The organism is Micromonospora orduensis (genome assembly GCF_006228125.1).
Classification (GTDB): domain Bacteria; phylum Actinomycetota; class Actinomycetes; order Mycobacteriales; family Micromonosporaceae; genus Micromonospora; species Micromonospora orduensis.
Genome location: NZ_VDFY01000168.1, coordinates 1 through 50,085 on the forward strand (window position 1 = coordinate 1; position 50,085 = coordinate 50,085).

The following is a 50,085-nucleotide window of genomic DNA, read 5'->3' on the forward strand; positions in this document are numbered from 1 at the left end:
GGGCGGGGGGATGTCCTCCTGGGGTTTGCGGAGTTCATGCGGGAGCAGCTCACGGAGCTGTTCCGGCAGGAACGGCAGGTCCAGCAGGCCCATCTTCAGCTGGTTGCGTTCCTGGTAGCGCAGCGGGTCGAAGCGGACCACCAGGCCGGCGTTGCGGCGGTAACCGATGTCCACCGCTCCCTCGGTCGCCGCGTCGCGCAGCACCAGCCCGTCCACCTCCACCACGACCGACGACGAGTGGGCCTCCAGCTCCAGGCGGATCTTCTCGTCCGGGGAGAGCACCACCGACCGGGAGATGCCGGCCATCGGCGCCGACGGGGTGACCACCACCGCGTCCGCCGCCGGGGAGATCAGCGGCCCGCCGGCGGCATAGCTGTACGCGGTGGAGCCGATCGGCGTGCTCACCACCACGGCGTCGGCGCGGTAGTAGCCGTACTGCTGGCCGTCCACCGCGAGGGTGGCGGAGACGAAGCCGGAGCCGGGCTTGCGGACCAGGGCGATGTCGTTGAACGCCACGACGTCGTCGCCGCACACGTCGCAGGCCAGGCAGGCGTGCGACTCGACGGTGAAGTCCTTGGACAGCAAACGGCTCAGCGCGTCGGGCAGCTCCGGCGGTTCGACCTCCACGAGGAAACCGAGCCGACCCAGGTGTACGCCGAGCACCGGCTTCGGGTCGTGGATCGCGGAGCGCAGCGCGCCCAGCATGGTGCCGTCACCACCGATGCTGATCAGCGCGTCGGCGCGGGCGGCCACCTCGCCCTCGGGGACGGGCTCGACGCTGGCCGGTACCCGATGCTTGTCCTCGGCGCGGACCATCAGCGTCTTGCGGTGGCGCGTCGCCCACCGTTCGATGATCCCGACCACCTCGGTGACATCCCGGGTGGGGTGCAGCACAAGTCCCAGCCCCGACACCCGTACAGCTCACCACATCGGTGTCGGAGACGTCCGGCGTACGTCGAAGGTGCGCCGGGTCGGCTAGCCGAGCACCCTGGAGATGATCTCCGCGATGCGTTTGCCGGCCGCGCCGTCCCACATCGGCGGTGTGGGACGCAGGGTCTGTCGTCCCGCCGTCAGGGTGTTCGCCACGGCGTCGGCGAGCGTCGAGCGGGTGACGAGCCGGTTGGTGCCGTGCGTGATGGTGATAGGGCGCTCGGTGTTGGGTCGCAGGGTCAGACACGGCACGCCGAGCATCGTCGTCTCCTCCTGCACGCCGCCAGAGTCGGTGACGACGACCGCGCCGCGTACCAGGCTCACGAACTCGAGGTAGCCCAGCGGTTCGACCACGCGCAGCGCGCGGTGCGAGAGCAGGCCGGCGTTCTCGAGCTGCTGCCGCCCGCGCGGGTGCAGCGGCAGGATGACGGGCAGTTGGTCGGCCAACCGGACGACCCGCGGTTCGAACCCGGCACGGGCGAGGTGCGCGGTGATCGGGTCGACGTCCATCGTGCACAGGCCGTGCCGGGTGCGGGCCGTGGAGTAGAACGCCCCCCCGGTAGTCGGTCAGGATCAGGATTCTGCTCATGTCGATCTTCCTGTCGGCAGATGTTCCGCTGGGGCCGAGGGACCTGGTTTTTACCAATTATCGAAATATATGGCATAAGTCCGAATTAAACTGCGGTCCGCGCGAACATCCCAACCACATCGAGAACGGAGACCTCGTGCTGAGCATCGTGCGCGGCGTGGCGACCACCCTGCGGGACCGGCGAGCCGCCGCTCGGGACCCGGAGGGTTTCGCAAAGTCTCTCGGCGTCGACCTGCGAGGCCGGGTCCGGTTCTACGGCATCGACCGAGCGATGTTCGGCTCCGAGCCGTGGCTGGTCTCCCTCGGCGACAACGTCTACGTCACCGCCGGAGTCCAGTTCATCACCCACGACGGCGGCACGCTGATCCTCCGCCGGGAGGTGCCCGATCTGGAGTGGACGGCCCCGATCACCGTCGGGAACGACGTCTACCTCGGCGTACGGACGACCATCCTGCCTGGGGTGACCATCGGCGACCGGTGCATCATCGGCGCCGGCTCGGTGGTGACCCGCGACATCCCGGACAACAGCGTCGCGGCCGGTGTCCCGGCGCGGGTGATCCGCACCGTCGACGACTACCTCGACCGGATGCGTGCCCGGTCGTTGCGGTGCGGTCACCTCCCGGCCGCCGAGAAGGCCGCCGTCATCCGCCAGATCTACGGGGTGCCCGAACAGGTCGGCGCCGGCCGGGCGGGATTCTGATGCGGCTGGCGGCCGGTCGACCCGGCACCGTCGTCGGCCCGGTGATCCGGGCGGCGCAGCGTCTCGTGGACACCGGTGTCCGGGTACGCCGGGCCATCCGGGGCCTCGCCCTCGCCGGCCGGTTCGCCGCGCGCGGCGACAACTTCACCTTCGACCCCGACGGCGTCTACACCTGCGAGACGATCGAGGTCGGCCATAACGTGGACCTCGGGTACCGACCGATCCTCATGGCCGCCCGGGCACGCATCCGGATCGGCGACAACGTCATGTTCGGCCCCGAGGTGACCATCCGAGGCGGCAACCACCGCATCGACCAGGTCGGCGTACCGATGATCGCGGTCGGAAAGGAACCCGGCGACGAGAGCCACGACCGGGGCGTGACCATCGGCGACGACGTCTGGGTCGGCACCCGGGCGGTGATCCTGCACGGCGTCACCATCGGCCGGGGCGCGGTGATCGGCGCCGGCGCGGTCGTCACCCGTTCGGTGCCGCCGTACGCCGTGGCGGCCGGCAATCCGGCCCGGGTGATCCGACTGCGCTGGCCGCTGGAGACCATCCGGGACCATGAGCGGCAGCTCTATCCGCCCCAGCGACGGCTGACCTCCGCCGAACTGGCCGGTCTGGCCGAACTGCCGTCACCCGGGGCGCGCACGGCGCCCGTGACGAAGTCGCTGACCGCCGCCGTCCAGGCGCGGTAGTCGAAGCAGTGCGCCCGCTCGCGGGCCGCCCGGCTCATCGACCTCCATTCCGGATCGTCGAGCAGCAGCGCCCGTTCGAGCCCGCGCCGGATGTCGTCCGGGCCGGCACCGTCGAGCACGATGCCCTCCCGCCCATCCACGATGTACCGGCGCAGATCACTCGTGTGGTTGAGCAGCACGGGACAGCCGGCGGCCAGACTCTCCGGCACCTTGGACGGGAAACCCGCCTGCGCGTACCCGACCGGCGGGCGGACCAGCACCGAGAAGTGCGCCCGGCCCAGCTCGGCGAGCACCCGGTCGCGGGGCACTCGACCGAGGAAGATCACCTGGTCGTAGAGGTCCTCGGGGCTCGTCGCGTCCAGGTCGGAGAGGGTGTCGGCGTGCTCCCGGCTGATCCCGGCGATCACCAGGCGGACCCGGGATCGATCCTCGGGCGCGAGGCGGCGGATGCCGTCGAGCACCACCGCCAGTTGGTCCTTGGCGCCGGCCGAGCCCGCGTAGAGCAGCCGGAGCCCGTCAGTGAGCGACGGCGGCGCCGGGTCGGCGTAGTCGGCGCAGTCCACCTGGGGCGGAACCACGAGCGTGGGTCGTCCCCGGCCGACGAAGTACCGCTCCAGCGTCTCGGAGATGGCGACGACCCGGTCGGCGAGCCGGCCGGCCAGGAAGAACGCCCACCGGTGCCGGACGAAGTACGGAGTGAGCCAACCCCGGGGGAACTGCGCGCGGTCGTGCCGTTCGAGCACGTCCACGGTCACCGGGCAGCGTACCGCCGTGCGCAGCACCGCCCAGGTGGTGAAGTTCCACAGGCTCAGTGGTAGGTGCACACCGGCCAGCGCCCCCGGGCGCACGCCCGCGCGGCGCAGGGCGGCCAGCACCCGCAGCGGGCGGGTGTACCTGTGCAGCCAGCGGCCCGCGATCCCGCCGCTGACGCGTTGCGGGGGCAGCGTGATCAGTCGTACGCCAGGGGGCAGCTCCGGGTTGTCGGGCGGGCGCGACCCGTCCTGCGGCCAGTCGTTGACCACCAGAGCCGTGCCTCCCGGCGGAGTGGCCGAGCGGGCCAGTTGCAGCAGCCGGTTGGACATGGCGTCCCCGTGGGGGAACCGGTAGGCGGCCATCGCCAGTACCTGGGGCGTCGCGGTGGACCGCAGGGCCGGAATCAGGTCTGTCGTCGTGGTGGGCTCGCCCACGGTCTGCCCCCTTGGTGGGTCGGTATTTTGCCGTTATGGCCGTTTAGTCTAGATGGCTCGGGGCGCCGAGGGCCGGCTCGCGGTGCCGTGTCGGGGGGAAAAGCGCCGACGCTGTGCGTGGTTATTCAACTACACACAGCAACTATCACTGTCGGTCCTCGTTGTACGTGGTGACCTGTGGACGGGCGTGAAGGCGGCACGGCATGCGACGACCGATCACCGCGGAGGCGCCCAGCGGCGAGCGGCCCGGTCTGGTCGTGACCGACCGGCCGGCACCCGGGAACCCCGGCGCGGGCCGATCCCGCAGTCGTGTGCTCGCGGGCGGCATCCTGTCCTCACTGGCCGGCAAGATGGTCGGTCTCGCCGCGCCACTGCTCATCACCCCGCTGGCCTTTCGCAGCCTCGGCGCGGAGCGGTACGGGCTCTGGATGGCTGTCACCTCGCTCACCGGCATGGCGCTCTTCGCCGACTTCGGGCTCGGCAACGGGCTGCTGACCCGGCTGGCCAGACTGCGTGGCACCGGCGAGCGGCAGGCCGCCGCCCGGGAGGTGTCCAGCGCGTACGCGCTGCTCGGCGCCCTGTCCGTACTGCTGATGGTGGCGCTCGTCGCGACCCTGTGGTGGGTGCCCTGGCCGGCGCTGCTGGGTGCCACGGACCCGGCGGTGGCCGGCGACGCCCGGGCGGTGGTGCTGGTCTGCTTCAGTGCCTTTCTGGCCAACATCCCCCTGGCCCTCATCCAGCGGGTCCAGTACGCCCACCAGCAGGTGGCCCAGAGCAACCTCTGGCAGGCCGGCGGCAGCCTCGTCTCGGTCGTGCTCGTCTACGCGGCGGTCACCGGCGGCGCCGGGCACGTGCTGGTCATCGCCGCCGCCGTGCTCGCGGTGCCGCTGGTCAACCTGGCCAACGGTGTCTGCTACTTCGCCTGGCAGGACCGGGATCTGCGGCCCCGGGCGCGGCACGTACGTGCCGAGGTGGCTCGCGGACTGCTCCGGCTGGGCGTCCGGTTCTTCCTGCTCTCCGTGCTCGCCTCGGTGGTGCTCAACCTCGACGGCTTCCTGATCGGCCGGGTGCTCGGGCTGCCCGCCGCGGCGACCTACGCGGTGGTGCTGCGGATGTTCGCCCTGCTGACCCTCTTCATCACGCTTGTGAACCTGCCGCTCTGGCCGGCCAACGGTGAGGCGCTGGCCCGTGGGGACCTCGCCTGGGTGCGGCGCGTGACGCTCCGGATGGTCTGCCTGTCCGCCGGTGTCGTGGCCCTGCCCGGGCTCGCGCTCGTGCTGATCGGCAACGACCTGCTGCGACTCTGGGTACGCGCCGCCGATCTCCCGCCGGTGTCGCCGACCCTCTTCGCCGGGCTCGCCGTGTGGTCGGTGCTGCTGGCCGTCGCGGCGCCCCTGTTCATGGTGCAGAACAGCGTCGGCCTGCTGCGGCCCCAGTTCGTCGGTTGGGCGGCCTGCCTGCTGCTGGCCGTACCGCTGAAGATCGTCCTGGCCGACCGGGTGGGCCTGCCCGGTGTGGCGCTGGCGTCGGCCGTGACCTACGCACTCACGGTGCTGCCGGCCGCAGTGGTCGGCTACCGCCGGGTGGTCGCCAACCGGTCGGCGCGGCCGGAACCGGCCGGCACGGCCGCGACGGCGGTGGGGCCGTGACGGATCGGGCGCGTCCCGACGGCGTCACCTCGCCGCGACCGCCGCAGTTACCATCGGGGGTGCGACGAGCGCACCCGGGTCGGCTCGTCGTCGAGCCTCGTGGGGAACGAGGGGTCATGCTCCGTCACACCGTGCGCGACGCCCACCACTCGACACCTGTCGGAGGCGCCAGGTGACCCGGCCGGTGGTGGTGCAGCACTCGGCCGGCACCCCGGGGGCCAACGGGCCGCTGACCGCCGTGCGGCGCGTGCTCGACTCGCCGCTGGCCCACAGGTACGAGTTCGTCCGGATGCACCAGGACGCGGGCAACGGCAGCCTGAACGTGCCCCTGCTGCGCGAGTGGGTACGCCTGCTGCGACGCGTCCGCCCCGACCTCGTGCACGTCCGGGGCCTGCAGAACGAGGGTTTGCACGGGGTGCTCGCCGCCCGTCTCGCCGGCTGCCGCCGGATCCTGGTCACCGTGCACGGCACCGTCCGTGACCTGCGCCAGCCCGGCCGGCCGTGGCGTCGCCGGCTGCTCGTGCACGGGGCCGAGCCCGCCACCCTGCGGATGGCCAGCCACGTCGGCACCGTCTGTGAGTACGCGGCCCGACGGGACTTCCTGCGTCACCTGGGTGCGAGGTTCGTCGGGGTGATCCCCAACGGGGTGCCGCTGCCGGCGCACCCCCGCGCGTCCCGGGAACGGGTCCGCGCCGAGGTGGGCCTGCGACCCGACGACGTGGCGATGATCGCGGTGTCCCGGCTGACCTGGGAGAAGGGCTACGGCGTCCTGGCCGACGCGCTGCGCCGGTTGCCCCCGTCCACGGTCCGTCGCCCGTACCGGTCGGCCGCCCGCCGGGTGCTGCTTGTCGCCGGCGACGGCCCGGACCGGGAGGGGATCGCGGCGGCCCTGGCCGACACCGCGGGCGTCGAGGTGCGCCTGCTCGGCAACCGACTCGACGTGCCGGACCTGCTCGGCGCGGCCGACCTGTTCGTCTTCCCGACCCTGCACGAGAACCTGTCCAACGCGCTGCTGGAGGCCATGGCGCACGGGCTGCCGGTCGTCGCCTCGGCGGTCGGCGGCAATGTGGAGGTGCTCCGGTCCGGCGGGGGACGGCTGGTGCCGGCCGGCGATCCCGACGCCCTGGCCGGGGCGCTGTCGCCGCTGCTGGACGACGCCGCCGAGCGGCTGCACGTGGGGGAGTTGGGCCGCAAGGTGGTGGCCGAGGGCTACAGCCTCGACGTCATGCTCGGCTCACTCGACCGGGTCTACCAGCGCATCATCGGGGAGCGGGCATGACGGACCGTCGCAGCCCGAGGGTCACGCTGCTGGGCTTCACCGTTCCGGACGACGTGCTCGCCGAGATCATCGCCCGGGACACCATCATGCCGACCCAGACGCACACGTTCGCCTGGGCGTTGGTGCGTGCCCTGCGCGCCGCCGGCTGCCCCGTGCACCTGTTGTCGGCCGCGCCGGTCTCCACCTGGCCGGACAACCGTCAGGTCCGCTTCCGCCCGGGGGCGTTCCGGCAGGACGACGTGGACGGCCACCTGTTGGCGTTCGTCAACCTGCTCGGCCTCAAGCACCTCACCCGGTTCGTCGCGGCGTGGCGCACCGGAAGCCGGGAGCTGCGGGAGCAGGCGACCGACGTGCTGCTCGTGCACGGGGTGCACTCGCCGTTCCTGTGGTTCGGCGTGCTGCGGGCCCGGCGGCGCGGCGTACGGGTGGTGCCGGTGCTCACCGACCCGCCAGGCGTCGCGTTGCCCACCGACGGGCGGTTGGTCCGGCTGCTGCGCGGGCTCGACGTGACGCTGGTCCGGGCCGCGCTGGCCCGCTGCTCCGGCGTGATCGCGCTGACGCCCGCGCTCGCCGACGATTTCGCCCCCGGCCGGCCCCGACTGGTGATGGAGGGCATCTGCGCCGCCGAACCGGCCAGCGTCGACGAGGCGCCGCCGACGGCGACCCGGGACATCGTCTACGCCGGAGGCCTGAGCCGCGCCTACGGCGTCGACCGGCTCGTCGAGGCGTTCCGCGGGCTGCCCGGGGACGACCTGCGGTTGTGTGTGTACGGGCGGGGTGAGCTGGAGGGCTGGCTGCGCGACCAGGCGGCCGTGGACCGGCGGATCGCGCCCCCGGAGCTGCTGCCCCGGGCCGAGTTGCTGCCTCGGCTGTCCCGGGCGAGCGTGCTCGTGAACCCCCGCCCGGTGGATCAGGACTTCGTCCGCTGGTCTTTCCCATCGAAGATCATCGAATACCTGGCCACCGGCGTGCCGGTGGTGAGCACCCGCCTGCCGGGCATCCCGGCGGGCTACGACCCCTGGCTGTCCTTCGCCGAGCCGGACACCGTCGAAGGGCTCCGGACGGCTCTCGGTCAGGTGTTGAGCCTGCCGCCCGAGGTGGCCCGTGCACGCGGCGTCGGTGCCGCCCGGTTCGTATCCGAGACCCGGGGTCCGGCGGCCCAGGGTCGCCGGATGCACGACTTCCTCGCCCACCTCTGCGGGCTGGGCGTCGGGGCGGACGAGCGGGCGTTCGCCCCGGACCGGGTCGGCTGACCCGCTGACGGGTGCCGCTCAGCGCACCAGACCCACGAGGGGCCGCCCCGCCGCGCGGTCCGGCGCGGCCGGTGGCTCCTCGACGGGCGGCTCGGCCAGCGCCACTGGCAGTCGGGACCACAGGGCCAGCGTCAGCCACGCCACCGGGGAGATCTCCCAGTGCCCGCTGACCCAGATCGGCGTCCAGCCGACGATCAGCGCCCCCACCAGTATCCCGTGTTGCCGGCTCAGCCACGGCGCCGCGTCCCGGATGAGAAAGCCGATCAGCGCCGCGAACATCACCATCCCGATCACCCCCAGGTCGTTGCCGAGGGTGAGCACGAGGGAGTGGGCGCCCACCCCGTAGTACGGGTTGGTGCTCGGGAACGCGCCCGCGCCGATGCCCACCAGCGGCGAGTCCCAGAACGACGCCTCGGCGACCGGCCAGACGGCCAGCCGCCCGGAGAGGTCGTCCAGGGGGCGGTCGAAGACGTTCGCCAGCCACTGTGGCTGGTAGCGGGCCAGGTGCCCGAACGGCACGAGGACCAGCAGGGCGGCCGAGACGCCGATGGCGAAGGCCCAGGTGCGGCCGGCCAGCCGGTCCACGACCAGGTACGCCGCGACGGCGACGAGCGCGATCTGGCTGGCGCGCGTACCGGTGAGCATCGTGCCGTACCCGAACAGCGGCAGCAGCAGCCAGAGCGCGGCACGGACCGGGCGGACGCCGACCCGTGCCACCAGCAGCAGGACGGTGACCAGGGCGGCGGTGACCAGGCAGTACGCGGTGTAGTTGACGCCCACGCCCTCCAGCGAGACGCGCAGCGCGGTCTCGTCGAGTCGGCTGGCCCGGATCAGCTCGACCGCGGTCCATCCCGCACCGGCGAGATAGGAGCCGGCGACGAGCAGCAGGCGACGCCGGCTGGACAGCACGTGCCGCGCGGCGATCAGCAGCAGTGCGACGGTCCACCAGGCCCGTACCGCGATCTGGCTGCTCTCGATGTCCCGACTCCACATCAGCGTCGCGCTGGCCCAGCAGCAGATCAGGATCGCGAGGTAGTCCGCCGGGCCGATGCGGGGGATTCGACCGCTGGCCAGCAGCGCGGCGGCGGCGAGCCAGAGCCCGCCCTGGTAGACCAGGTTCGGGTTGACCGCGCCCAGGACGGCGGCGAGGCAGATCGGCAGCACGCTGAACCCGGCGAGGTTCCACCGCGTGCCGGGGGGCGTCGCGGCGGCGGGGCCGCCTGGCCGGGGGTGGCCGATCGGCGACGTGGTCGGTGCGGCGCCGCCCGCGCGTCGGGGCAGTTGCTCCATGATGGACCGCGTTGCGCCGTACCCCTTCGCCACGGGCTCTCCTCCTGCCGAGCGGTGTTCCCGGTCGGCGGATGCCGGACCGTGCCGCAGACGAGCCTAGGGGGAGATCGAGGGAGGTGCCTGTGCTTTAACGAATAAATCGGGCAAATCGCGTGGCCGTCAGCCACGCCCGCGTGCCGCCGCCTTGTTCAGCAGATCCTCGATCTGGTCGACACCGACACGCATCGACATCCGGTCCTGGTAGAGCTGCCGACCCCGGCGGCCCATGGCGAGCCGCTGCTCGACGGGCATCCGGGCCGCGGCGACGAACTGGTCGGCCAGCGTCCGCCAGTCGTCCGGCGGGCAGACCAGCCCGGCCCCACCGGCCTCGACGAGCCGGGCGGCGTCGCCGTCGGCCGACATCAACACCGGCACTCCACACGCGAGCGCGGCCTGCAACTTCGACGGCACGGTCCCGCGCAGCCACGGCAGGTCCCGCAACATGACCAACTGGTACTCGGCGGCGGCGTACAGCTCGGCCATCTCCGCCGCCGGGCGCCGGCCCAGGAAACGGACGTTCGTCGCGCCCAGGTCGTCGGCCAGTTTGCGGGCCTGCTCGGCGCCCAGCCCGGTGCCCACGAAGACCAGGTCCACCGCGTCCGGCGTGGCCGCCGCCGCCCGGATCGCCACGTCGACACCCTGCAACAACCCCAGATTGCCGGCGAACATCACCGTCGTGCGCCCCCGGTGGCCGATCGCCGCACGGGCCGCGTCGGTGCACGGCACCGGCCGGAACAGCGCCTCGTCGGTCCAGTTGAACACGGTGCGCACCGACCCCGGGTCGACGCCGCGCTCGACCACCTGCTCCGCCATCGCGGGAGCGATCACGGCGATGCCCGCGCACGAGTGGTAGATCCGCCGCATTCCCGTGGTGAGGGCCCGGTCCAACACCCGCCCGGCCAGCCCCGTCGGCGCCATCCCCGACGCGGTCACCGACTCCGGCCACAGGTCCTGCACGTGCAGCACCGCCGGCACGCCGCGCAGCAGGCGCAGCAGGCCGGCGGCGGCGTACGAGGTGGGCGGCGGGTGGTAGACGTAGAGGGCGTCGACCCCGCGCAGGTGTCGCGGGGCGGCCAGGGTGCTGGTCGCCGCGAACGACAGGTAGCTCACCGCCCGGCGCAGGCCGGAACGGTCGTGGCTCGGGTACGCCGGCACCCGCCGTACGACCACCCCGTCGTCGGAGCTGCGGTGGTTCCACCGCTGTCGCCAGCCCGGATAGGTCCGACCCAGCGGCAGGCTCGGGAAGGTGGTCAGCACGCGCACCTCGTGCCCGCGCCGGGCCAGCTCGGTGGCGAGCTGACCCGGCACGAATGTGCTCTCCGGCGGGTACCACTGACTGATCAATCCGATTCGCATCTCCGGCGCTCCCGTCGCAACTCGCCCAACAGGGCTGACAACGGACGGAACGGATCGCAGGACACGCGCCACGCCGGGCCGTACGGCGTGACCTGGGCCGAGAGCGCTCGTTGTCCCACTGGCAGCCGGTGCTGGGCCGCCGTCGACGGGCCGAAGGGGAGACCTCGTGAAGGTAGTGGTGACCGGGGGAGCCGGATTCATTGGCGCGAACCTGGTGCGGGCGCTCGACGAGACCCCCCAGGTGACCGAGATCGTCGTCGTCGACGACCTCTCCACCGGTCTGCTGGACAACCTGCACGACCAGCCCGTCCGGCTGTACCAGGGCACCGTGCTCGACCCCGACCTGCTCGACGAGGCGGTCGCCGGCGCGGCAAGCGTGGTGCACCTGGGTGCCCTCGGCTCGGTGCCGCGCTCCATCGACCGGCCACTGCCCAGCCACCACGCGAACGCCACCGGGACGCTGATGGTGCTGGAGGCCGCCCGCCGGCACGGCGTGCCGCAGGTGATCCTCTCCTCGTCCTCGTCGGTCTACGGCGCCAACCCGGTACTGCCCCGGCAGGAGCGGCTCCGACCGATCCCGGTCTCCCCGTACGCGGTGTCCAAGCTGGCCGCCGAGGCGTACACGGTCGCCTACGCCTCCTGCTACGACATGGGCGTGCTGCCGTTCCGCTTCTTCAACGTCTTCGGCCCGCGGCAGGCGGCGCACCACGCGTACGCCGCCGTGCTGCCCCGGTTCGTCAGCGCCGCCCTCGCCGGCGAGCCGCTGCGGGTGCACGGTGACGGCCGGCAGACCCGCGACTTCACGTTCGTCGGCACCGTCACCTCGGTGCTCGTGGACGCCATCGTCCGTCGGGTGTGCACCACCGACGTGGTGAACCTTGCCTTCGGCGCACGGATCTCCCTGCTCGATCTGATCGCCGAACTGGAGGACATCATGGGCCGGCCGTTGCCCGTGGTGCACGAGCCGCCGCGCCCCGGCGACGTACGGGACTCGCAGGCCGACTGCGGCCGGCTGCGGGACCTGTTCCCCACGGTGCGACCGGTACCGCTGCGCACCGGCCTCGAGCGGACGGTGTCCTGGATGTCCGGTCACGTGCTCAGCGGCCAGTAGGCCGCGCCGATGTCGTCCGGGGTCGCCGAACGGACCCGGCGGGCCGGCCCGGCCGGCGCGAGCCGCAGCCGCCGGCTGATTTCGGGTGTCACCACGGCGCTGCTCAGCCGGGCGGCCGGGCTGGTCGTTCCGATCGTGCTGGTCCCGGTGACGCTTCCCTACTTCGGCAACGACCTGTACGGCCTGTGGATGGCTGTCGCCTCGCTGGCCGGGATGGCGGCCTTCGCCGACCTGGGCCTGGGCAGCGGACTGATGACGAAGCTGGCCCCCTGCTACGCGCACGGTGACGCCGTCCGGGCCCGCCGGTACGTCTCCAACGCGTACCTCACCCTCACGGTGCTGGCTGTCGCGCTCACTGCGCTGCTCTGGCTGACCGCCGGCGCGGTGCCGTGGACGGCGCTGTTCAACGTGACCGGACAGGTCACCCCGGAGCAGACCCGGATGATCGCGCTGATCTGCCTCACCGCGTTCGTGCTGAACGTGCCGCTGTCCCTCATCGCCCGCGTCCAGTACGCCTACCAGCAGGTCGGGCGGAGCAACGTCTGGCAGAGCGCCGGCAACCTCGCCGCGCTCGCCGTGGTCCTCGGGGTGGTCTGGGCCGAGCTGTCACCGCTGCTGGTGGTCGCGGTGTCGGTGGCCACGCCGCTCGTGGTCAACCTGCTCAACACGCTCTGGTTCTTCGGCCGGCAGGAGCCGGGGATCCGGCCCACCCCGCGGGCTGTCGACGCGGCCGCGGCCCTGGAGCTGACCCGGCTCAGCGGGCTGTTCTTCGTGCTCACCGTGGTCATCGCGGTCGCCACGAACGCCGACACGCTGATCATCGCGCACGCGCTCGGCCTGTCCGCGGTGGCCGGGTACGCGGTGCCGGCGAAGTTGATGTCCCAGCTCGGGCAACTCGTCGTCCTGGTCAACGTGCCGCTCTGGCCGGCCAACGGCGAGGCCCTGGCCCAGGGGCACCTGGACTGGGTGCGTCGGACGACCCGACGGATGACCGTGCTGTCGGTGCTCGCCGCCGGCCTGCCCGCCGCCGCGCTGGTGGCGTTCGGCGACCGGCTCTTCGCCGCCTGGCTGCCGGTGCCGATGGACGACGACCGCTGGCTGCTCGCCGGGCTGGGGGTCTGGTGGCTGCTTCAGGCCGCGCTGTCACCCCGGTTCATGGTGCAGAACGCCGACGGCGTCATCGTCCCGCAGCTCGTCGGCTGGGCGGCGTTCCTGGTGCTGTCGGCGCTCGGCAAGTGGTACGCGGCCGACCGGCTCGGCGTCGCCGCCGTGCCCTGGGTCGGCGCCCTCGGCTACGCGCTGACCGTCGCGCCGGCCGCGTTGTACGGATATCGCCGGACGTTGCGCCGGCACCGCCGCCCGGCCACCGACCAGGAGGGAGTCGTCGCCCATGCCGTCCGTTGAGGAGTTTCCCCGGGTCCTGGTGGTGAGCGCCGCCGTCTTCGACCGCTCCACCGGCACCGGCATCACCCTGTCGAACCTGTTCGCCGGCTGGCCACCGGACCGTCTCGCCCAGCTGTACACCGAGGACGCCAGCCCGGGTGCGGAGGTGCGCGGCACGTTCGCCCGGTTCGCGCCGCGCAACGCGCCTGTGGAGTACCACCTGTTCCGTCTCCGGCAGCGCACCCGCCGTGCCGACCCGGTCGGTGTGGAAACCGCCGAGGCGGTCGATCCGCTGCCCGGCCCGGTGCGCGCCCGGCTGCGCTCGCAGTTGAAGGCCTTCGTCGACCTCAGCCCGGTCCGCGTGCCCGTCGACGTCCGTGGCTGGCTGCGGGAGCAGCGACCGGACGTGGTGTACGCGACGCTGGGCAGCATCCGGATGATGCGCCTGGCGGTCACCGCCGCGCAGGAGTGCGACGCGCCGCTGGTGCCGCACTTCATGGACGACTGGCCCAGCACCCTCTACGCCAACGGGCAGGTGCTCGGCGTGCCCCGGCTCGCCGTCCTGGCCGGGGTCAGGGAGGTGCTGCGGCACTCGTCGTACGGGATGGGCATCAGCGAGGCGATGGCCCGCGAGTTCGAGCGCCGGTACGGGCTGCCGTTCGCCGCGTTCGGCAACTGTGTGGCCCCGTCCGACTTCGCCGACCCCGACGAGCCGGTGCCGGCGCGTCCGGCCGGCGGCCCGGTCGAACTCGTCTACGTGGGTGGGCTGCACCTGGACCGGTGGCGTTCGCTGCGCCGGATCGGCGAGGTGGTGCAGCGGCTGGCGGAGCGGGGCACACCCGCGCGACTGACCGTGCACGCCCCGGCGAGAAACCTCAGCCAGTACGGGGATGTCTTCGCCGGCCTGCCGGCGGTCCGGCTGGGCCGGTCGTTGGCGGCCGGCGAGGTGCCCGGGGTGCTGCGGCGGGCCGACGTGCTGGTGCACGTCGAGGCGTTCGCTGAGGAGCACCGCAGGTACACCCGCTACTCGCTGTCCACGAAGATCCCGCAGTACCTGGCGGCGGGCCGACCGGTGCTCGGGTTCGGTCCCGCCGAGTTGGCCTCGATGGCGCACCTGTCGGAGGCCGACGCGGGCGCGGTCGTCGGCGTCGACGACGAGGCGGCCCTGGCCGAGGCGGTCGCCACGCTCTGCGCCGACGCCGGGTTGCGGGACCGGCTGGGCCGGCAGGGGCTGGCGTACGCGGTGCGGCACCATCGCACGGACCGGGTGGCCGCCCGCTTCGCCGAGGTGCTGCGGGAGGCTGCCCGCCGCCGGGTGGCCCGGCCACCGGCGCCCCGGTCCGGGTCGGGGACGACGCTCGAGGGCGTGGACGCCGGCTGAGCGGCGCCGCCCGACGGTCAGCGGCGGAGGAACCTGCCGGCGCCGGCCATCGGCACGAGTGTCGCCCGGCGCAGGAGGGAGCGGGCGTGCCGGGGCGCGACGCCCCGCGCCCGCGCTGGACCCCAGATGCCGGGAACGACTGTGAGCAGGCCGAGGGCCAGCCAGAAGCCCAGCGCGGTCTCCCACTGGCCGGTCAGCCAGATCGGCAGCATGGCGGCGGTGAACGCGCAGGCCAGCAGCAACGCCCTCCGACCGGTGCGGGCGGCGGTGACCAACGCCGCGGCCATCGTGCCGAAGTAGAGCAGCACCCCGACCAGCCCCAGGTCGTTGCCGACGGTGAGCAGCAGGTTGTGCGGCCCGATCTCGAACGGGTTGGTGGAGATGAACACGCCCGCGCCGGAGCCGTTCAGCGGCGACTCCCACCAGGTCGACAGGGCGTACGGCCAGATGGAGAGCCGCCCGGAGATGTCGCCGGTGGGCCGGCCGTACAGCCCGTCGAGCCAGAGCATCTCGTTCTGCGGGGTCATCCCGAACGGCACCACCAGCACCGCGACGGCGGCGACCCCGGCGACGGTGACCCCCGTGAGCCGGGGCAGCAGGTGCGCCGCCAGCGCGGCGAGCAACCCGAGCAGCACGCCGATGGCCGCGCCCCGCGAGCCGGTGAGCAGCACCGCGTACCCGAGCAGGGCCACCAGCGCCAGCGGCGCCAGCCACAGCGTCCGCCGGTGGGTGCCGGCCACGGCGAGCGCCAGGGCCAGCACCACACCGACCGCCAGGGTGTACGCGGTGAGGTTCACCTCCCTGCCGTCGACGCCGTAGCGGTGCGCGAAGAGCAGCACGTCCCCCTGCGACCGGGCGCCGGTGACCACCTCGACGGCGACGACGGCGCAGCCGGCGAGGTAGGCCCAGCCGACCAGCAGCAGGTCGCGTCGAGCACGGACGACGTGCCGGCAGGCCACCAGGAGCAGGCCTACCGAGATGTACCGGTAGGCGGCGGGCACGGTGAGGTCGGTGCGGCTGCTCCAGAGGACGCTGGCGGCGGCCCAGACCGCGAGGAGCAGCGCGAGCGTGTCGACGCCGCGCAGCCGGGGCAGCCGTCCGGTGAGTCCGATCGCCAGCAGGGCCAGCGGTGCGGCGTAGTTGAACGACCACCAGGGCGGGCGCGCGGCCATGAAGGCGATCACGCAGAGAACCAGGACTGCGGGGAGGCTGCCGCCGGCTGCGGATGGTTGGGGGCGCGTGGCGGTGGCCGGCGCGGATGTGGGGGTCGCTCGCCCGACGCTCACCGGGGGGCGCCGGGCCGGGCCGGTCCGCGGCGGTGCCGCGGTCACCTGATGAGCCCGGGGTACTCGCACGATGCTGACCGCGTGGTCGGCGCGCGGCCTGGCGGGGGAGGGAGCGGCACGGAACCGTTTCTATCAGGTGAAGAACGGTAAAGTGCCGAATTCCCCCGACAAACATGGACCTTTTCGGCGCGATTTTGCGCTGGTGAGGCTTGTTTGGGGTGTTTGGGGCAAACGCGTATCCCGGCTTGTCGGCCTTCGTTGACCCGGGTGCCGCAACCGGTGGGGCTTTCGCCTGGACACCGGAGATCGGCGCCCGCGCGGCAGCGCGCAGCGCTGCGTCCGGGCTGGCGGGTGACAACCGCCCGTCGGGTGACGAACGGGAGAACCAATGAGCGTGATGACCGCGGGCCGCCGGGTGCTGATCACCGGCGGGACCGGATCCTTTGGACAGACCATGGCCCGGCGCCTGCTCGACCGGGACGTCGCCGAGGTGCGGATCCTCAGCCGGGACGAGGCCAAGCAGGAAGCCATGCGGCGTTCCATCGGCGACGAACGGGTGCGCTACCACGTCGGCGACGTCCGCGACGTCGACACCGTGCTGCGGGCCACCAGGGGCGTCGACTTCGTCTTCCACGCGGCGGCGCTCAAGCAGGTGCCGTCCTGCGAGTTCTTCCCCCTCGAAGCGGTGCGCACCAACATCCTCGGCAGCGGCAACGTCGTCGAGGCCGCCGCGCACAACGGGGTCAGCTCGGTGGTGGTGCTCAGCACCGACAAGGCCGTCTACCCGGTGAACGCGATGGGCATGAGCAAGGCGCTGATGGAGAAGGTCGCCCAGGCGTACGCCCGGAACAACCCGAACAGCGCCACCACCGTCTCCTGCGTCCGGTACGGCAACGTCATGTACTCGCGCGGCTCGGTGATCCCGCTGTTCATCGACCAGATCAAGGCCGGCCGCGCGCCGACCGTCACCGACCCCGGCATGACCCGCTTCCTCATGTCGCTTGCCGACTCGGTCGACCTGGTCGAGCACGCCTTCCACCACGCCCGCCCCGGCGACGTGTTCATCCGCAAGGCCGCCGCCTGCACCATCAGCGACCTCGCCGAGGCCGTCTGCCAGCTCTTCGACGTGCCGTTCAAGCTGGACGTCATAGGCGTACGGCACAGCGAGAAGTGGCACGAGACCCTCGCGAGCCGGGAGGAGCTGGCCCAGGCCGACGACTTCGGCGACTTCTTCCGGGTGCCGCTTGACGCACGCGACCTCAACTACGCGCTCTACGTCTCCGAGGGCGAGTTGGGCGAGATGCCGCAGGAGGACTTCAACTCCGCCAACGCCACCCGGCTCGGCGTACCCGAGGTGGTGGAGCTGCTCAAGACGCTGCCGGAGATCCGGGCGGAGCTGGCGCTGCGCGATCCGGTGCTGGCGTGCTGAGCCTCGCCGTCACCGGCGCGGGCGGCTTCCTCGGCTGGCACGTGCGGGTCCTGCTGCGGGCGCTCGGCTGGCCGGAGCCGACCGTGCTGACCCGCGCGGACCTCGCCGACCCGGCCGTGGTCGCGCACAGGATCGCCGGCGTGGACCGGGTGCTGCACCTGGCCGGGGTCAACCGGGGTGAACCCGCCGACGTGGCCGCCGGCAACGTCCAGCTCGCCGCTCAGCTCGCCAACGGCCTGCGCGCCTGCCCGGACCCGCCCATCGGTGTGGTCTTCGCCAACTCGGTGCAGGCCGGCAACGGCACCCCGTACGGCGACGCCAAGGCCACCGCCGCCAGCATCCTCGCCGACACCGGCGTGCCGCTGGACGACCTGCTGCTGCCCAACCTGTACGGCGAGCACGGCCGGCCCTGGTACAACTCGGCGGTCGCCACGTTCTGCCGGGTGCTCGCCGAGGGAGGCCGGCCGGAGGTGCACGCCGACCGGGAGATGGACCTGGTGCACGTCACCGACGCCGCGGCCCGGCTGGCCGGTGTCGCGGCGGGCGGCTCCTGGGACCCGGCGATGCCGGCACTGCGGATCGGGGTCCGTGACCTCGCCGACCAACTCGCCTCGTACGCGGACATCTACCGCACCGGCGAGATCCCGCCGCTGCGCGACCGGCACGACGTACGGCTGTTCAACACCTACCGGTCGCACTGCTTCCCGGCGCACTACCCCCTGGCCCTGCCCACCCGGGCCGACGCCCGGGGCGCGCTCGTCGAGACGGTGAAGACGCACGGGGGAGCGGGGCAGACGTTCTGCTCCACCACCCGGCCCGGCGTCACCCGCGGCGAGCACTTCCACCTGGCCAAGGTGGAACGGTTCGTGGTGCTGCGCGGCACCGCCGAGATCAGCCTGCGCCGGATCGGCGACACCGACGTCGTCCGGTTTCCGGTCAGCGGCGACGAACCGGTCGTGATCGACATGCCGACCATGTGGGCGCACAACATCACCAACACCGGCCAGGACGAGCTGCTTACCCTCTTCTGGACCAACGAGCTGTTCGACCCGGAACGGCCCGACACGTGGCCGGAGGCGGTCGGGGACGAGCACCGTGTGCCGGCCGGCGTCCGGTGAGTGACCTGCGGAGGGAGACCACATGACCCGGGTGATGACAGTCGTCGGCACCCGTCCCGAGATCATCCGACTGTCCCGGGTGCTCAGCCGGCTCGACGACACCGTCGACCACGTGCTTGTGCACACCGGACAGAACTGGGACGCCACCCTCTCCGACGTGTTCTTCACCGAGCTGCGCCTGCGGCAACCCGACCGGTTCCTGCGCGTCGACACCTCGTCGCTGGGTCGGGTGCTCGGCGGGGTCCTCGTCGGAATGGAGGCGGCGATCGCCGAGGTGCGGCCGGACGCGCTGCTCGTGCTCGGCGACACCAACAGCTGCATCGCCGCGCTGATGGCCCGCCGGATGCGGGTACCCGTCTACCACATGGAGGCCGGCAACCGCTGCTTCGACCTGAACGTGCCGGAGGAGACGAACCGGCGGCTGGTCGACCACGTGGCCGACTTCAACCTGGTCTACACCGAACACGCCCGACGCAACCTGCTCGCCGAGGGCCTGCACCCGCGCCGGATCCTGCACACCGGCTCGCCGATGCGCGAGGTACTGGAGCACTACCGGGCACCGATCGCCAGCTCCATCATCCTGCGTCAACTGGAACTCGACCGGGGCGGCTACTTCCTGGTCAGCGCGCACCGGGAGGAGAACGTCGACCGACCCGACCGGCTCCAGCGGCTGCTGGACTGCCTGGTCGCGGTCCGCGACAGGTGGGGCCTGCCGGTGCTCGTCTCCACCCACCCGCGTACCCGTAAGCGGTTGGAGGCGTTGGCGCCGGACGCCACCGCGCTGGACGGCATCGCCTTCCACGAGCCGTTCGGGCTGCTCGACTACGTGCACCTGCAGACCAGGGCGTACTGCACGCTGTCGGACAGCGGGACGATCAGCGAGGAGGCCGCCATCCTCGGCTTCCCGGCGGTGACCCTGCGCGAGTCGATCGAACGCCCCGAGGCGCTCGACGCCGGCGGGATCATCATGACCGGCCTCGACCCGCAGGGCGTGGTCGAGGCCGTCGAGGTGACAGTGGCGCAGGTCGCCGCGCAGGGGGTGCCCTGCCCGGTCGACTACCAGGTGCCGGACACCTCGCGGCGGGTGGTCGACTTCATCCTCTCCACCGTGCGTCGCCACCACGACTGGGCCGGCATCCGGCACTGACGCACGACGGGCGGTCGGTGGTCCGGCGGGACCGGCCACCGGCCGCCCGCCGTCGTGGTCACCGTCGGCGGGCCGCCACGTCCTCCACGAGGTCCGCAACCTCGGCCGCCGCCCGCAGGTCGTCGAAGGACGCCAGCACATGCTGGCGGGCCAACCGGCCGCGCAGCGTCAGCGTTCCGGCGACCCAGCCCCGGTACGCCGCTTCGAGCGCGTCCACCAGGGCCGTCGGGTCAGCCCGGGGCACCACCCAGCCGGAGCGTCCGGTGACCGCCTCGGGTAGCCCGCCGGCCGCGCTGACGATGCTCGGCACGCCCATCGAGCCGGCCTCGACCGCCGCCATCGGACTGTCGCAGAGCGACGGCGCGACGCTCACGTCGGCGGCGGCGTAGCAGGGCCGCACGTCCGGCACCGACTCCACCCAGGTCACCCCGGGGTCGTCGGCCACGCCGAAGGATTCGCCCAGGTGCCGCCGGTAGCTCTCCCCGGCCGCCGTCCAGCCGCCGCCGACCAGCAGCAGGTGCGCGTCCGGGTGCCGGCGGCGGAACGTCCGCCACGCGGCCAGCAGGACGTCGTGCCCCTTCACCCCGCGACCCGAGTGCACCAGACGCCTCGGCGGGTAGACGTAGGAGACCATCACCGCCAGGAACGCGCTCTGGTCGATGCCCAGCTCGGCGCGCAGCTTCGCCCGCTGGTCCGGGCCGGTGGCGTCCGGGCTGAACGCGTCGGTGTCCACCCCGTACACCGCGACCGGCCGCCGCTGCGGCGGGCAGCCCAGCTCGCCGTACCGTGCGGAGGCGTACCGGCAGCCGCAGACCAGCAGGTCGTCCAGCCGCCACATCAACCGCTCCACCGACCGGACGAGCCGGGACTCCAGGTATGCCGGACCGGCCACCATGTGCACCCGGCGCACCGGCATCGCCAGGGTGGCCAGCCGCACCGCGTACGCCGAGGCGATCAGGTGGTACTGCACCACGTCGGGACTCAGCCGGCGCAGCAGGGCCCGCAGCCGCAGCAGCCCGACCGGCGCGTACCGGCCCATCGTGAAGTCGTACGGAGAGTCGAGCACCTCGAAGCCCCGCCGCTCCAGCTCGTCGGTGAGCCGTCCGTTGCCGGCCGGCAGCACGACTGTCACCTCGTGCCCCCGGTGGCGCAGCTCCTCGACCTGGGGCAGCAGCCACATCCCGCCGGCGTTCGTCTTGACCAGCACCGCGATGCGCAGTCGACGGACCCCGAGCGGGTGACCCACGCCGGGGCCGCCGGAGGCGCTCACCGGGCCGGGACTCCCTTGACCACCGTGCCGGCCGGTACGTCCCGGACCACGCAGGCCCCCGCGCCGACTGTCGCGCCGTCGCCCACCCGCAGCTTCTGCAACACGACCGCCCCGGCGCCGATCAGCACCCCGTCGCCCAGCCGGCAGTCGCCCGAGACCGCCCCCAGCGGGTTGACCGAGACGTGGTCACCCAGCTCGCAGTCGTGCGCCACCGCGCTGTTCTGGTTGAGGTGCACGTGCCGGCCGAGCGTGACGTTCGTGGTGACCCGGGCGCCGGGGAACGCGATCAGACCCTCGCCGTGCACGACGTCCGGGCCGACTGTGGCATCCGGGTGCACAAGCACCGCGGCCGGCAGCCCGTACGCGGCCAACCGCCCGTCCACCGCCCGGCGGGCCGCCGGGTCCCCGATTCCCAACGCCAGGTAGGTGCCGGCGGGCTGCTCGGTGAGGCGGGCGGTCCCGCCCAGGTAGGGCACCTCCAGCCGCTGCACCCGCTTCAGGTTGACCTCGCTGGGCCGATCGTCGGCGAACCCCCGTACCCGCCACGGTGGCGGGCCAGCGGCGGCGGCGTTGACGGCCCGGACGATGCCGAGCACCTCCCGGCCGTGCCCGCCGCAGCCGACGATGACGAGGTCCACGCTCACCGGTGGGCCTCCGCCGGGCCGGCGCCGACGCCGGCCAACTCGGCCGGGCCGAGGTATTCGTGCGCGGTGGCCGCACCGGCCGCGGTGATTCCCTCCCGGCGCAGCACGGTGCGGACCGTGCGCAGCAGGATGCGCAGGTCCAGCCGGAGTGAGCGCTGCCCGACGTAGCGCACGTCGAGGGCGAACCGCTCCTCCCAGCTCAGCCCGTTGCGCCCGTACACCTGCTGGAGACCCGTGATGCCGGGGCGGACGTCGTGGCGGCGGAACTGCTCCGGCGTGTACCGGTCCAGGTACGCCGGCAGCAGCGGGCGCGGTCCCACCAGGCTCATCTCACCGCGCAGCACGTTCCACAGTTGCGGCAGCTCGTCCAGGCTGGTGGTGCGCAGCCAGCGACCGAACGGGGTGAGTCGCGCGCCGTCGTTCGCCGGCGCGGCGTCCTCACCGCCGACGGTCATCGAGCGGAACTTGACCAGCTCGAACAGCCGCCCGTGCCGCCCCGGACGGGCCTGCCGGAACAGCACCGGCCGACCCATCGTGATCAGGACGGCCAACGCCACACCGGCGAGCACCGGTGTGGCCAGCAGCAGACCGACGGCCGCGACGAGCACGTCCAGGATCCGCTTCACGGCGTCGTACGGCCGGCTCACCGGTGCCCCCCGAGGAACCCGGCGATCCCGCCGACCACACGATCGACCTGATCGTCGGTGAGGGCGGAACCGCTGGGCAGGGAGAGGCTGGTGGCGAAGAGTTGGTCGGCGGCGCCGGTGAGGGCGACCTGCCGGTCGGCGTACACCGGTTGGCGGTGCATCGGTTTCCACATCGGCCGGCTCTCCACCCCGAGCCGGGCCAGGTGCGCGGCGAGGTCCCCGGCATGCCAGCCGGACCGCTCCGGCTCGACCACCACCGCGGTCAGCCAGCAGTTCGAGCCGGGGTCGCCGGCGCCGAGGATGCGGGTGCCAGGCACGGCGGCGAAGAGTCGCGCGTACCGGTCCCGTAGCGCCCGCCGTCGGGCGATCATCGTGTCCAGTCTGCTGAGCTGCGCCCGGCCCAGGGCGGCCAGCAGTGTGCTTAGCCGGTAGTTGTAGCCGATGTCGCGGTGCTCGTAGTGCGTCACCGGTTCGCGGGCCTGGGTGGCGAGGTGGCGGGCCCGGGCGACGAGCGCGTCGTCGTCGGAGACGAGCATCCCGCCGGCCGAGGTGGTCATGATCTTGTTGTGGCTGAACGAGTAGATCCCGACCCGGCCGAAGGTGCCGGCACACCGTCCACGGTAGGTGGAGCCGAGGGCCTGCGCGGCGTCCTCCACCACCGGGACGCCGGTGGCCGCGCAGAGCGGCAGCAGCCGGTCGTAGTCGGCGCAGCGGCCGTTGATGTCGACGACCAGCACGGCGGCGACCCGTCGACCGGCGTCGGCCAGTCGGCCCAGCAGGTCCGAGAGCAGGTCGACGTCGAGGTTGCCGGTGGCTGCGTCGCAGTCCACGAAGACCGGTTCGGCGCCGGTGTAGGTGACCGCGTTCGCGGTGGCGGCGAAGGTGAGCGTGGGCACCACCACCACGCTGTCCGGCCCGGCCCCCACCGCGAGCAACGCCATGTGCAGCGCCGCGGTGCCGGAGGAGAGGCCCAGCGCGTACCCGACGCCGACCCGCGCGGCGACCTCCCGCTCGAACGCGCCCAGCTCAGGCCCGTCGGGGTCGAATCGTCCGGTGCGCACGGCGCGCAGCAGGTAGGACTCCTCCAGCTCACCGACGTCCGGTGGGGAGAGATAGACCGGGTCGGTCACCGCCTGGCCGCCGCTGCGCGGCGCCACGGGCGGACGGTGGTGGATCAGGTCCACGGACGGCGCCTCCGATCGGACGTGACAAAAGACCACAATGGTTGTAGCAGGGCCTATGGCGGTGCATAGGCGGTTTCGCCGATTCTGCGACGAATCGGGTCGGCTGGCCCCGACGTCCGAACCGACAGTCGGGTCCGGCCGGCTAGAGTGCTGCCGGCCGTGCCCGCGCGCTGCGTACAACAGGGAGAACGAGTGCTGCACCTGAGGGTGATCGCCCCGGTGGACCGATCCGCCGAGGTCGTCGACCTGCTGGCCGCGGAGGCGGGGGTGACCCACCTGGCCGTGCTGCCCGGCGCGGCCCGGCAACCGCAGGGCGACCTGATCCTCTGCGATGTGGTCCGGGAGAGCGCCGACGGCGTTCTGCGAGGGCTCCAGCAGCTCGGGGTGGAGGCGAGCGGCGGCATCTCCGCCGACGACGTGGAGCTGACCATCTCCGCGTCGGCCGACCGGGCGGCGGAGAAGGCCCCCGGCAGCGGCGCCGACGCGGTGGTCTGGGACGAGATCGCGGCGAAGACCGGCGAGCAGACCGAGCTGTCCGGCACCTACCTGGTGCTGATCGTGGTGGCCACCATGATCGCTGGCGTCGGCGTGCTGCTGGACCAGCCGATCCTCATCGTCGGGGCGATGGTGGTCGGTCCGGAGTTCGGCCCGCTCGCCGCGCTCTGCGTGGCGCTGCTGCGCCGCCGGCTCGACGTGATCGGCCGGTCGGTGCAGGCCCTCACCGTGGGTTTCCTGGCGGCCATGGTGGCGACCGTGTTGAGCACCTGGGCGCTGACCGCGGCCGGCCTGGTCAGCGAGGAGATGCTGCGCGCCGACCGGCCGCTCACCAGTTTCATCTGGCGGCCCGACGCGCTGTCCTGGGTGGTGGGCCTGCTCGCCGGCGTGGCCGGCATGCTCTCCCTGACGTCGAAGAAGTCGGGCAGCCTGGTCGGGGTGCTGATCTCGGTGACCACGGTGCCGGCCGCGGCGAACGTGGCCGTGGCCGCCGCCTACGGCGTGTGGGACGAGGCGGGCGGCTCGGCACTCCAGCTGGTGATCAACGTGTGTGCGATCGTCCTGGCCGGGCTGCTCACGCTCCTGGTCCAGCAGGCCTGGTGGTGGGACGTGGCCCGCCGGAATCGCCGGGCGCGTCGTCCAGCAGCCGGGTGAGCAGGGTCCGCAACGGCATCGACTCGCCGTCGCGGCCACCCGCCCCGACGACCAGCGGTGCCGGGCTGGGCCGCGGGTCGACGCCGAACAGCCGGGCCCGCAGGCCTCCCGGCACGGTCAGCAGGTGGAACCGGCCGTCCACGTCCACCGCCCGGGTGCCGGCCCGGTCGACGTACCAGCCGGTCAGCCGGGTGCGGTAGCGACCGCGCCCGTCGTGGCCCCGCGCGACGAGCCGCGTGGTGGGCAACCCCCGCCGGGTCGCCTCGGCCACGAACCAGGCCACCAGCTCCGCCGCCTGCGCCTGTTCGGCCGCCCGTCGCCGGGCGTCCGCGTCGGCGTGCGCCCGCACCGCCCGCTGCCGCTGCTCCCGCCACTGCGGGCCGTCGCCCTCCACCACGAGCCGACGGTACGCGACGGCTCAGCCGAGGACGGCCCGCAGGGTGTGCCGGGCGATGGAGGCCATCACCGGGTTGGTCTCGACGTAGTACGGCAGCGCGTTGATCGCCTGCACCAGCGCCCAGCCGCGCCCCCGCTCCCACGTCGCGTCGTCCACACCCAGCGCCCGCCGGTACGTCTCCCGCGACCCGGCGTCGAACAGGTTCCACGCCGGCATCAGGTCCACCGCCGGGTCGCCCACGCCGACCGTGCCCAGGTCGATGACCGCCACCAGCCGACCGTCGCGGACCAGCAGGTTGCCCGGCATCAGGTCGGCGTGGATCCACCCGTCGGCGGGGTCGTCCCGGCGCGCGTCGCGGCACCGGTCCCACACCTCGGCGAGGGCGACGGTGTCGGTGAGCGCGCCGCTGACGGCGAGGGCGGCCCGCACACCGGCGTCCTGGGCGGCCAGCGGCCCGCCCCGACCGGACCCCGACCAGGACCGCCCGCGGGTGTCGATGCCGCGCAGGGCTACCACCACACCGGCCAGGTCGCGGGCGAACACGTCCGGGTCGCCGATCCGGTCGGGCCGGGCCGTCTCACCGGGGATGAACCGGTACGCCGCCCACGGCCCGGAGTACCCGTCGCCCGCCTCACCGAGGCCGAGCGGTTCGGGCACCGCCACCGGCAGGTGCGCGGCGAACAGTCGTGCGTACTCCTGCTCCCGCAGCAGCTCGTCGCGCAGGTCAGGCCCGGCGGAGGGCCGCAGCGGAAAGCGCAGCACGACGTCCGGGCCGATCCGGAACAGGGCGTTCACCGTGCCGGCCGAGGGGAGCGGACGCACCGGCAGGCCCCGCCACTGCGGGAACTGCTCGGCCACCAGCGCGGCGACCACCTCCACGGTCACGTCCATCTGGTCGGCATGCATCCTCACCGCGAGATCATCACACCGACCTCCACCGCCGCACGAGCAGGTTTCCCACCGCCCACGCCGCTTGCCCGCCGCTGCTCCTGCCGACGGCCATCGAACCGCCCGACCACCGTCGCCCCATGGCCGGCTGGTCGACCACCCGAAGGCCGGCTGGCCGGCCGGGTGGGCGCGGTCAGGCCAGTCCGGCGCGGCGCAGCGCCTCGGCCATCGCGTCGTTGGCTGGCGCCGGCGCACCCTGACGCTGCTGCCCGCCGCGTCCGCCGCCGTGCCCACCGCGTCCGCCGCTCTGCCCGTCGCGTCCGCCCTGCCCGCCGCGTCCGGCCTGCGGGCCGCGCTGTGCGGGGCCGCGCCCCTCCTGCCCGGTCCGCGCACCACCACCACCGGTGGCGGCGGGCTCGTCCTCGAGGCGCAGGGTCAGCGAGATCCGCTTGCGGGGTACGTCCACGTCGAGCACCCGGACCTTCACCACGTCGCCGGACTTCACCACCTCGCGGGGGTCCTTCACGAAGGTGCGGGACATCGCCGACACGTGCACGAGGCCGTCCTGGTGCACACCGACGTCCACGAACGCGCCGAACGCGGCCACGTTGGTGACCACGCCCTCCAACACCATCCCGGGCGTCAGGTCGCCGATCTTCTCCACCCCCTCGACGAAGGTGGCGGTGCGGAACTCCGGACGCGGGTCGCGGCCCGGCTTCTCCAGCTCGGCGAGGATGTCGGTGACGGTGGGCAGGCCGAACCGGTCGTCGACGAAGTCGGTCGCCCGCAGCCCGCGCAGGATGGCGCTCCTACCGATCACCGAGCGCAGGTCCTGGCCGGTGCTGGCGAGAATGCGACGGACCACCGGGTACGCCTCGGGGTGCACGCTTGAGGAGTCCAGCGGGTCGTCGCCGTCGGGGATGCGCAGGAAGCCGGCGCACTGTTCGAACGCCTTCGGCCCGAGCCGGGCCACCTTCTTCAGGTCGGTACGCGAGCGGAACGGCCCGTTCGCATCCCGGTGCAGCACGATGTTCTCCGCCAGCCCGGCGCCGATCCCGGAGACCCGGGTCAGCAGCGGCGCGGAGGCGGTGTTGACGTCCACCCCTACCGCGTTCACGCAGTCCTCCACCACCGCGTCCAGCGACCGGGACAACTTCACCTCGGACAGGTCGTGCTGGTACTGCCCGACCCCGATCGACCGTGGGTCGATCTTGACCAGTTCGGCGAGCGGGTCCTGGAGGCGGCGGGCGATGGAGACCGCGCCGCGCAGCGACACGTCCATCCCGGGCAGCTCCTGCGAGGCGTACGCGGACGCGGAGTAGACCGACGCGCCGGCCTCGGAGACCATCACCTTGGTCAGGTTGAGCTGCGGATGCCGCTTGATCAGGTCACCGGCCAGCTTGTCGGTCTCCCGGGAGGCGGTGCCGTTGCCGATCGCGATCAGCTCCACCCCGTGCGCGCCGGCCAGCCGGGCGAGGGTCTCCACCGACGCGTCCCACTGCCGGCGCGGCTCGTGCGGATAGATCGTGTCGGTGGCGAGCACCTTGCCGGTGGCGTCCACCACTGCCACCTTCACACCGGTCCGCAGGCCCGGGTCCAGACCCATCGTCGGCCGGGTGCCGGCCGGCGCGGCGAGCAGCAGGTCACGCAGGTTGGTGGCGAAGACCCGGACCGCCTCCTCCTCGGCCGCCTGCCACAGCCGCATCCTCAGGTCGGCCCCGAGGTGGATGAGGATCCGGGTACGCCAGGCCCAGCGGACCGTGTCGGCCAGCCACCTGTCGGCCGGGCGGCCCGCGTCGGACACCCCGAACCGGCCGGCGATGGCCGCCTCGTACCGGCTCGGACCGGTCGGCGCGGCGTCCGCCTCGCCGGCCTCCTCGGGCTCCATGGTCAGGTCGAGCACGCCCTCCTTCTCGCCCCGGAACATCGCCAGGATCCGGTGCGAGGGCAGCTTCGGGTACGGCTCGGAGAAGTCGAAGTAGTCGGCGAACTTGGCGCCCGCCGTCTCCTGACCCTCGCGTACCCGGGACACCAGACGGCCCCGCGACCACATCTGCTCGCGCAGCGTGCCGATCAGGTCGGCGTCCTCGGCGAAGGTCTCGATCAGGATCGCGCGGGCGCCCTCCAGCGCGGCGGCGGCGTCGGCGACGCCCTTCTCCGCGTCGACGAACCCGGCGGCCGTGGCCCGTGGGTCCTGGGTGGGGTCGGCCAGCAGCGTCTCGGCAAGCGGCGCCAGTCCGGCCTCGCGGGCGATCTGCGCCCGGGTCCGCCGCTTCGGCTTGTACGGCAGGTAGATGTCCTCCAGTCGGGACTTCGAGTCCGCCGCCATGATCTGCGCTTCCAGGGCCTCGTCGAGCTTGCCCTGGCCGCGGATCGACTCCAGGACGGCCGCCCGCCGCTCGTCCAGCTCCCGCAGGTAGCGCAGCCGCTCCTCCAGGGTGCGCAGCTGGGTGTCGTCGAGCAGGCCGGTGGCCTCCTTGCGGTAGCGGGCGATGAACGGCACGGTGGCGCCGCCGTCGAGCAGCTCCACGGCCGCCCGCACCTGACGCTCGGCCACGCCGAGCTCGTCGGCGATTCGCTGATGAACAGACTGGGTCACGATCTCGATCCGCCTTCTCCGGTGGGTACCGCCCTGCATTGTGCCGGTCGGTCCCGGCCGCTGTCGCCGCACCCGGCCGGCTGACCGTCGGCGGCCGGGGTCGGGCCTGCGCTAGCGTGGCGATCATGGAAACATCTGCCGAGCCGCGCGCCCGGCGGCTCTTCGGCGGCAGCGCCCGGGCCCTCGGCGACCTCGCGGCGAACCCGTTCCGCGCCGACCGGGACCGGATCGTCGGCTCGCCGTTCTTCGCCCGACTCGGCGGTGTCACCCAGGTCATCAGCCCGGTCGGCTCCGGCCTGCTGGTGCACAACCGGCTCACCCACAGCCTGAAGGTCGCCCAGGTGGCCCGGGCCATCGCCGAGCGGCTCACGGCCGACGAGCGGTGGCGTGACCTGCTGGACAAGCTCGGCGGCTGCGACCCGGACGTGGTGGAGGCCGCCGCGCTCGCCCACGACCTCGGCCACCCGCCGTTCGGGCACCTGGGGGAGCGGGTGCTGGACCGGCTGGCCCGCCAGCGCCTCGGCCTCCCCGACGGCTTCGAGGGCAACGCCCAGTCGTACCGGATCGTCACCAGCACCGAGATCCGGGGCGCGGCCACCACCGGGCTGGACCTGACCGCGGCGGTTCGCGCGGCGATGCTGAAGTACCCGTGGACCAGGCTGGACTACCCCGACCCGCACCCGCGTCTGCTGGACCCGCCGCCCCGGGGCGCGACCCCACCGCCGGACGACCCGGAGAGCGGCTCGCTGAAGTTCGGCGCGTACCTGACCGAACTGGACGACCTGCGGCAGGCGCGGGAACCGTTCGTCGGCCGCATCCCGGACTGGCAGCAGACCGTGGAGGCGTCGGTGATGGACACCGCCGACGACATCGCGTACGCCATCCACGACGTGGAGGACTTCTACCGCGTGGGTGTGCTCCAGCAGGGGTCGGTGTCGGCCGAGCTGATGGCCTGGCAGCGCGAGAGCGGGCACTTCCGGGCGATCACCGACGCGGCGCTGGCCATCGCGGCCCGGCGGCCCGGCGCGGCGATCGAGCGGCTCCGCCGGCAGTTGCACCGCAAGGACGCGTGGATCGCCGACGACGACGCGTTCGCCGCCGCCGTCGAGCATGTCCGCGAGGAGCTTGTCGACGGGCTGCTGGCGATGCCGTTCGACGGTTCGATCGAGGCCGAGCAGTACGTGGCCCGGTTCTCCGCCCGCTGGTCCACCCGCTTCGTCGAGGCGATCACCGTCACCGACCAGCCGTCGGTGCGCTCCGGGTACGTGTTGCTCGGCTGCGCGCAGTGGCACGAGGTGCAGGTGCTCAAGTTCGTCCACCACCGGTTCGTGCTGGCGCGCCCCGACCTCGCCCTGCACCAGCGGGGCCAGGCCCGGCTGCTGGGCACCCTGGTGGAGGCGCTGTGGGAGTGGCTGCTCGACCCGGAGGAGGAGTCCCGGTTGCCCCGCCGGCTGCACGACCTGGTGGAGCTGGCCGAGGCGGAGCTGCACCCGCGTACCCCGGACCGGATCGGGCGGGCCCGGGGGCGGGCCATCGTGGACTTCGTCGCGCAGCTCACCGACGGTCAGGCGGTGGCCATGCTGGACGCGCTGTCCGGGCGGTCCGGTGCGCTCTGGACCGACGCGTTCGTACTCTGAGGCGACCTCACGACACGACCATTCGGGCAGTCACGTCACGCCTGCGGTGCCTCGTCGTTACGTTGTCGGCAGCAGACGTACCGACAGGGGGGTGGGCGTGGCGATCGACGTGGTGATCGTGGGTGCCGGCGGTTTCGGCCGCGAGGTGCTGGGCATCATTCGAGCCATCAACCGTACGGCGGGCGAGCCGGTCTGGAGCGTCCTCGGTTTCGTCGACGACGCTCTCGACGAGGCTGACCTCAAACGTGTCCGCCACCTCGACGTGCCCCTGCTCGGCCCACTGCAGTGGCTGGACGGTCGACCGCCCACGACACACGTCGTCATCGGCGTGGGTTCGCCCGCCGCCCGGCGTCGGATCGACGACCGCCTCCGGCAGTTCGGTCTGCCAGCGGCCACCATCGTGCATCCGGGGGCCGAGATCGGCCCCGACTGCTCGTACCAGGAGGGCTTCGTCGCCGCGGGGGGCGTACGCGTCACCACGAACGTGAGCATCGGCCGGCACGTGCATCTCAACCTGAACGTGACTGTCGGGCACGACTGCCTCCTAGGCGACTTCGTCACCGTCAACCCTCTCGCCGCGATCTCCGGCTCCACCACGGTGGGCTCCGGCGTACTCGTCGGGACAACGGCCGCGGTACTGCAGAAGCTCACCGTCGGCGCGGACTCGACGGTCGGCGCCGGGGCCTGCGTCGTGCGGGACGTGCCGGCCGGCGTCGTGGTCAAGGGCGTGCCTGCGCGCTGAGCTGTCGGGGTCGGCGCGAGCGGCCCTAGCTGGGGGAGTGGAAACCGCGGCCGGCCTTGCCGCCGGTCCAGCCTGCCTCCACCATCCGACGCAGCAGGGGTGGCGGCGCGTAGGACGGCTCGCCGAACTCCTCGTGCAGCGCGGCAGCGATAGCCGCGACGGTGTCCAGGCCGATGAGGTCGACCAACGCCAGCGGCCCCATGGGGTGCCCGCAGCCCAACGTCATGGCCCGGTCGATGTCCTGCGCGGACGCGTATCCGGCTTCGAGCATCCGGATGGCGTTGAGCAGGTATGGAACCAGCAGGGCGTTGACCACGAAGCCAGCCCGGTCGCCGACCCTGATCACCTGCTTGCCGAGAACCCCGGTCGCGAACCGCTCGACGAGGGAGATCGTCTCCGGATCCGTGCGAAGTGCGCCGACCAGCTCCACCAGGGGCATCGCGGCGACCGGGTTGAAGAAGTGGACGCCGAGCACCCGCTCGGGTCGATCGGTGGCCCGCGCCAGGCGACCCACCGGAATGGACGACGTGTTCGAGGCCAGGACGGCGTCCGGATTCGCGACGATCTTGTTGAGTGCCGCGAAGACCTCCATCTTGGCCGACTCCCGCTCGGTGACCGCCTCGACGACCAGGTCACGGTCGGCGAGGCAGTCCAGTTGGGCGGAGACGGTGATCGCGTCCAGGATGTCGTCCCGGCGCGCGCTGTCGAGCTTTCCCTTGCGTACCCGTCGGTCCACCGCACGCGACAACCGCTCCCGCGCCGTCGGGACCGACAACGGGCTGGAGGTGACCACCCGTACGTCGAGGCCCGCCACCGCGCACGCCTCGGCGATGCCGGTGCCCATCACCCCACAGCCGACGACGCCCACCTTCCGGATGCTGTTCACGATTGTTCCGCCTCCTGTGGGTCGTGGGCGGCCGCGGTGCGGCCGGCTGGCGTGTGCCACCGCACCAGGCAGGCACCGGTGGCCATCCCCCCGCCGAACCCGGCGAGCAGCAGGATGTCGCCGGCGCGGAACTCGCCCTGCCGGTGTGCCTCGTCGAGGGTGACGGCGATGGAGGCACTTCCGACGTTGCCGTAGCGTTCGAGCGTCCGGTGGGTCCGCGCGCCCGTCAGGTCGCTGGCCTTGACCAGCTCGTCGAGCATCACACCGTTGGCCTGGTGCGGTACGAAGTGATCGATGTCCTGCGCGGTCAACCCGGCCCGCCCAAGCAGCTCGGCGAGCGTCGGGGGCACGACGCGGGCGACGAACTCGCGGACCTCGCGGCCCCGCATCCGGAAGAAGTGGCCACCGGAGTCGACGGTGTGCTGCGATGCGGGCAACCGCGAACCGCCGGCCTCGACGTGGATCAGGCTCCGGGCGTCGCCGCTGCCCCGCAGGTCGACCTCCATGATGCCGTGACCCGCAGGCGTGGGTCCGAGGACGACCGCCCCCGCCCCGTCACCGAAGAGCACGGCGGTCGTCCGGTCCGAGAAGTCGAGTATCCGCGAGTAGACATCGGCGGCCACGACCAGCGCGTGGGTGCCGGGGCGGCACGTCAGCAGACTCCGAGCGACCGCCAGGGCGTAGACGAAGCCGCTACAGACGACGTTGATGTCGAAGCAGGCGGCGTTGCGCGCGCCGATCAGGTGTTGCACGACATGCGCGGTCGGTGGTTGCGGTGAGTCACCTGTGGAGGTGGCGACGATGAGGTAGTCGATACCGTCGGCCGTTGTGCCGGCCTGGTCCAGCGCGCGCCGGGCAGCGTGCGCGGCGAGGTCGGAGGTCGCCTCGTGTGGTGCGGCGAAGCGGCGGGACCGGATGTGCGTCTTGCGTTCGATCCACTCCCCGGTCACCCCGACGAGCCGGGCGACCTCGTCGTTGTGCACGGTCCGGGCCGGTACGTACGAGCCGGTGCCGAGAATTCCGATGCCCGGATCCGCCGCCGGGCTTGCTCGTCCGGTGGTGGGCAGGCTCCCTGCGTGCGTCACAACAGGGGGAACGATGGCGCAGCGAGAAAGAAGCGCACTTTACCCCGAATGTCAATCCTCGGGGTGACGGCGGCGGTTCGCCGTGCCCGTCCGGTCAGGCGACGGACTGCCACCATCCGTCGACGGCCGGCGGGTCTTCGACCACCACCCGCTCACCCGGGCGGGGCACGGCGAGTCGTACGTCGCGGGCCTTCGCCTCGGCCCACAGCCGGTTCACCGGCTCGGACCAGTCGTGCAGGGCCAGGTTGAACGTCGCCCAGTGCACCGGAATGAACAGCCCGCCGCGCAGGTCGAGGTGGGCGTTTACCGCCTCCTCGGGGAACATGTGGATGGTCGGCCAGGCCCGGTCGTACGCGCCGATCTGCATAAGCGTCACGTCGAACGGCCCGTGCTCGGCGCCGATCGCCGCGTACCCGTCGAAGTAGCCGGAGTCGCCGGTGTAGAAGACCGTGCGGCGTGCCCCGGCCACCACCCAGGAGCTCCACAGCGTGCCGTCGCGGCGCAGCCCCCGGCCGGAGAAGTGCTGGGCGGCGGTGGCGGTGATCTCCAGCCCGGCGACCTGGTGCGACTCGGACCAGTCCAGCTCGATGATCCGGTCGGCGGGCACACCCCACCGGTCCAGGTGCGCGCCCACGCCGAGCGGCACCAGGAACGGCGCGGACTGACCGGCCAGCAGTGCCCGCACGGTGGCCATGTCCAGGTGGTCGTAGTGGTCGTGGGAGATCAGGATGGCGTCCAGCGGGGGCAGCTCGTCCAGGCGTACCGGTGGCTCGTGCAGCCGGCGGGGGCCGACCAGAGCGGACGGCGAGCAACGGTCGCTCCACACCGGGTCGAGCAGCACCCGCCGGCCCTCGATCTCGATCAGCACTGAGGCGTGGCCGTACCAGACGATGTTCAGCTCGTCGGTGGTGTCGGCGGCGGGCGACGCGCTGGGGCGCAGCAGCGGCACGGGCGCGGTGGGACGCCGCTTCTGCTTACCGAAGATCAGCTCGCGGAGCAGGTTGCGACCCGGGTCGGCGACCATCGTGCGGGTGCCGGCCTGGTTGTGGAAGGTGCCGTCGCGGAACTGCGGCGAGCGGGCCGCCCGTTCGGCGCGAGCGCCGGCGAGCCGGCCGCCGAGCGCCGCCGGCACGTCCCGGGCCACCCAGGCCAGGCCGGCCAGCGCGGCGAGACCGGCCGCGCCTCGCATCCGTCGCCCGAGCGACCGTTCGACGTCCGTGCTCCGCGTTGGTGCCATCGCCGTCCCTCCGAGGTGTCCGCCCTACACGGTAGCCACCCCGGAGCCGGCGTGCCCGAGCGGTCACCCGTGCGGGTCGGCCGCCGGCGGCGGCGACCGACCCGGGACCGGGCTCAGCCGCCGTTGCTGGGGCGCCGGGTGGCGATCCGGTACGCGGCGCCGGTGCCGGCGAGCCGGTCCACCGCCGTCAGGAACTTCGGACCCATGGCGGCCCGGGCCTGCACCGCCGGGTGGGTGGCCCCGAAGTTGTCCGGGTCGGCCTGCCCGTCGGCGAAGAGCGCGTAGGTGAGCACCGCCGCGCCGGACCGGTCGAAGATCACGCCGGCCTCGTGGCGGGCGTCGGCGAACCAGCCGGCCTTGGTGGCGATCCGGGCCCGCTCGTCGGAGGACATGGTGCGTCGGATGCCGTCGGTGAACGCCACCGGGGAGCGCAGCAGCCCGAGCAGGTACGCCGTCGAGGTGGGGGAGAGCAGCGTGCCGCCGACCAGGGCCCGCAGCAGGTCGTGCGTCTCCCGGGGGGTGCTGGTGCCGAGGAAGAACCGGTTGGGGTTGGCCACCGGCTCGACCTGGGTGTTCGGGAAACCCTTGGCGACCAGGATGGAGTTGATCTCGGCGGCCGGGGCGACCAGCCCGCACAGCCGCACCGCCGTGTCGTCCGAGACCGTCAGCAGGTTGGCCAGCACGTGCCCGAGGGTCACGCTGCTCGGGTACGCGCCGTCCAGGCTGAAGATGCCGTCACCGCCCGGCACGACGATCGCGGCGGTGACGTCGACCCGCTGGTCCAGGGTGAGCAGCCCCCGGTCGACCTTGTCCAGCACCGCCGTGGCGACCGCGATCTTGTTGACGCTGTACGCCTCGATCCGCCGGTCCGCGTCGGCGGCCACCGCGACGACCGGCGCGCCGTCCGGGTCGGCCACGCTGACGTACGCCTGCCAGTTGCCACCCGCCTCGGTGCTGTGCCGGGCGAAGACGGTGGCGACCCGACGGGCGGCCCGGGCGGGGGTGGTCGGCGCGGCCTCGCTGTCGGCGGCGCTCGCAGGTGCGGCGGCGCCGAGCACTGTGCCGGCGGTGGCCACCGTCCCGAGCCCGAGTGCCGTCCTGCGGTTCAGCCGGATAGTCAATCTTCTCTCCCGTCGTGGGGCGCCGGAGCGCTTGCCGGCCCACCACCCTAGGCGAGTTGATCGATACATGATGCCCCCGAAGAGTCCCGAACAGGTCAGCCGAGCCGTCGGCGCAGTGCGGCGCCGACCGCGCCGACCGGTCCGAACACGAGTTGCCGCAGATCGGGAAGGTGACCGCCGCGGATGGCCTCTCCGGCCGGGTTCGGGGTGAAGACCGAGCCGTCGTGCGCGGCGATCGGCCGTCCGCTCAGGCCGGCCAGCCTCATCAACGGCCCGACCAGGACGTCGTAGACACCCGGGACCACTGTGAAGCCGGCGCGCATCACCACGTTCAGCCAGCCCACCGACACCTCCCGGCGCGGCCGGTCCACGCAGTCGACGATGGCCCGGGCCACCCGCTGCGGGCCGGCGACGGGCGGCGGAGGGCGGCCGATCCGGCCCAGGTAGTTGGCCGCCTGCTGGTACACCGGGGTGTCCACACTGCCCGGGTTGACCAGGCAGAGCCGGATCTCCGGGGTGTCGCGCAACTCCTGCTGCACCGTCCGGGCCAGCCCCTGCAAACCCCACTTGCTGGCCACGTACGCGCTCATGTACGGGGCGGTGATGTGCCCGAGCACCGAACCGGTGAGGATCAGCGTGCCGGCGCCGGTGGCCCGGAAGTGCCGCAGCGCCACCCGCGCCGCACCGGCCGCCGCCAGCAGATCGGTGCGTACCACCTGGTCGAAGACCCGCTCGGGCAGCTCGTCGAAGCGGCCGTACGCCATCACCGCGGCGGTGTGCACCCACACGTCGATGCGACCGAACCGCCCGATCGCCGCGTCGACGAGCGCCTCCAACGCGCCCGGCTCGGTGACGTCGGTCGGCACGGTCAGCACGTCGGCGTCGGCGCACTCCGCGCGTACCTCGGCGAGGGTCTGTGGGGCGCGGGCGGCGAGGACCAGGCGGTCGCCGCGCTCGGCGAACGCCCGGGCCGTCGCCCGCCCGACCCCACTGGTCGCACCGGTGATCACCACCACCCGACTCACGGGTTCAGGACCACCTTGATGCAGCCGTCCTCCTTCTTCTGGAACATCTCGTACGCCTGCGGGGCCTCGCTCAGCGGCAACCGGTGGGTGCGCAGGTCCTCGACGCCGAGCGGATCGTCGTCGCCGGAGAGCAGCGGCAGGATCTCGTCGGTCCACCGGCGGACGTGGCACTGCCCCATCCGCAGTTGGATGCCCCGGTCGAACATCTCCATCATCGGCATCGGGTCGGCCTCACCGCCGTAGACGCCGGAGAGCGACACGGTGCCACCACGGCGGACCGCCTTGACGGCGGCGTGCAGGACGGACAGCCGGTCCACGCCGGCCCGGTCGGTCATCGTCTGGGCCAGCTTGTCCGGCAGCAGCCCGGCGGCGGTCTGGGCCAGCCTGCCCGCCGGCGAGCCGTGCGCCTCCATGCCGACGGCGTCGATCACCGCGTCCGGGCCGCGCCCGTCGACCAGGTCGATCAGAGTGCCCGGCACGTCGGTCAGCTCGCTGACGTCGAGTACCTCGATGCCGTGCCGGCGGGCCAGCTCCAACCGCTCCGGCACCAGGTCCAACCCGATCACCCGGCCGGCGCCGAGGTGACGACCGATCCGGGCGCAGAACTGACCGACCGGGCCCAGCCCGAACACGGCCAGGGTGCCACCGGGCGGGGTGTCCGCGTACTTCACCGCCTGCCAGGCGGTCGGCAGGATGTCGGAGAGGTAGAGGTAGCGCTCGTCGGCCCCGGTCTGCGGGATCCTGATCGGTCCGAAGTGGGCCTGGGGGACACGCAGGTACTCGGCCTGCCCGCCGGGCACCGAGCCGTAGAGCGAGGTGTAACCGAACAGCGACGCGCCCTTACCCTCGGCGGTGACCTGCGTGGTCTCGCACTGGGCGTAGAGCTGACGCTCGCACATCCAGCAGCTGCCGCAGGCGATGTTGAACGGCACCACCACCCGGTCTCCGGGCTTGAGCCGGGTCACCCCCGACCCGACCTCCTCGACGATGCCCATCGGCTCGTGGCCCAGGATGTCGCCGGGTTTCAGGTACGGCCCCAACACCTCGTACAGGTGCAGGTCGGAGCCGCAGATCGCCGTCGAGGTGATCTTCACGATGGCATCGGTCGGTTCCTCGATCCGGGGGTCCGGCACCTCCTCGACCCGTACGTCCCGCTTGCCCTGCCAGGTCAGTGCCTTCATCGGGCCTCCATCCCTCGGTTGCTGCCTGACTGCTACCCGGGGGAAGGGAGTTGAACCGGCCGCGTCACCCGGGCCCAGCCTCACCGCAGCCGCTGCCGCCAAACGCCGGACCGCCGCAACCCCGATTCGGGGGTACGGCGGTCCGGTGGTGCGTGGGTCAGGAGCCGGGGGTGTTGCCGGCGCCCTTCGTGGTGGCGGTGAGGTAGTCGCGGTTGAGGCGGCCGATGGTGTTCAGCGGGATGCCCTTGGGGCAGACCACCGTGCACTCGCCGGCGTTGGTGCAGCCGCCGAAGCCGGCCTCGTCGTGCGCGTCGACCATGCCGATCACCCGGGTGTAGCGCTCCGGCTGGCCCTGCGGCAGCAGCGAGAGCTGGGTGAGTTTGGCGGCGGTGAAGAGCATGCCGGAGCCGTTCGGGCAGGCCGCGACGCAGGCGCCGCAGCCGATGCAGGCCGCCGACTCGAAGGCGGCGTCGGCGTTGGCCTTGGCCACCGGGGTGGAGTGCGCTTCGGGCGCGCTGCCGGTGGGCGCGGTGACGTAGCCACCCGCGGCGATGATCTTGTCGAAGGCACCCCGGTTGACCACCAGGTCCTTGATGACCGGGAAGGCGCTGGCCCGCCACGGCTCGATGTCGATCGTGTCGCCGTCCTTGAACTGCCGCATGTGCAGCTGGCAGGCGGTCGTGCCGCGCTGCGGCCCGTGCGCGTCCCCGTTGATCATCAGGCCGCACATGCCGCAGATGCCCTCGCGGCAGTCGTGGTCGAACGCGACCGGGTCCTCGCCGTCGAGGATGAGCCGTTCGTTGAGCACGTCGAGCATCTCCAGGAACGACATGTCCGGGGACACGTCGTCGACCGGGTAGGTCACCATCCGACCCTTGTCCTCAGGGCCCTTCTGGCGCCAGATGCGCAGGGTCAGGTTCACTTGTAGCTCCGCTGCGTGGGGTGGACGTATTCGAACTTCAGGTCTTCCTTGTGCAGCACCGAGGGCTCGCCGGTGGCGGTGAACTCCCAGGCCGCCACGTACGCGAACCGGTCGTCGTCACGCTGCGCCTCACCGTCGGGGGTCTGGTGCTCGGCCCGGAAGTGGCCGCCGCAGGACTCCTCGCGGTGCAGGGCGTCGATGCACATCAGCTCGGCCAGTTCGAAGAAGTCGGCCACCCGGCCGGCCTTCTCCAGCGACTGGTTGAGCTCCTCGCCGGTGCCGGACACCTTGACCCGCTGCCAGAACTGCTCGCGCAGGTCGCGGATCTCGCCGATCGCCTTGCGGAGCCCGGCCTCGCTGCGCTCCATGCCGCAGTGCTCCCACATGATCTGGCCCAGCTCCCGGTGGAACGAGTCCACGGTCCGGTCGCCGTCGACGGCCAGCAGCCGCTGGATCCGGTCCTCGACGTCGGTACGCGCCTCGACCGCCGCCGGGTGGCTGGCGTCGACCTTCTCGAGGGGGCCGGAGGCCAGGTAGTTGGCGATGGTGGTGGGCAGCACGAAGTACCCGTCGGCGAGGCCCTGCATCAGCGCCGAGGCGCCGAGCCGGTTCGCGCCGTGGTCGGAGAAGTTCGCCTCGCCGATCACGAACAGGCCGGGGATGCTCGACTGGAGGTCGTAGTCGACCCAGAGGCCGCCCATCGTGTAGTGCACGGCGGGGTAGATCCGCATCGGGACCTCGTACGGGTCCTCGCCGGTGATCCGCTCGTACATCTCGAAGAGGTTGCCGTACTTGGCCTCGATGGCCTTGCGGCCCAGCCGGTCGATCGCGTCGGCGAAGTCGAGGTAGACGCCGAGCTTGGTCGGCCCGACGCCCCGGCCCTCGTCGCAGACGTTCTTGGCGGCGCGGGAGGCGATGTCGCGGGGGACCAGGTTGCCGAAGGACGGGTAGATCCGCTCCAGGTAGTAGTCCCGCTCGTCCTCGGGGATGTCGCGCGGGTTGCGGTCGTCGCCCTTGGTCTTCGGCACCCACACCCGGCCGTCGTTGCGCAGCGACTCGCTCATCAGGGTCAGCTTCGACTGGTGGTCGCCGGAGACCGGGATGCAGGTCGGGTGGATCTGTGTGTAGCAGGGGTTGGCGAAGTACGCGCCCTTGCGGTGCGCCCGCCAGGTGGCGGTGACGTTGCAGCCCTTGGCGTTGGTGGAGAGGTAGAAGACGTTGCCGTAGCCGCCGGAGGCGAGCACGACCGCGTCGGCCATCTCGGTGCTGATCTCGCCGGTGACCAGGTCCCGCACGACGATGCCGCGGGCCCTGCCGTCGACGAGGACCAGCTCCAGCATCTCGTGGCGGGCGTTCATCTCCACGTTGCCGAGGCCGATCTGCCGCTCCAGGGCCTGGTACGCGCCGAGCAGCAGCTGCTGGCCCGTCTGGCCCCGGGCGTAGAAGGTGCGCTGCACCTGGGCGCCACCGAAGGAGCGGGTGTCCAGCAGGCCGCCGTACTCGCGGGCGAACGGCACGCCCTGCGCGACGCACTGGTCGATGATGTTTACCGACACCTCGGCCAGGCGGTGCACGTTCGACTCGCGGGACCGGAAGTCGCCGCCCTTGACGGTGTCGTAGAACAGCCGGTGCACCGAGTCGCCGTCGTTGCGGTAGTTCTTCGCGGCGTTGATGCCGCCCTGCGCCGCGATCGAGTGCGCGCGGCGCGGGCTGTCCTGGTAGCAGTAGGACTTCACGTGGTAGCCCTGTTCGGCCAGGGTGGCCGCCGCGGAGCCGCCGGCCAGGCCGGTGCCGACCACGATGACCGTCATCTTGCGGCGGTTGGCGGGGTTGACGAGCTTGGCCTCGAAGCGTCGGGTCTCCCAGCGCTTCTCGATCGGGCCGGTGGGAGCCTTCGTGTCGGCGATCGGGTCGCCCTCGGTGAAGAGTTCCATGTCAGGACACCAATCCGGTGAGAACGGCGAACGGGACCACCAGGTATCCGGCGCAGAGCGCCACGGCGAAGATCAGCGCGGCGGTGCGCGCCCGCCGCTCGCCGCGTGGCGTCTGCTGGCCGAGGCTGCGGAACGCGCTGAACGCGCCGTGGCGCAGGTGGAAGCCGAGCGTGACGATCGCCAGGGTGTAGAAGAGCGTGACGTACCAGCGTTCCGGCGCGAAGTCGGCGACGACGTTGCCGTACGGGTTGCCGGGGTCGCCGACCGGGTTGAGCGTGCCGGTGGTCAGGTCCAGGAGGTGGTAGATCACGAACAGCAGGATGATCACGCCACCCCAGCGCATGGTGCGGGCCGCGTAGCTGCCCCGGACCTTCTTGCGGTGGGCGTACTTGACCGGGCGGGCGGCGCGGGCCCGCAGGGCGAGCACGGTCGCGGCCCAGATGTGGGCGACGACGGCCACCACGAGCACGGTGCGCAGGATCCACAGGAACCAGACGCCGGGCAGCAGTGGCTTGCCGATGTCGCGCAGCCAGTGCGCGTAGTGGTCGAACGAGGTCTCCCCCGTGAACACCTTCAGGTTCCCGAGCATGTGGGCGATCAGGAACAGCACCAGCAGGATGCCCGTCACCGCCATGACGGCCTTGAGGCCGACGTTCGAGCGGATGGGCGACCGAGTTTTCGTCATTACCACCTGACCGACGCTAGGAGGACTTTGATCAGTCGTCCAATGCATCGAACTCGCAGTGTTGATAGTCATAAGCTATGTAGATGCAGCTCCATCAGCTTCGGTACTTCGTCGCGGTGGCCGAAGTACGACATTTCACCCAAGCCGCCGACCTCGTGGGCATCACTCAGCCTTCTCTCAGTAAGCAAATTCACGCTCTGGAGACCGACCTCGGGGCGCCCCTGTTCGAGCGGGTAAGGGGCAACATCACCCTCACGGCGGCCGGCGAGGTGCTGCTGCCGTTGGCCACCCGGATCCTCGCCGACGTGGAGACCGCCACCCGGGAGGTGCAGGAACTGGTCGGGCTGCGGCGCGGGCGCGTCCGGCTCGGCGCCACCCCGAGCCTCGCCACCTCCCTCGCCCCGCCGGTGCTGCGCCGGTTCCGAGACGCGCACCCGACCGTCGACCTGCGGGTCGAGGAGGGCGGCTCCCAGGACCTGGTACGCGACCTGCTGCGCGGCGACCTGGACCTGGCTTTGATCATCATGCCCGCGCAGGGCGCCGACCCGGGTCTGCGCGTCGACCCGATCCTGCGCGAGAGCCTCGTGGTGGCGTCGGTGGACGAGGTGCCGACCGCCTCGGCGACCGGGGAGCTGCACATCACCGACCTGCGCGACCAGCCGATGGTGATGTTCCGGGAGGGGTACGACCTGCGTGACGCCACCATCCAGGCGTGCCGCGAGGCGGGCTTCGAGCCGACGTTCGCGGTGGACGGCGGCGAGATGGACGCCGTCCTCAGCTTCGTCGAGGCCGGGCTCGGCATCGCGCTGGTCCCCGGCATCGTGCTGGCCCGACGGCCCGGGGTCCGGATCACCCCCCTCGCCCCGCCGGGGGTGCGGCGGACCATCGCGGTGGCCCGTCGGCGCGACGTCGTGCCGACCCACGCCGGCCGCGAGCTACGGCGGATCCTGCTCGACTACGTGCAGTCGGCCATCGAACGCGACGACCTTCCCCCGGGCGTGGATCCCCGCTGACCAGCCCGATAAAGGGTCTGTTGGGTTAATTCGTCCTTAAGGGCGCCGTATCACTGTCAGTGTTGATGATCGTCACCTAAGGTGGGTTCTTGCACGGGGCAAAAGCCCCATTCGTCTCAGCACAGCTCACCGGTGGACATTTATCGCCGGCAGGGAGGCCACACATGAGGATCCTGGTTACCGGCGCCGCTGGCTTCATCGGTTCGCATTTCGCGCGCAGTCTGCTCAGCGGGCGCTATGTCGGATTCGAGCACTGCGACGTGACGGTGATCGACAAGCTGACCTACGCCAGTGATCGGGCCAACCTGCCGGCCGCGCACCCCCGTCTGACGTTCATCCGCGGGGACATCTGCGACCGCCAACTGCTCGCCGACGTGGTGCCCGGACACGACGCGGTGGTGCACTTCGCCGCCGAGTCGCACGTCGACCGGTCCATCGACGACCCGGCGCCGTTCTTCGAGACCAACGTGATGGGCTCGCACCACCTGCTGGCCGCCTGCGCGCGCGGTCGGGTCGGCCGCGTCGTGCACGTCTCCACCGACGAGGTGTACGGCTCGATCAGCGAGGGCTCCTGGAACGAGAGCTGCGTCCTGGAACCGAACTCACCGTACGCGGCCTCGAAGGCGGCAAGCGACCACGTGGTGCGCTCCTACTGGCGCACATACGACGTGGACGTCTCCATCACCCGCTGCGCCAACAACTACGGGCCCTACCAGAACGTCGAGAAGGTCATCCCCCGGTTCGTCACCAACCTGCTCTCCGGGCAGGACATCACCCTGCACGGCGACGGCGGCGCGGTGCGCGAGTGGCTGCACGTGGACGACCACTGCCGGGCCATCGCGCTGGTCCTGGCCAAGGGCCGCGCCGGCGAGGTCTACAACATCGGCGGCGACGTCGAGTTGACCAACCGGGCTCTCACCGAGCGGATCCTGCGGCTGGCCGGCGCCGGCTGGGAACGGGTCCGGCACGTGCCGGACCGCAAGGTCCAGGACCAGCGCTACTCCCTGGACTACCGCAAGATCTCCGAGGAGCTCGGCTTCGAGCCGCAGATCCGGTTCGAGGACGGACTGTCCGAGGTCTTCCACTGGTACCGGGAGAACCGCGCCTGGTGGGCGCCCACCGCCACCGAACCCCGGGGCGCGGCGCTGACCAGCTCCGTGCGTGGCGTCCCGGCCAGCCGCGCCCTGTCCGTCCAGGCCCACTGACCGGTCCGCGACCCGGCCCGACCGATCCGGCCGGGCCGGGTCAGCGGCCCTCGGCCTCGTCCATGGCCCGGTAGATCCGCTGCTCCGAAACCGGGTACGGGGTGCCCAGCGCCTGCGCGAAGACGTTCACCCGCAACTCCTCGATCATCCAGCGGATCTGCCGGACGGCCGCCTCCTGCCGGCGTGCCGGTGGCAGGGCGGCGAGCAGGTCGTCGTACTCCTTCTGCACCACCGCGATCCGGTCCTGCTGCTGGCGGTCCCGCTGCGGGTTGCCGCCGAGGCGGTCCAGCCGGCGCTCGATGGCGGTCAGGTAGCGCAGCAGGTCGGGCAGGCGGGCGTACCCGGTCTCGGTGATGAAGCCGGCGTGCACCAGCCCCGCGAGCTGCTTGCGGATGTCGGCCAGCGCCGCCACCACCGCGAGGTTGCGGGTGGCGCCGAGCCGCTGCTCCACCGCGTACGCGGCGGCGAGGACCTTGCGGACCCGGTCCATCACCTCGACCACTGTGTCGACCAGGTCGGCGCGGACCTTCTCGCGCAGCGCGGCGAACCCGTCGGCGTCCCACGCCGGCCCGCCTGCGGCGTCGATGAGCCGGTCGATGGCGGCGCCCGCCGCGTCCTCGATCAGCTCCTGCACGCCGCCGTGCGGGTTGCGGCTCAGCGCCAGCTTCGCCTCGTTGCTCAGCCGTCCCTGCAGGAACCGCGCCGGGGACGGCACGGTGAGCCGCAGCAGCCGGCGGGTGCCCGCCCAGTGCGCGGCTTCGGCCTCGCCGGGGGAGTCGAACACCTTCACCCCGACCGTCGCGCCTTCGTCGACAAGCGCCGGGTACGCGGTCACGGCGTAGCCGGCGCGGACCTGTTCGATGGTGCGTGGCAGGGTGCCGATGCTCCACTCGCGCAGGCCCGTCCGGGCGACCTCCGGCGCGGCCGCCGCCACCACCTGGCGTACCTCCTGGCGGAGCTGGCGTTGCAGGGCCGGCAGGTCCTTGCCCTCGGCGACGGGCTTCTCGTCGTCGCCCAGCACCCGGAAGGTGACCCGCAGGTGGGCGGGGAGCTTTGCGGGTTCCCAGGCGTCCCGGGGCACGGTGACCCCGGTCATCCGCCGCAGCTCGCGGGTGAGCGCGTCCAGCAACGGCTCCTTGCCCGGGGTGATCGCCGCCAGGGCGGCCCGGGCGAAGTCCGGCACCGGCACGAAGTTGCGGCGGATCGCCTTCGGCAGCGAGCGGATCAGCGCGATCACGGTCTCCTCGCGCAGCCCCGGCACCTGCCAGTCGAAGCTCTCCGCGGGCACCTGGTTGAGCAGCGGCAGCGGGATGTCCACGGTGACGCCGTCGGTGGGCGTACCCGGCTCGAACCGGTAGGTCAGCGGCAGACTCACACCGTCGGCCTGCCACTCGTCGGGGTAGTCGTCCTCGTCCACCCCGGCCCGGCCGTCGTTGATGAGCAGGTCGCGGGTGAACGTGAGCAGGTCGGGCTGCTCCCGGCGGGTCTTCTTCCACCACGAGTCGAAGTGCCGGCCGGAGACCACGTCGGCGGGGATCCGCTGGTCGTAGAAGCCGAAGATGGTCTCGTCGTCGACAAGGATGTCCCGGCGTCGGGCCCGGCTCTCCAACTCCTCGATGTCGGCGAGCAGTCGCTTGTTGTCGGCCCAGAACTGGTGGTGGGTCTGCCAGTCGCCCTCGACGAGGGCGTGCCGGATGAACAGCTCCCGGCTCAGCGCCGGATCGATCCGCCCGAAGTTGACTTTGCGGGAGGTGACCAGCGGGACGCCGTACAGGGTGACCTTCTCGTAGGCCATCACCGCGGCCTGCTTCTTCTCCCAGTGCGGCTCGCTGTAGCTGCGCTTGACCAGGTGCTGCGCGAGCGGTTCGACCCATTCCGGCTCGACCCGGCCGGCGATGCGACCCCAGAGCCGGGAGGTCTCCACCAGTTCGGCGGCCATCACCCAGCGCGGCGGCTTCTTGAACAGCGCCGAGCCGGGGAACAGCGCGAACTTCGCCCCCCGGGCACCCAGGTACTCGTGCTTCTGGGCGTCCTTGAGGCCGATGTGCGACAGCAGGCCCGGCAGCAGCGACTGGTGCACCTTCGGGGTGTCGATCTCCTCGGGCAGGTCCGCGCCGCCACGGCGCCCCGTACCCCGGCCGGCGTCCGCGTCGCCCGCGGCGTCGCGCGCCGGCCGCCCGCCGCGCCGGTCGCCGTCCTGTGGGGTACGCAGCACCTGCCGCAGTTGACCGACGATGTCCTGCCATTCGCGGACCCGCAGGTAGTTCAGGTACTCCGTCTTGCACATCCGGCGGAACGCGCTGGAGGACAGCTCCCGCTGCTGCTCGCGCAGGTAGCGCCACAGGTTGAGGTACGCGACGAAGTCCGACTCGGAGTCGGCGAACCGGGCGTGCGCCTGGTCGGCTTGGGCCTGCTTCTCCGCCGGCCGCTCGCGCGGGTCCTGGATGGAGAGCGCGGCGGCGATCACCAGCACCTCGGTGGCGCAGCCGTTGCGCTCGCCCTCGACCACCATCCGGGCCAGTCGCGGGTCGACCGGCAGCTGGGCCAGCCGCCGGCCGAGCGCGGTGAGCCGCTTACCCGGGTCGGTCTCGGTCGGGTCCAGCGCGCCCAGCTCGTGCAGGAGGTTGACGCCGTCGGTGATGTTGCGCCGGTCCGGCGGGTCGATGAACGGGAACGCGGCGAGGTCGCCCAGCCCGATGGCCGTCATCTGGAGGATGACCGACGCCAGGTTGGTGCGCAGGATCTCCGGGTCGGTGAACTCGGGGCGGGACAGGAAGTCCTGCTCGTCGTAGAGGCGGATGCAGATGCCGTCCGACGTACGGCCGCAGCGGCCCTTGCGCTGGTTGGCCGACGCCTGGGAGATCGGCTCGATGGGCAGCCGCTGCACCTTGAGCCGGCTGGAGTAGCGGGAGATGCGGGCGGTGCCCGGGTCCACCACGTACTTGATGCCGGGCACGGTCAGCGAGGTCTCCGCGACGTTGGTGGCGAGCACCACCCGGCGCGAGCTGTGCGCGGCGAAGACCCGGTGCTGCTCCGCGCTGGACAGCCGGGCGTACAGCGGCAGGATCTCGGTGCCCAGCAGGGAGCGCTTCTTCTGCACCAGCTTGCCCAGCGCGTCGGCGGTGTCCCGGATCTCCCGCTCGCCGCTGAGGAAGACCAGGATGTCGCCGGGACCCTCGGCGGCCAGCTCCTCGACGGCGTCGCCGATCGCCTGGATCTGGTCGCGGACGTTCTCCTCGTCGCCGTCGCCGTCGCCGTCCTCCTCGCCCTCGGCCACCTCGACCAGCGGCCGGTAGCGCACCTCCACCGGATAGGTGCGCCCGGACACCTCGACCACCGGCGCGGGCACGCCCTGCGGCTCGTCGGCGGTGGCCGGGCCGGCGAAGTGCCGGGCGAAGCGGTCGGTCTCGATGGTCGCCGAGGTGATGATCACCTTGAGGTCGGGTCGCCGGGGCAGCAGCTCCCGCAGGTAACCGAGGATGAAGTCGATGTTGAGGCTGCGCTCGTGCGCCTCGTCGATGATCAACGTGTCGTACTGGCGCAGCATCCGGTCGGTCTGCAACTCGGCCAGCAGGATGCCGTCGGTCATCAGCTTCACCAGGCTGCGCTCGCTGACCTGGTCGGTGAAGCGCACCTTGTAGCCGACCACGTCACCCAGCTCGGTGCCCAGCTCGTCGGCGATCCGGTCGGCCACCGTCCGGGCCGCCAACCGCCGGGGCTGGGTGTGCCCGATCAGGCCGTTGATGCCGCGTCCCAGCTCCAGGCAGATCTTGGGCAGCTGGGTGGTCTTGCCGGAGCCGGTCTCGCCCGCCACGATCACCACCTGGTGATCACGGATGGCGGCGGCGATGTCGTCCCTGCGCTCACTGACCGGCAACCCCGCCGGGTACGTGATGACGGGTACGGCCGCTCGCCGGGCGGCGATCCGCTGCTCGGCCCGGGTCACGTCGGCGCTGATCTCGGCGAGTGCCGTCTCCAGCCGCTGGGGATCGCGCAGCTTGCGAGCGCCGTCCAGCCGCCGTTGGAGCCGGCGCTGGTCGCGGAACATCAGGGGAGAGAGGCGGCGGTGCAGCTCGCGTACCGGATCGGTCGCGGCGGAGGCGGCTGGATTCTGCATGTCGTGCCCAAGGATAGGCAGCCGCGCGGCGTACCGCCCCCGGGTTACCGCCGCGCCGGTGCCGCGCCGCTCGAACGGCCGTCTAGTGTTGCGGCCGACGTCGAGCTGGGGGGCCGGAAATGGAGCTGCGGGACACCGACCGGGCGTTGGTGCAGGCCGCGACGGCGGTCGCCAAACTGCGGTGCCGCAGCCAGAGCCACACAGTGGCCTCGGCGGGGCGGACCGCCGACGGGCGGGTCTTCTCCGGCGTGAACGTCCAGCACGGCACCGGGGGCGCCTGCGCCGAGCTCGTCGTCGTCGGCACGGCGGCGACGCAGGGCGTGACGGCGCTGGAGACGATCGTCACGGTGACCGACCGGGGGCGCGCGGTCAGCGTGCCGTGCGGCGACTGCCGGCAGGTGCTCAGCGGCCACTTCCCGTCGCTGCGGGTGATCATCGGTGAGCCGGACGCTCTGCGGGTGGTCGAGATCGGGGACCTGCCCGGCTGACGTCAGTCGCCGGCGGCCGCCTCCAGCATCGACCGGGGCATCGGCACCCCCTCGAACCGCACGTTGCCCTCCGGGACCAGCCAGCTCGTCACCCGCGCGGTCAACCGCCCGGCGCGCACGGCCGGGTCGTTGGCGAACAGCGCGCGGGCCTCGTCCGGGGCGATGGAGAGCACGACGAAGCCCCGCAACCGGTCGTCGTCGGCGTGCAGGAACGGACCGGCCGCGAGCACCAGCCCCTGCTCCACGAGCCCGGCCTGGTGGGCCAGGTGGGCGTCCTGCAGCCGGTCGATCGCGTCCTGGGGCAGCTCCGGCGGATCCGACGGTCGGACCAGGAGGACGACCGTGTGCTGGTCGAATCGCATGTCCACACCCTATGACGTGAACATCCCTCTTATGGGTGTCATGCACCATCTGTCCGCCGTGCGGTCGTCCGCGAAACTCATTCTCTTACTGAGGGTCGCAGGCGATCAGGAGGTGCGGAATGGTCAGCAGACGACGACTGCTCGCGGCCGGTGCCGCCGGCGGTGCCGCGGTTATGGTCCCGGCGGGCTGGACGGCGTCCAGCCCGGCGCTCGCCGCGGCGCCGCTGGACGCTGCCGACATCCCGAAGTACGTCGCGCCGCTCCGGATCCCAGCGGCCATGCCACCGGTGGCGACCGGACCGGAGCGGGACACGTACGTCATCGCGGTGCGTCAGTTCCGCCAGCAGATCCTGCCGCCGTCCTGGCCGCGCACGACGGTGTGGGGTTACGGCTCCACCGCCCACCCCGCCAGTTTCGGCTACCCGTCGCCCACGATCATGGCTCGGGTGGGCCGCCCGGTACGCGTGACCTGGGTCAACCAGCTCGTCGACGACCGGGGTGACCACCTGCCGCACCTGCTGCCGGTGGACCCGACCCTGCACTGGGCCAACCCGCCGGGTGGAACGGCGGGCCGGGACCGGCACGGCCACCGGGACGGCGACCCCCGCGGATACCGGGGGCCGGTGCCGCAGGTGGTGCACCTGCACGGCGCGCACAGCACCCAGGAGAGCGACGGACACGCCGAGGCGTGGTACCTGCCGGTGACCCGGGACCTGCCGCCCGACTTCGCGGTGGCCGGCAGCGCGTACCGCGAGTTCCGGTCCCGCTTCGCCGAGGCCTGCGGCCTGCGCTGGGCACCGGGATCGGCCACCTTCGAGTACGCCAACGACCAGCGGCCCTGCACCCTCTGGTACCACGACCACACCCTCGGGCTCACCCGGGAGAACGTCTACGCCGGGCCGGCCGGGTTCTACCTGCTCGGCGGCGGGGACGACCTGCCGGACGGCGTACTGCCCGGCCCGGCGCCGGCCCTCGACGACCCGCCGCACGCCCGGCACCACGACATTCCGCTGCTGATCCAGGACCGCAGCTTCGGCGCCGACGGCAGCCTCCGCTACCCGGGCGGGCACGCGTCGCACGGCGACGAGGCGCGCTGGACGTCGGAGTTCTCCGGCTCCACAATCGTGGTCAACGGCCGTACCTGGCCCTCGCTGACCGTGCAACCCCGGCGCTACCGGTTCCGGCTGCTCAACGGCTGCAACAGCCGCTTCCTGATGCTCAGCGTCGTCGCCAACGCCACCGCGCGGCCGGCCCGTGCGGTGCTGCCGGTCTGGCAGATCGGCAGCGACGGCGGCTTCCTGCCCGAGCCGGTGCCGCACGACCGGGTGACCCTCGGCCCCGCCCAGCGGGTCGACGCCGTCGTCGACTTCACCGACGTCCCGGCGGGCACCGAGCTCTACCTGGTCAACGAGGGGCCGGACTGGGCGTACCGGGGCGGTCGGCCCGGGGTGGACTTCCCGCCTGCCGACCCGCGGACCACCGGGCAGGTGCTGCGCTTCGTGGTCACCGAGGCGGCCGGCGTGGACACCAGCGTGCCGCCGGAGCAGCTGCGGCTGCCGTCACACCCTCCGCTCGGGCCGGCCGAGCGGGTACGACGGCTGTCGCTCAACGAGCGGATGTCCGGCCGGTCGATGGTCATGCTGCTCGGCACCCTCGACGAGCGCGGCCGGGGCCGGCCGCTGCGCTGGAGCGACCCGGCGACCGAGCAGCCCGTCCTCGGCGCCACCGAGGTGTGGGAGGTGCGCAACTTCACCCGGCACGTGCATCCGGTGCACCTGCACCAGGTCCAGTTCGAGCTGCTCGGTCGGGGGCATTCGGGCGGGGTGCAGCCGGACCCGGGGG

Annotated in this window: 41 protein-coding genes and 1 pseudogene; 18 read left to right on the top strand and 24 right to left on the bottom strand. The window is 72.5% G+C overall.

The genetic code is table 11. The features are described from left to right. Together FHG89_RS17435 and FHG89_RS17440 are read right to left on the bottom strand one after the other, a co-directional pair. Positions 1-903, bottom strand: a 903-nt coding sequence (locus FHG89_RS17435) for an NAD(+)/NADH kinase (RefSeq protein ID WP_425280187.1), incomplete at its 3' end; no start/stop codon positions are given. Positions 904-975: 72 nt separating this feature from the next. Then, complete coding sequence (locus FHG89_RS17440) at positions 976-1,440, bottom strand: UDP-N-acetylglucosamine 2-epimerase (protein WP_244295571.1); 465 nt, start codon at positions 1,438-1,440, stop codon at positions 976-978. A gap of 215 nt (positions 1,441-1,655) precedes the next feature. Here FHG89_RS17440 and FHG89_RS17445 point away from each other — a divergent pair, with 215 nt between their 5' ends. Both FHG89_RS17445 and FHG89_RS34150 read left to right on the top strand, forming a co-directional pair. After that, positions 1,656-2,219, top strand: a complete 564-nt coding sequence (locus FHG89_RS17445) for a DapH/DapD/GlmU-related protein (RefSeq protein ID WP_139585446.1) — start codon at positions 1,656-1,658, stop codon at positions 2,217-2,219. Beyond that, entirely contained in the window at positions 2,219-2,917 is a 699-nt protein-coding gene (locus FHG89_RS34150) for an acyltransferase (protein ID WP_139585447.1), read from the top strand. Before FHG89_RS17445 ends, FHG89_RS34150 begins: the two co-directional genes overlap by 1 nt. 20 nt (positions 2,918-2,937) lie before the next feature. Here the strand turns inward: FHG89_RS34150 and FHG89_RS33830 are convergent. Continuing rightward, positions 2,938-4,032, bottom strand: a pseudogene (locus FHG89_RS33830) (glycosyltransferase); the annotation flags it as partial. A 275-nt stretch (positions 4,033-4,307) separates the two neighbouring features. On the opposite strand from FHG89_RS33830, the gene FHG89_RS17460 reads away from it, so the two are divergent. From FHG89_RS17460 to FHG89_RS17470, 3 genes are all read left to right on the top strand, one after another. After that, on the top strand, positions 4,308-5,753 hold the full coding sequence (locus tag FHG89_RS17460; protein ID WP_139585449.1) for a lipopolysaccharide biosynthesis protein: 1,446 nt from the start codon (positions 4,308-4,310) through the stop codon (positions 5,751-5,753). 172 nt (positions 5,754-5,925) lie between these two features. Next, a complete protein-coding gene (locus FHG89_RS17465; protein WP_139585450.1) occupies positions 5,926-7,032 on the top strand; it encodes a glycosyltransferase family 4 protein in 1,107 nt (368 codons plus the stop codon). Next, a complete protein-coding gene (locus tag FHG89_RS17470; RefSeq protein ID WP_139585451.1) occupies positions 7,029-8,285 on the top strand; it encodes a glycosyltransferase in 1,257 nt (418 codons plus the stop codon). Before FHG89_RS17465 ends, FHG89_RS17470 begins: the two co-directional genes overlap by 4 nt. An 18-nt stretch (positions 8,286-8,303) precedes the next feature. Here FHG89_RS17470 and FHG89_RS17475 read toward each other — a convergent pair whose 3' ends face one another. After that, the gene (locus FHG89_RS17475) at positions 8,304-9,608 is read right to left on the bottom strand and encodes an O-antigen ligase family protein (RefSeq protein WP_139585452.1); all 1,305 of its coding nucleotides are present in this window, start codon (positions 9,606-9,608) and stop codon (positions 8,304-8,306) included. Positions 9,609-9,734: 126 nt separating this feature from the next. Next, positions 9,735-10,970 carry a glycosyltransferase family 4 protein gene (locus FHG89_RS17480; RefSeq protein ID WP_139585453.1) on the bottom strand — a complete coding sequence of 412 codons (1,236 nt, stop codon included), beginning with the start codon at positions 10,968-10,970 and terminating at the stop codon, positions 9,735-9,737. A gap of 166 nt (positions 10,971-11,136) precedes the next feature. Here FHG89_RS17480 and FHG89_RS17485 point away from each other — a divergent pair, with 166 nt between their 5' ends. From FHG89_RS17485 to FHG89_RS17495, 3 genes are read left to right on the top strand one after another with little or no spacing between them, the layout of a single operon-like run. Beyond that, complete coding sequence (locus tag FHG89_RS17485; protein WP_139585454.1) at positions 11,137-12,081, top strand: NAD-dependent epimerase/dehydratase family protein; 945 nt, start codon at positions 11,137-11,139, stop codon at positions 12,079-12,081. A 9-nt stretch (positions 12,082-12,090) separates the two neighbouring features. Continuing rightward, the gene (locus FHG89_RS17490; protein ID WP_139585455.1) at positions 12,091-13,485 is read left to right on the top strand and encodes an MATE family efflux transporter; all 1,395 of its coding nucleotides are present in this window, start codon (positions 12,091-12,093) and stop codon (positions 13,483-13,485) included. Then, complete coding sequence (locus tag FHG89_RS17495; RefSeq protein WP_208761005.1) at positions 13,472-14,845, top strand: glycosyltransferase family protein; 1,374 nt, start codon at positions 13,472-13,474, stop codon at positions 14,843-14,845. The genes FHG89_RS17490 and FHG89_RS17495 overlap by 14 nt, the downstream gene beginning before the upstream one ends. Before the next feature lie 17 nt (positions 14,846-14,862). Here the strand turns inward: FHG89_RS17495 and FHG89_RS17500 are convergent, their stop codons facing one another. Next, on the bottom strand, positions 14,863-16,029 hold the full coding sequence (locus FHG89_RS17500) for an O-antigen ligase family protein (protein WP_139585456.1): 1,167 nt from the start codon (positions 16,027-16,029) through the stop codon (positions 14,863-14,865). Positions 16,030-16,519: 490 nt separating this feature from the next. Here FHG89_RS17500 and FHG89_RS17505 point away from each other — a divergent pair, with 490 nt between their 5' ends. The 3 genes from FHG89_RS17505 to wecB are packed head-to-tail and all read left to right on the top strand — an operon-like array spanning position 16,520 to position 19,825. Next, on the top strand, positions 16,520-17,560 hold the full coding sequence (locus tag FHG89_RS17505) for a polysaccharide biosynthesis protein (protein WP_139585457.1): 1,041 nt from the start codon (positions 16,520-16,522) through the stop codon (positions 17,558-17,560). Then, positions 17,554-18,678 carry a polysaccharide biosynthesis C-terminal domain-containing protein gene (locus tag FHG89_RS17510; protein WP_139585458.1) on the top strand — a complete coding sequence of 375 codons (1,125 nt, stop codon included), beginning with the start codon at positions 17,554-17,556 and terminating at the stop codon, positions 18,676-18,678. The genes FHG89_RS17505 and FHG89_RS17510 overlap by 7 nt, the downstream gene beginning before the upstream one ends. A gap of 22 nt (positions 18,679-18,700) precedes the next feature. Next, a complete protein-coding gene (gene wecB / locus FHG89_RS17515) occupies positions 18,701-19,825 on the top strand; it encodes a non-hydrolyzing UDP-N-acetylglucosamine 2-epimerase (protein WP_139585459.1) in 1,125 nt (374 codons plus the stop codon). 58 nt (positions 19,826-19,883) lie between these two features. On the opposite strand, the gene FHG89_RS17520 is transcribed toward wecB, so the two are convergent. From FHG89_RS17520 to FHG89_RS17535, 4 genes are read right to left on the bottom strand one after another with little or no spacing between them, the layout of a single operon-like run. Then, the gene (locus FHG89_RS17520; RefSeq protein WP_139585460.1) at positions 19,884-21,095 is read right to left on the bottom strand and encodes a glycosyltransferase family 4 protein; all 1,212 of its coding nucleotides are present in this window, start codon (positions 21,093-21,095) and stop codon (positions 19,884-19,886) included. Further along, entirely contained in the window at positions 21,092-21,739 is a 648-nt protein-coding gene (locus FHG89_RS17525; protein WP_139585461.1) for an acetyltransferase, read from the bottom strand. The genes FHG89_RS17520 and FHG89_RS17525 overlap by 4 nt, the downstream gene beginning before the upstream one ends. After that, on the bottom strand, positions 21,736-22,386 hold the full coding sequence (locus FHG89_RS17530) for a sugar transferase (RefSeq protein WP_280116074.1): 651 nt from the start codon (positions 22,384-22,386) through the stop codon (positions 21,736-21,738). The genes FHG89_RS17525 and FHG89_RS17530 overlap by 4 nt, the downstream gene beginning before the upstream one ends. Beyond that, positions 22,383-23,570 carry a DegT/DnrJ/EryC1/StrS family aminotransferase gene (locus FHG89_RS17535; RefSeq protein ID WP_139585462.1) on the bottom strand — a complete coding sequence of 396 codons (1,188 nt, stop codon included), beginning with the start codon at positions 23,568-23,570 and terminating at the stop codon, positions 22,383-22,385. The genes FHG89_RS17530 and FHG89_RS17535 overlap by 4 nt, the downstream gene beginning before the upstream one ends. Positions 23,571-23,762: 192 nt before the next feature. Between FHG89_RS17535 and FHG89_RS17540 the strand changes: the two genes are divergently transcribed. After that, positions 23,763-24,719, top strand: a complete 957-nt coding sequence (locus tag FHG89_RS17540; RefSeq protein ID WP_139585463.1) for a DUF389 domain-containing protein — start codon at positions 23,763-23,765, stop codon at positions 24,717-24,719. Here the strand turns inward: FHG89_RS17540 and FHG89_RS17545 are convergent. The 3 genes from FHG89_RS17545 to FHG89_RS17555 form a co-directional block, all read right to left on the bottom strand. Next, complete coding sequence (locus FHG89_RS17545; protein ID WP_139585464.1) at positions 24,640-25,116, bottom strand: hypothetical protein; 477 nt, start codon at positions 25,114-25,116, stop codon at positions 24,640-24,642. The genes FHG89_RS17540 and FHG89_RS17545 overlap by 80 nt on opposite strands. 21 nt (positions 25,117-25,137) lie before the next feature. After that, complete coding sequence (locus FHG89_RS17550) at positions 25,138-26,022, bottom strand: aminoglycoside phosphotransferase family protein (RefSeq protein ID WP_139585483.1); 885 nt, start codon at positions 26,020-26,022, stop codon at positions 25,138-25,140. 175 nt (positions 26,023-26,197) lie between these two features. Beyond that, positions 26,198-28,642 (bottom strand): Tex family protein, encoded by a 2,445-nt coding sequence (locus tag FHG89_RS17555; protein WP_139585465.1) that lies wholly within the window; start codon positions 28,640-28,642, stop codon positions 26,198-26,200. An 86-nt stretch (positions 28,643-28,728) separates the two neighbouring features. On the opposite strand from FHG89_RS17555, the gene FHG89_RS17560 reads away from it, so the two are divergent. Together FHG89_RS17560 and FHG89_RS17565 are read left to right on the top strand one after the other, a co-directional pair. Next, positions 28,729-30,240, top strand: a complete 1,512-nt coding sequence (locus FHG89_RS17560) for a deoxyguanosinetriphosphate triphosphohydrolase family protein (protein ID WP_139585466.1) — start codon at positions 28,729-28,731, stop codon at positions 30,238-30,240. A gap of 97 nt (positions 30,241-30,337) precedes the next feature. Further along, complete coding sequence (locus FHG89_RS17565; RefSeq protein ID WP_139585467.1) at positions 30,338-30,982, top strand: acetyltransferase; 645 nt, start codon at positions 30,338-30,340, stop codon at positions 30,980-30,982. A gap of 25 nt (positions 30,983-31,007) precedes the next feature. On the opposite strand, the gene FHG89_RS17570 is transcribed toward FHG89_RS17565, so the two are convergent. From FHG89_RS17570 to FHG89_RS17610, 9 genes are all read right to left on the bottom strand, one after another. Then, the gene (locus tag FHG89_RS17570) at positions 31,008-31,868 is read right to left on the bottom strand and encodes a 3-hydroxybutyryl-CoA dehydrogenase (protein WP_139585468.1); all 861 of its coding nucleotides are present in this window, start codon (positions 31,866-31,868) and stop codon (positions 31,008-31,010) included. Continuing rightward, the gene (locus tag FHG89_RS17575) at positions 31,865-32,953 is read right to left on the bottom strand and encodes a 3-oxoacyl-ACP synthase III family protein (RefSeq protein ID WP_244295573.1); all 1,089 of its coding nucleotides are present in this window, start codon (positions 32,951-32,953) and stop codon (positions 31,865-31,867) included. Before FHG89_RS17575 ends, FHG89_RS17570 begins: the two co-directional genes overlap by 4 nt. Positions 32,954-33,047: 94 nt before the next feature. After that, a complete protein-coding gene (locus FHG89_RS17580) occupies positions 33,048-34,190 on the bottom strand; it encodes an MBL fold metallo-hydrolase (RefSeq protein ID WP_139585469.1) in 1,143 nt (380 codons plus the stop codon). A gap of 113 nt (positions 34,191-34,303) precedes the next feature. Next, positions 34,304-35,311, bottom strand: coding sequence for a serine hydrolase (locus FHG89_RS17585; protein ID WP_139585470.1), 1,008 nt, complete (start codon positions 35,309-35,311; stop codon positions 34,304-34,306). A gap of 95 nt (positions 35,312-35,406) precedes the next feature. Next, positions 35,407-36,336, bottom strand: coding sequence for an SDR family NAD(P)-dependent oxidoreductase (locus FHG89_RS17590; protein WP_139585471.1), 930 nt, complete (start codon positions 36,334-36,336; stop codon positions 35,407-35,409). Beyond that, entirely contained in the window at positions 36,333-37,517 is a 1,185-nt protein-coding gene (locus tag FHG89_RS17595; RefSeq protein WP_139585472.1) for a zinc-dependent alcohol dehydrogenase, read from the bottom strand. Before FHG89_RS17595 ends, FHG89_RS17590 begins: the two co-directional genes overlap by 4 nt. Before the next feature lie 157 nt (positions 37,518-37,674). After that, positions 37,675-38,439, bottom strand: coding sequence for a succinate dehydrogenase/fumarate reductase iron-sulfur subunit (locus FHG89_RS17600; RefSeq protein WP_139585473.1), 765 nt, complete (start codon positions 38,437-38,439; stop codon positions 37,675-37,677). Further along, complete coding sequence (locus FHG89_RS17605) at positions 38,436-40,373, bottom strand: fumarate reductase/succinate dehydrogenase flavoprotein subunit (protein ID WP_139585474.1); 1,938 nt, start codon at positions 40,371-40,373, stop codon at positions 38,436-38,438. The genes FHG89_RS17600 and FHG89_RS17605 overlap by 4 nt, the downstream gene beginning before the upstream one ends. 1 nt (position 40,374) lies before the next feature. Then, positions 40,375-41,058, bottom strand: coding sequence for a succinate dehydrogenase cytochrome b subunit (locus FHG89_RS17610; RefSeq protein WP_139585475.1), 684 nt, complete (start codon positions 41,056-41,058; stop codon positions 40,375-40,377). A gap of 83 nt (positions 41,059-41,141) precedes the next feature. Here FHG89_RS17610 and FHG89_RS17615 point away from each other — a divergent pair, with 83 nt between their 5' ends. Continuing rightward, the gene (locus FHG89_RS17615) at positions 41,142-42,071 is read left to right on the top strand and encodes a LysR family transcriptional regulator (RefSeq protein ID WP_139585476.1); all 930 of its coding nucleotides are present in this window, start codon (positions 41,142-41,144) and stop codon (positions 42,069-42,071) included. A 164-nt stretch (positions 42,072-42,235) separates the two neighbouring features. Continuing rightward, the gene (rfbB, locus tag FHG89_RS17620) at positions 42,236-43,276 is read left to right on the top strand and encodes a dTDP-glucose 4,6-dehydratase (protein ID WP_139585477.1); all 1,041 of its coding nucleotides are present in this window, start codon (positions 42,236-42,238) and stop codon (positions 43,274-43,276) included. Between the two features lie 40 nt (positions 43,277-43,316). Here rfbB and hrpA read toward each other — a convergent pair whose 3' ends face one another. Beyond that, the gene (gene hrpA, locus FHG89_RS17625) at positions 43,317-47,393 is read right to left on the bottom strand and encodes an ATP-dependent RNA helicase HrpA (RefSeq protein WP_139585478.1); all 4,077 of its coding nucleotides are present in this window, start codon (positions 47,391-47,393) and stop codon (positions 43,317-43,319) included. 119 nt (positions 47,394-47,512) lie between these two features. On the opposite strand from hrpA, the gene FHG89_RS17630 reads away from it, so the two are divergent. Beyond that, on the top strand, positions 47,513-47,881 hold the full coding sequence (locus FHG89_RS17630) for a cytidine/deoxycytidylate deaminase family protein (protein ID WP_139585479.1): 369 nt from the start codon (positions 47,513-47,515) through the stop codon (positions 47,879-47,881). Between the two features lie 2 nt (positions 47,882-47,883). Here FHG89_RS17630 and FHG89_RS17635 read toward each other — a convergent pair whose 3' ends face one another. Beyond that, positions 47,884-48,243: a YciI family protein gene (locus FHG89_RS17635; RefSeq protein ID WP_139585480.1), complete on the bottom strand. Its 360-nt coding sequence runs from the start codon at positions 48,241-48,243 to the stop codon at positions 47,884-47,886. 119 nt (positions 48,244-48,362) lie between these two features. Between FHG89_RS17635 and FHG89_RS17640 the strand changes: the two genes are divergently transcribed. After that, positions 48,363-50,085, top strand: a 1,723-nt coding sequence (locus FHG89_RS17640; protein WP_139585481.1) for a multicopper oxidase family protein, incomplete at its 3' end; no start/stop codon positions are given.

Excerpts from the sequence above, each read along its gene's own strand:
- FHG89_RS17440 (WP_244295571.1), bottom strand. The coding sequence starts at position 1,440 with ATGGACGTCGACCCGATCACCGCGCACCTCGCCCGTGCCGGGTTCGAA.
- FHG89_RS34150 (WP_139585447.1), top strand. The coding sequence starts at position 2,219 with ATGCGGCTGGCGGCCGGTCGACCCGGCACCGTCGTCGGCCCGGTGATC.
- FHG89_RS17460 (WP_139585449.1), top strand. The coding sequence starts at position 4,308 with ATGCGACGACCGATCACCGCGGAGGCGCCCAGCGGCGAGCGGCCCGGT.
- FHG89_RS17470 (WP_139585451.1), top strand. The coding sequence starts at position 7,029 with ATGACGGACCGTCGCAGCCCGAGGGTCACGCTGCTGGGCTTCACCGTT.
- FHG89_RS17480 (WP_139585453.1), bottom strand. The coding sequence starts at position 10,970 with ATGCGAATCGGATTGATCAGTCAGTGGTACCCGCCGGAGAGCACATTC.
- FHG89_RS17490 (WP_139585455.1), top strand. The coding sequence starts at position 12,091 with ATGTCGTCCGGGGTCGCCGAACGGACCCGGCGGGCCGGCCCGGCCGGC.
- FHG89_RS17495 (WP_208761005.1), top strand. The coding sequence starts at position 13,472 with ATGCCGTCCGTTGAGGAGTTTCCCCGGGTCCTGGTGGTGAGCGCCGCC.
- FHG89_RS17505 (WP_139585457.1), top strand. The coding sequence starts at position 16,520 with ATGAGCGTGATGACCGCGGGCCGCCGGGTGCTGATCACCGGCGGGACC.
- wecB (WP_139585459.1), top strand. The coding sequence starts at position 18,701 with ATGACCCGGGTGATGACAGTCGTCGGCACCCGTCCCGAGATCATCCGA.
- FHG89_RS17550 (WP_139585483.1), bottom strand. The coding sequence starts at position 26,022 with ATGCATGCCGACCAGATGGACGTGACCGTGGAGGTGGTCGCCGCGCTG.
- FHG89_RS17555 (WP_139585465.1), bottom strand. The coding sequence starts at position 28,642 with ATGCAGGGCGGTACCCACCGGAGAAGGCGGATCGAGATCGTGACCCAG.
- FHG89_RS17560 (WP_139585466.1), top strand. The coding sequence starts at position 28,729 with ATGGAAACATCTGCCGAGCCGCGCGCCCGGCGGCTCTTCGGCGGCAGC.
- FHG89_RS17580 (WP_139585469.1), bottom strand. The coding sequence starts at position 34,190 with ATGGCACCAACGCGGAGCACGGACGTCGAACGGTCGCTCGGGCGACGG.
- FHG89_RS17595 (WP_139585472.1), bottom strand. The coding sequence starts at position 37,517 with ATGAAGGCACTGACCTGGCAGGGCAAGCGGGACGTACGGGTCGAGGAG.
- FHG89_RS17605 (WP_139585474.1), bottom strand. The coding sequence starts at position 40,373 with ATGGAACTCTTCACCGAGGGCGACCCGATCGCCGACACGAAGGCTCCC.
- FHG89_RS17610 (WP_139585475.1), bottom strand. The coding sequence starts at position 41,058 with ATGACGAAAACTCGGTCGCCCATCCGCTCGAACGTCGGCCTCAAGGCC.
- FHG89_RS17615 (WP_139585476.1), top strand. The coding sequence starts at position 41,142 with ATGCAGCTCCATCAGCTTCGGTACTTCGTCGCGGTGGCCGAAGTACGA.
- rfbB (WP_139585477.1), top strand. The coding sequence starts at position 42,236 with ATGAGGATCCTGGTTACCGGCGCCGCTGGCTTCATCGGTTCGCATTTC.
- hrpA (WP_139585478.1), bottom strand. The coding sequence starts at position 47,393 with ATGCAGAATCCAGCCGCCTCCGCCGCGACCGATCCGGTACGCGAGCTG.
- FHG89_RS17630 (WP_139585479.1), top strand. The coding sequence starts at position 47,513 with ATGGAGCTGCGGGACACCGACCGGGCGTTGGTGCAGGCCGCGACGGCG.
- FHG89_RS17635 (WP_139585480.1), bottom strand. The coding sequence starts at position 48,243 with ATGCGATTCGACCAGCACACGGTCGTCCTCCTGGTCCGACCGTCGGAT.